44 protein-coding genes, 1 pseudogene and 1 riboswitch (1 of these 46 running past the window's edge) are annotated in these 57,671 nt (G+C 58.2%); of the genes and pseudogenes, 24 read left to right on the top strand and 21 right to left on the bottom strand.

The window, feature by feature from the left end; genetic code table 11:
* Positions 1 to 2,496, top strand: the 3' portion of a protein-coding gene (locus ASB66_RS04085) for a sarcosine oxidase subunit alpha (RefSeq protein WP_060717521.1). Its footprint begins 468 nt before the window's first position; 2,496 of the gene's 2,964 nt are visible here — the last part of the coding sequence; the start codon falls outside the window, past its left edge; the stop codon is at positions 2,494 to 2,496.
* Positions 2,489 to 3,016: a sarcosine oxidase subunit gamma gene (locus tag ASB66_RS04080; RefSeq protein ID WP_060717520.1), complete on the top strand. Its 528-nt coding sequence runs from the start codon at positions 2,489 to 2,491 to the stop codon at positions 3,014 to 3,016. The genes ASB66_RS04085 and ASB66_RS04080 overlap by 8 nt, the downstream gene beginning before the upstream one ends.
* Before the next feature lie 160 nt (positions 3,017 to 3,176).
* On the opposite strand, the gene ASB66_RS04075 is transcribed toward ASB66_RS04080, so the two are convergent.
* The 6 genes from ASB66_RS04075 to ASB66_RS04050 all read right to left on the bottom strand — a co-directional run bounded on the left by ASB66_RS04075 (position 3,177) and on the right by ASB66_RS04050 (position 11,403).
* On the bottom strand, positions 3,177 to 5,105 hold the full coding sequence (locus ASB66_RS04075; protein ID WP_060717519.1) for a beta-galactosidase: 1,929 nt from the start codon (positions 5,103 to 5,105) through the stop codon (positions 3,177 to 3,179).
* Positions 5,105 to 6,202: an ABC transporter ATP-binding protein gene (locus ASB66_RS04070; RefSeq protein ID WP_060717518.1), complete on the bottom strand. Its 1,098-nt coding sequence runs from the start codon at positions 6,200 to 6,202 to the stop codon at positions 5,105 to 5,107. The genes ASB66_RS04075 and ASB66_RS04070 overlap by 1 nt, the downstream gene beginning before the upstream one ends.
* Positions 6,195 to 8,300: an alpha-galactosidase gene (locus ASB66_RS04065; protein WP_060717517.1), complete on the bottom strand. Its 2,106-nt coding sequence runs from the start codon at positions 8,298 to 8,300 to the stop codon at positions 6,195 to 6,197. Before ASB66_RS04065 ends, ASB66_RS04070 begins: the two co-directional genes overlap by 8 nt.
* Positions 8,297 to 9,148 (bottom strand): carbohydrate ABC transporter permease, encoded by an 852-nt coding sequence (locus ASB66_RS04060; RefSeq protein WP_060717516.1) that lies wholly within the window; start codon positions 9,146 to 9,148, stop codon positions 8,297 to 8,299. The genes ASB66_RS04065 and ASB66_RS04060 overlap by 4 nt, the downstream gene beginning before the upstream one ends.
* A complete protein-coding gene (locus tag ASB66_RS04055; RefSeq protein WP_060717515.1) occupies positions 9,148 to 10,056 on the bottom strand; it encodes a carbohydrate ABC transporter permease in 909 nt (302 codons plus the stop codon). Before ASB66_RS04055 ends, ASB66_RS04060 begins: the two co-directional genes overlap by 1 nt.
* A 114-nt stretch (positions 10,057 to 10,170) precedes the next feature.
* On the bottom strand, positions 10,171 to 11,403 hold the full coding sequence (locus tag ASB66_RS04050) for an ABC transporter substrate-binding protein (protein ID WP_060717514.1): 1,233 nt from the start codon (positions 11,401 to 11,403) through the stop codon (positions 10,171 to 10,173).
* Positions 11,404 to 11,664: 261 nt separating this feature from the next.
* Here ASB66_RS04050 and ASB66_RS04045 point away from each other — a divergent pair, with 261 nt between their 5' ends.
* Both ASB66_RS04045 and fhuF read left to right on the top strand, forming a co-directional pair.
* Positions 11,665 to 12,600 carry a helix-turn-helix domain-containing protein gene (locus ASB66_RS04045; RefSeq protein ID WP_060717513.1) on the top strand — a complete coding sequence of 312 codons (936 nt, stop codon included), beginning with the start codon at positions 11,665 to 11,667 and terminating at the stop codon, positions 12,598 to 12,600.
* A gap of 118 nt (positions 12,601 to 12,718) precedes the next feature.
* Positions 12,719 to 13,504: a siderophore-iron reductase FhuF gene (gene fhuF, locus ASB66_RS04040; RefSeq protein ID WP_060717512.1), complete on the top strand. Its 786-nt coding sequence runs from the start codon at positions 12,719 to 12,721 to the stop codon at positions 13,502 to 13,504.
* 45 nt (positions 13,505 to 13,549) lie between these two features.
* On the opposite strand, the gene ASB66_RS04035 is transcribed toward fhuF, so the two are convergent.
* The 4 genes from ASB66_RS04035 to ASB66_RS04020 all read right to left on the bottom strand — a co-directional run bounded on the left by ASB66_RS04035 (position 13,550) and on the right by ASB66_RS04020 (position 20,528).
* Complete coding sequence (locus tag ASB66_RS04035) at positions 13,550 to 13,975, bottom strand: GNAT family N-acetyltransferase (protein ID WP_156545083.1); 426 nt, start codon at positions 13,973 to 13,975, stop codon at positions 13,550 to 13,552.
* Between the two features lie 199 nt (positions 13,976 to 14,174).
* Entirely contained in the window at positions 14,175 to 14,798 is a 624-nt protein-coding gene (locus ASB66_RS04030) for a sigma-70 family RNA polymerase sigma factor (protein ID WP_060717511.1), read from the bottom strand.
* Positions 14,799 to 15,174: 376 nt separating this feature from the next.
* Positions 15,175 to 16,491 carry a lysine N(6)-hydroxylase/L-ornithine N(5)-oxygenase family protein gene (locus tag ASB66_RS04025; protein ID WP_060717510.1) on the bottom strand — a complete coding sequence of 439 codons (1,317 nt, stop codon included), beginning with the start codon at positions 16,489 to 16,491 and terminating at the stop codon, positions 15,175 to 15,177.
* A gap of 53 nt (positions 16,492 to 16,544) precedes the next feature.
* Positions 16,545 to 20,528 carry a non-ribosomal peptide synthetase gene (locus tag ASB66_RS04020; protein WP_060717509.1) on the bottom strand — a complete coding sequence of 1,328 codons (3,984 nt, stop codon included), beginning with the start codon at positions 20,526 to 20,528 and terminating at the stop codon, positions 16,545 to 16,547.
* Positions 20,529 to 20,857: 329 nt separating this feature from the next.
* Between ASB66_RS04020 and ASB66_RS04015 the strand changes: the two genes are divergently transcribed.
* The 6 genes from ASB66_RS04015 (at position 20,858) to ASB66_RS03990 (ending at position 28,988) form a co-directional block, all read left to right on the top strand.
* Positions 20,858 to 22,015 carry a GNAT family N-acetyltransferase gene (locus ASB66_RS04015; protein WP_060717508.1) on the top strand — a complete coding sequence of 386 codons (1,158 nt, stop codon included), beginning with the start codon at positions 20,858 to 20,860 and terminating at the stop codon, positions 22,013 to 22,015.
* Positions 22,015 to 23,415: an MATE family efflux transporter gene (locus ASB66_RS04010; protein ID WP_114386243.1), complete on the top strand. Its 1,401-nt coding sequence runs from the start codon at positions 22,015 to 22,017 to the stop codon at positions 23,413 to 23,415. The genes ASB66_RS04015 and ASB66_RS04010 overlap by 1 nt, the downstream gene beginning before the upstream one ends.
* Positions 23,412 to 24,599: a PLP-dependent transferase gene (locus ASB66_RS04005; RefSeq protein WP_060717506.1), complete on the top strand. Its 1,188-nt coding sequence runs from the start codon at positions 23,412 to 23,414 to the stop codon at positions 24,597 to 24,599. Before ASB66_RS04010 ends, ASB66_RS04005 begins: the two co-directional genes overlap by 4 nt.
* A 179-nt stretch (positions 24,600 to 24,778) precedes the next feature.
* A complete protein-coding gene (lysA, locus tag ASB66_RS04000) occupies positions 24,779 to 26,029 on the top strand; it encodes a diaminopimelate decarboxylase (RefSeq protein WP_060717505.1) in 1,251 nt (416 codons plus the stop codon).
* A gap of 632 nt (positions 26,030 to 26,661) precedes the next feature.
* Positions 26,662 to 27,486 carry a helix-turn-helix transcriptional regulator gene (locus ASB66_RS03995; RefSeq protein ID WP_147274007.1) on the top strand — a complete coding sequence of 275 codons (825 nt, stop codon included), beginning with the start codon at positions 26,662 to 26,664 and terminating at the stop codon, positions 27,484 to 27,486.
* Between the two features lie 224 nt (positions 27,487 to 27,710).
* Positions 27,711 to 28,988, top strand: coding sequence for a glycosyltransferase (locus ASB66_RS03990; protein WP_060717503.1), 1,278 nt, complete (start codon positions 27,711 to 27,713; stop codon positions 28,986 to 28,988).
* 10 nt (positions 28,989 to 28,998) lie between these two features.
* Here ASB66_RS03990 and ASB66_RS03985 read toward each other — a convergent pair whose 3' ends face one another.
* Positions 28,999 to 29,889, bottom strand: a complete 891-nt coding sequence (locus ASB66_RS03985) for an SMP-30/gluconolactonase/LRE family protein (protein WP_060717502.1) — start codon at positions 29,887 to 29,889, stop codon at positions 28,999 to 29,001.
* 164 nt (positions 29,890 to 30,053) lie between these two features.
* On the opposite strand from ASB66_RS03985, the gene ASB66_RS03980 reads away from it, so the two are divergent.
* Complete coding sequence (locus ASB66_RS03980; protein WP_114386241.1) at positions 30,054 to 30,473, top strand: GlcG/HbpS family heme-binding protein; 420 nt, start codon at positions 30,054 to 30,056, stop codon at positions 30,471 to 30,473.
* Positions 30,470 to 31,342: an NAD(P)-dependent oxidoreductase gene (locus ASB66_RS03975; RefSeq protein WP_060717500.1), complete on the top strand. Its 873-nt coding sequence runs from the start codon at positions 30,470 to 30,472 to the stop codon at positions 31,340 to 31,342. Before ASB66_RS03980 ends, ASB66_RS03975 begins: the two co-directional genes overlap by 4 nt.
* Positions 31,343 to 31,391: 49 nt before the next feature.
* On the opposite strand, the gene amaB is transcribed toward ASB66_RS03975, so the two are convergent.
* Positions 31,392 to 32,927, bottom strand: coding sequence for an L-piperidine-6-carboxylate dehydrogenase (gene amaB / locus ASB66_RS03970; protein ID WP_156545077.1), 1,536 nt, complete (start codon positions 32,925 to 32,927; stop codon positions 31,392 to 31,394).
* Between the two features lie 59 nt (positions 32,928 to 32,986).
* Positions 32,987 to 34,270 (bottom strand): NAD(P)/FAD-dependent oxidoreductase, encoded by a 1,284-nt coding sequence (locus ASB66_RS03965; protein ID WP_060717498.1) that lies wholly within the window; start codon positions 34,268 to 34,270, stop codon positions 32,987 to 32,989.
* Between the two features lie 214 nt (positions 34,271 to 34,484).
* On the opposite strand from ASB66_RS03965, the gene ASB66_RS03960 reads away from it, so the two are divergent.
* Positions 34,485 to 35,396 (top strand): LysR family transcriptional regulator, encoded by a 912-nt coding sequence (locus ASB66_RS03960; RefSeq protein ID WP_060717616.1) that lies wholly within the window; start codon positions 34,485 to 34,487, stop codon positions 35,394 to 35,396.
* Positions 35,397 to 35,442: 46 nt separating this feature from the next.
* Positions 35,443 to 35,588, top strand: a riboswitch (FMN riboswitch).
* A gap of 127 nt (positions 35,589 to 35,715) precedes the next feature.
* Positions 35,716 to 36,192, top strand: coding sequence for a 6,7-dimethyl-8-ribityllumazine synthase (locus ASB66_RS03955; RefSeq protein WP_060717497.1), 477 nt, complete (start codon positions 35,716 to 35,718; stop codon positions 36,190 to 36,192).
* A gap of 45 nt (positions 36,193 to 36,237) precedes the next feature.
* Here ASB66_RS03955 and ASB66_RS03950 read toward each other — a convergent pair whose 3' ends face one another.
* The 8 genes from ASB66_RS03950 to ASB66_RS03915 all read right to left on the bottom strand — a co-directional run bounded on the left by ASB66_RS03950 (position 36,238) and on the right by ASB66_RS03915 (position 45,481).
* Complete coding sequence (locus ASB66_RS03950; RefSeq protein WP_060717496.1) at positions 36,238 to 37,584, bottom strand: extracellular solute-binding protein; 1,347 nt, start codon at positions 37,582 to 37,584, stop codon at positions 36,238 to 36,240.
* 42 nt (positions 37,585 to 37,626) lie between these two features.
* Positions 37,627 to 38,469, bottom strand: a complete 843-nt coding sequence (locus ASB66_RS03945) for a carbohydrate ABC transporter permease (RefSeq protein WP_114386239.1) — start codon at positions 38,467 to 38,469, stop codon at positions 37,627 to 37,629.
* Entirely contained in the window at positions 38,466 to 39,401 is a 936-nt protein-coding gene (locus ASB66_RS03940) for a carbohydrate ABC transporter permease (RefSeq protein ID WP_060717494.1), read from the bottom strand. Before ASB66_RS03940 ends, ASB66_RS03945 begins: the two co-directional genes overlap by 4 nt.
* On the bottom strand, positions 39,394 to 40,494 hold the full coding sequence (locus ASB66_RS03935) for an ABC transporter ATP-binding protein (protein WP_060717493.1): 1,101 nt from the start codon (positions 40,492 to 40,494) through the stop codon (positions 39,394 to 39,396). Before ASB66_RS03935 ends, ASB66_RS03940 begins: the two co-directional genes overlap by 8 nt.
* Positions 40,495 to 40,541: 47 nt before the next feature.
* Positions 40,542 to 42,065, bottom strand: coding sequence for an arabinosylfuranosidase ArfA (gene arfA, locus ASB66_RS03930; RefSeq protein WP_060717492.1), 1,524 nt, complete (start codon positions 42,063 to 42,065; stop codon positions 40,542 to 40,544).
* Positions 42,066 to 42,272: 207 nt separating this feature from the next.
* Complete coding sequence (locus tag ASB66_RS03925) at positions 42,273 to 43,199, bottom strand: ArsR/SmtB family transcription factor (protein ID WP_060717491.1); 927 nt, start codon at positions 43,197 to 43,199, stop codon at positions 42,273 to 42,275.
* Between the two features lie 79 nt (positions 43,200 to 43,278).
* Entirely contained in the window at positions 43,279 to 44,658 is a 1,380-nt protein-coding gene (locus ASB66_RS03920; protein ID WP_060717615.1) for a M20 family metallopeptidase, read from the bottom strand.
* A gap of 82 nt (positions 44,659 to 44,740) precedes the next feature.
* Positions 44,741 to 45,481 carry a FadR/GntR family transcriptional regulator gene (locus ASB66_RS03915; protein WP_060717614.1) on the bottom strand — a complete coding sequence of 247 codons (741 nt, stop codon included), beginning with the start codon at positions 45,479 to 45,481 and terminating at the stop codon, positions 44,741 to 44,743.
* Between the two features lie 210 nt (positions 45,482 to 45,691).
* Between ASB66_RS03915 and kdgD the strand changes: the two genes are divergently transcribed.
* The 10 genes and pseudogenes from kdgD to ASB66_RS03865 all read left to right on the top strand — a co-directional run bounded on the left by kdgD (position 45,692) and on the right by ASB66_RS03865 (position 57,489).
* A complete protein-coding gene (gene kdgD / locus ASB66_RS03910; RefSeq protein WP_060717490.1) occupies positions 45,692 to 46,597 on the top strand; it encodes a 5-dehydro-4-deoxyglucarate dehydratase in 906 nt (301 codons plus the stop codon).
* 112 nt (positions 46,598 to 46,709) lie between these two features.
* Complete coding sequence (locus ASB66_RS03905; protein WP_060717489.1) at positions 46,710 to 48,626, top strand: ABC transporter substrate-binding protein; 1,917 nt, start codon at positions 46,710 to 46,712, stop codon at positions 48,624 to 48,626.
* A 153-nt stretch (positions 48,627 to 48,779) separates the two neighbouring features.
* The gene (locus ASB66_RS03900) at positions 48,780 to 49,763 is read left to right on the top strand and encodes an ABC transporter permease (RefSeq protein ID WP_012654022.1); all 984 of its coding nucleotides are present in this window, start codon (positions 48,780 to 48,782) and stop codon (positions 49,761 to 49,763) included.
* Positions 49,760 to 50,902: pseudogene (locus tag ASB66_RS27100) on the top strand (ABC transporter permease); the annotation flags it as partial. The gene ASB66_RS03900 and the pseudogene ASB66_RS27100, both read left to right, overlap by 4 nt.
* Positions 50,903 to 50,932: 30 nt before the next feature.
* Entirely contained in the window at positions 50,933 to 52,639 is a 1,707-nt protein-coding gene (locus ASB66_RS27095; protein ID WP_060717613.1) for an ABC transporter ATP-binding protein, read from the top strand.
* Complete coding sequence (locus tag ASB66_RS03885) at positions 52,636 to 53,511, top strand: SMP-30/gluconolactonase/LRE family protein (RefSeq protein ID WP_060717488.1); 876 nt, start codon at positions 52,636 to 52,638, stop codon at positions 53,509 to 53,511. The genes ASB66_RS27095 and ASB66_RS03885 overlap by 4 nt, the downstream gene beginning before the upstream one ends.
* Positions 53,512 to 53,544: 33 nt before the next feature.
* Positions 53,545 to 54,309: an NAD-dependent epimerase/dehydratase family protein gene (locus ASB66_RS03880; RefSeq protein ID WP_060717487.1), complete on the top strand. Its 765-nt coding sequence runs from the start codon at positions 53,545 to 53,547 to the stop codon at positions 54,307 to 54,309.
* Positions 54,310 to 54,456: 147 nt separating this feature from the next.
* Positions 54,457 to 55,638, top strand: a complete 1,182-nt coding sequence (locus ASB66_RS03875) for a thioesterase domain-containing protein (RefSeq protein ID WP_234612823.1) — start codon at positions 54,457 to 54,459, stop codon at positions 55,636 to 55,638.
* A 220-nt stretch (positions 55,639 to 55,858) separates the two neighbouring features.
* Complete coding sequence (locus ASB66_RS03870) at positions 55,859 to 56,593, top strand: SDR family oxidoreductase (protein ID WP_060717485.1); 735 nt, start codon at positions 55,859 to 55,861, stop codon at positions 56,591 to 56,593.
* 53 nt (positions 56,594 to 56,646) lie between these two features.
* Positions 56,647 to 57,489, top strand: a complete 843-nt coding sequence (locus ASB66_RS03865) for a fumarylacetoacetate hydrolase family protein (protein ID WP_060717484.1) — start codon at positions 56,647 to 56,649, stop codon at positions 57,487 to 57,489.
* Positions 57,490 to 57,671: the final 182 nt, after the last annotated feature.

Raw genomic sequence — 57,671 nt, 5'->3', positions numbered from 1 at the left:
GCCGATCCAGACACCTATGAAAAATGCTGGGCGCATTGTGACCTGCTGGTGATTGGCGCAGGCGCAAGCGGTTTGATGGCGGCTCTGGCCGCTGGCCGCGCGGGTGCGCGGGTTATTCTGCTGGATGAGCAGGCGGAGATTGGCGGCGGGCTGCTGGCCGAGACAGCTTTGATCAATGGTGTTGCTGCCTCTGATTTTGTTACGACCACAAAGGCAGAGCTGGAAAGCCTGCCCAATGTGCAAATTTTCGCCCGTACCACAGCGTTTGGCTGGTACGATGGCAATGTCTTCGGTGCGGTTGAGCGGGTGCAAAAACATCACGCTCTCCCTGCCGCCAACCGCCCGGTGGAGCGCCTATGGCGCATTGCGGCGAAGAAAGCCATTTTGGCAACGGGTGCCGAAGAGCGCCCTCTGGTTTTCGGTGGCAATGATATTCCCGGTGTGATGATGGCCGGAGCCATGCGCCGCTATCTCAACCATTATGGCGTTGCACCCGGCAAGAAGACGGCCATTTTCACCACCAATGACAGCGGCTATGCGCTGGCGGCGGACCTTGAAGCCGCAGGCGTTAGCGTTACGACCCTGATTGATAGCCGACGCGATGCAACCATTGCCTATCAGGGCAAGGCGCGATTGGTGCGCGGCGGTTTGGTTAGCAATGTCCATGGCGGAAAATCTGTCGAGGGGCTTGATCTCTGGCGCGAAGGCCAGTTGGAACGGCTTGATGTTGATAATCTTGCCATGTCCGGCGGGTTCTCGCCGATCATCCACCTTGCCTGCCATCGGGGCGGTAAGCCGCGCTGGTCAGATGAGCATTCGGCTTTTCTGGCTCCTGAGGGATTGAACTGTCTGGCTCTTGCCGGTTCGGCATCGGGTGTTTTCGGCATTGCTGCCGCCATGCTATCTGGTTTGGAACAGGGCAAGCAGGCCCTTGCGGCACTCGGCTTTGCAGCACCTGTGTTGGAGCTACCATCTGTTGAGGGCGAAGCAATCCCCACACCAGCCAAGCCGGTCTGGTCCATTCCCGGCATCAAGACCAAGGCTTTCGTGGATTTTCAAAACGATGTACACACCAAGGATCTGGGCCTTGCAGTGCAAGAAGGCTACGGTCATGTGGAGCTTGCCAAGCGCTACACCACCAATGGCATGGCGACGGATCAGGGCAAGCTGTCCAACGTCAATGCCATCGGGCTGCTGGCCGAGGCGCGGCGCGTATCACCCGCCGACGTTGGCACCACAACATTCCGACCCTTTTATACTCCGGTGTCGTTCGGGGCGCTGGCAGGCACATCGCATGGCAAACATTTTCAGCCGGTGCGCAAATCACCCTTGCATGATTGGGCGGCCAAGAATGGCGCAACCTTTGTAGAAACCGGGCTATGGTATCGCTCCGCATGGTTCCCCAAGAGCGGGGAAAATGGCTGGCGTGAAAGCGTCGACCGCGAGGTCAAAAACGTCCGAACCAATGCCGGGATTTGCGATGTCTCCATGCTCGGCAAAATCGAAATCTGCGGGCCGGATGCGGCGGAGTTTTTGAACCGCGTCTATTGCAACGCCTTCTTGAAATTGCCGGTCGGCAAGGCTCGCTATGGCCTGATGCTACGCGAAGATGGCTTTATCTATGACGACGGTACCACCAGCCGCATGGAAGACAATCGTTACTTCATGACCACCACCACGGCCTATGCGGCGGGCGTGATGAACCATCTGGAATTTTGCGCGCAGGTGCATTGGCCGGAACTGGATGTGCGGTTGGCATCAGTCACCGATCAATGGGCGCAAATGGCGGTGGCCGGGCCAAAATCCCGTGCCATTTTGCAAAAGCTGGTTGATGAAGATATTTCCAACGAGGCCTTCCCCTACCTCGCCGCCAAGGATGTATCTCTCTTGGGTGGTCGGTTGAAGGGGCGGCTGTTCCGAATCTCCTTTTCAGGCGAGTTGGCGTTTGAATTGGCCGTGCCTGCCGATTTTGGCGAAAGCATTGCCGATGCGGTGATGCTGGCGGGAAAGGAACATGGCATTCAGCCTTATGGCATTGAAGCGCTATCGGTGTTGCGGATCGAGAAGGGCCACGTCACCCATAACGAGATCAATGGCACGGTAGTGCCAGCCGATCTCGGTCTTGGCAAATTGGTCAGCGCCACCAAGCCCGATTTTATCGGCAAACATATGCTGAACCGGGAAGGGCTGACGGCTCCGGATCGTCCGCAACTGGTTGGCGTTGTGCCTCTGGATGCCAAAACTGCCTTCAAAACGGGTGCGCATATTTTGAACAAGGATGCCGATCCAACGCTGGAGAACGATCAGGGCTATATCACCTCCTCCTGCTTCTCGCCGCATGTTGGCTCCACCATCGGCCTTGCGTTGGTGAAGGGCGGTGCCGCTCGCCATGGCGAGGAGGTGTTGGTCTGGAATGGCCTGCGCAACGAGTTTACCCCCGCCCAGTTGGTGAGCCCGGTTTTTGTCGATCCAAACAATGAGAAACTCCATGTCTGAGACCGCTCTGCCTGACACTGTCCTGGCCGATTTCCACCTTGTTCGCCGTCCAGCACTCGCCACCAAGGCGGTGGAGCGGTTTGGTGTTCTAACGCTAGAAACCGTGTTCGACACAACCATTCTGCATGTGCTGGGCAAGCCCGGTGATGTTGCGCCAATGCCCCCGCAAGGCTTTGATCTGCGCAATGCGGGACCCGGCCAATGGTTTGCCGTCGGACCGGCCAGCGCCGATCAAGCGGCAGCGGCCTTTGGACCAGACATAATTCTTGTCGATCAAAGCCACGGTCGCACACTGATCCGCATCAGTGGCGCTCCGGTGCGCAACGTTCTGGCAAAAGGCACGGCGCTTGATCTGCACCCCGAGCAATTTGCCGTGGGTGCGGCGACAACAACCCTGATCGGCCACATCGCCGTTAATCTCTGCCGAACAGCAGAGGACCAGTTCGAGCTTCTGGTGTTGCGCGGCTTTGCTGAAAGCCTCTGGGACGAGCTTGCGGGGATGGCGCGGGAGTTTCAATAAAAAGCGTGAAAACGGCTGAAACTGTTAGGACTGTCTGCTCCGTCCTGCCCGGCCTTCTTCCGAGGTGTCAACGCGCCAAACAAGCCCAAGAATGACACCATGCGCCTCCTTGCAAAGGAGACGCTTTTTCGCGACAATATCAGCAATCAAGCCATGTAAATCAGGCCCAAATCGCCAATTGTTGCGGCTTGAGTACAGGGCCGCCCAATACGAACTCGCCGGATGCCGGAATGGTCCAATCCTCGGTCCCGTAGTTGAAGGCGAAGGTCAGGTGGCCACGGCGGCGAATGCGGATATGCTCGGGCAAAACAAGGGTTTCGAGACCGGCCTTTTCCGCCAGCAGCGCCAGCGTCGAGGATAGCAAAGCCTCGTCTGGCCAGCAGGCCAGATAATGGTGGCCGTTCTGGCTCGTCAGGGCCGGGTCGCCGTTTTCGAATGTGGCGATTACGGTTGCCGTGGTTTCCAGATATTCCCGCCAGCGGATGGCCCGGCCTGAAACCGTACCTGAAACACTATCACCAAGACCGGGCCGCAGCGAGGCAACCTGGGTTTGGCGCGTGCCGGTCAAGGGAGCCAGCGGACCGGGCGGCAAGTTTTCCGGAATACGGAATTTCTCGTCGCGTGAACCGGTGCGCGGGCCGTAAAGCACGACGGCATCGGTGTTTTTAAAGGCCGCGAGTGCTGCCTCGTTCACCTGCATCAGGCAGGGAACGAGCACCAGTTTATAACCGGACAGATCAGCGCCGGGACGCACAAAATCCACGTCAAGCCCCAGGCGGCGGGCTGCTTCATACCAGCGGAACGCCAATTCCTCATAGCGGAAATCCCGGCCCTGCGGCTGGATCGTCGTCGCCCAATAGCTGGCATAGTCATAGACCAGGGCCACCGGTGCCTGAACACTCTCTGGCAGATCGCCAAGCGCTGCCAGTTCGCCAGCCACGGCATGGGCTTCCAGCCCGCCCACCGACCATTCGTCCAGACCCGGCAGGTTTAGGCCAGCATGCATCTGCTCCTGCGCAAATGGTGCCTGGCGCCAGCGGAAATAGCTGACCACCTCTGCCCCATGCGCCAGTGCTTCCCAGGTCCACAGCCTGACCATGCCGGGCTTGGGAACCGGGTTCCACGGCGCCCAATTGACCGGACCGGGCTGCTGCTCCATCACCCAGAACCGGCCACGGCCAACGCCGCGGTAGAGATCATGGTGGAAAGGCGCGATGTCGGGATGGGAGGTTTCCGCCCAACGATTGCGCTCGTCTTCGGTAAACGGGAATTTTTCGACGAAGCCGATCGGATAGCTGTCCCAGCTGGCGAGATCGAGATTGTCGCCCACTTGGAAATGATCGAAATCATTGATGAAACCCATGAAGTTATGGGTAATCCAGCGGCCCGGTGAATGCTTGCGGATGATATCCACCTGCATTTTATCATAGGCAGCCACCTGATCGGAGGAAAAGCGCCAGAAATCCAGCCGCTGCGCCGGGTTTGGCTCGGTCACGGTGCGGGTGGGCAGCTCGACCTCATCGAAACTGTTGAACTCCATCGACCAGAACACCGCGCCCCAGGCCTCATTGAGCTGGTCGGTGGTCTGATACCGCATCCGCAGCCAGCGGCGGAAGGCCTTCAGGTCTTCTGGCCCCCAGGACACCGTGGTGTCGTGGCAGCCATATTCGTTGTCAGTCTGCCAGCCGGCAATGCCCGGATGGGTGCCGTAGCGCTTGGCAATGACTTCAACGATTCGAGCGCTTTCGGTCCACCAGATTTCGCTGGAAAAACTGTAATGACGACGCGAGCCGAAGCCGCGCACAGTCCCGTCGGCATCATAGGGCGCAATGTCGGGATGCTCGTCCATCAACCATTTCGGCGGTGTGGCGGTCGGGGTGCCAAGAACCACCTTCAGGCCAGCCGCATGCAGAACATCGATGGCCCGATCCAGCCATTCGAAGGTGAACTGGTCCCGCCTTGCCTCCAGTCGCGACCAGGCGAATTCGCCGATCCGCACATAGGAAATGCCAAGCTTGCGCATGTTTTGCGCATCGATTTGCCATTGGCTCTCCGGCCAATGCTCAGGATAATAGCAAACGCCCAGCATTATCGTGTCAGGTCCCCGTTGATCACCGCTTTGCCTGCCCCGTCGAACAAATGACAAGCGGCGGCGGGAATGCCAATAGACAAGGTTTCACCCGGCTTGGCCGTCGCCAAGCCATCCGCCTTGACGGATAGTTCAGTGCCATCGGCCAGAGTGACGAAAAACAGGGTTTCGGACCCGAGATATTCGGCCAACCGCACCGGGCGCGACAAAACGAGATCACCCTTGCCCGTCGCATCGATATGTTCGGGGCGAATGCCAAGCGTCATTTTGCCCGGGCTGATTGCCTTGCCCTGCGCATCAAGCGTGATTGCCTCGCCATCGGCCAGCGTCACCACCACTTTGCCGCCTTCGGCAGGAGCGACGGTCACTGGCAGAACATTCATTTTCGGCGAGCCGATAAAGCCTGCGACAAACAGATTGTTTGGCCGGTGATAAAGCTCCAGCGGCGTGCCGACCTGCTCGATCAGGCCAGCCGATAGCACGACGATCTTGTCGGCCATGGTCATGGCTTCCACCTGGTCATGGGTGACATAGATCATCGTCGCCTTCAGGTCCTGATGCAGCTTGGACAATTCGGTGCGCATCTGCACCCGAAGGGCGGCATCCAGATTGGACAGCGGCTCATCAAACAGGAAGACTTCCGGTTCACGCACAATGGCGCGGCCAATGGCGACACGCTGGCGCTGGCCACCCGATAATTGACCTGGCTTGCGCTCCATCAGCGCATCCAGTTGCAGCAATTCGGCTGCCTTCTTGGTTCGCGCCTCAATCATCGACTTAGGATGGCCGGTCATCTTCAGGCCAAAGCCGATATTGTCGCGCACCGTCATATGCGGATAAAGCGCATAGGACTGGAAGACCATGGCGACACCGCGCTCGGATGGACCAATCCGGGTCATGTCCTTGCCGCCAATCGTCAGTCCACCGGAGGTAATCTCCTCCAACCCGGCGATCATCCGCAGCAGAGTGGACTTGCCGCAGCCGGACGGGCCAACGAACACGCAGAATTCGCCGTCCTTGACGTCGAGATCGACACCCTTGATGACGCTCAGTACGCCGAATTGTTTCTTGACGCCCCGCAGGCTTACATCAGCCATGGTGGTCTCCTCCCTCGACAGGTTCCAATTCCAGCAGGATTGCGCTTTCCGGCCGCAGCATCGGCAGCGGCAAGCCGCCAAGCTTGAGATCTGCAAGATCAAACGTGACCTTGCCAGCCAACAGGCGCTTCTGCCCTTCGGATATACGGATGAAATTCGGTTCCACCGGATGCGTGGCCGCAACCCTCCAGCGCCCGCGAATGCGGGTTACGACATCAGGCAGGGTCAGCGGTTCCGGCTGCTCTCCCACCATCTGCGGCCCTTGGGCCACGAAGACGGCGATGCGTTTGCTGTCCGCCGCACCCCAGACATAGCGCCCGTCACGCGGCTCTTTGGAGAAATTGGCGCCTGGCGCATGCAACAGCGGTCGCAGCCGCTTGTGGATGGCAATCCAGGTCTTCAGCTCGGCACGTTCCTCGCCTTCCAGTTCCAGCGGATTCAACTCGACGCCAAGGTGATAGGCCAGTGCCACCAGCGCCCGGAAGGCCAGCGTGTGACGGCGCTCCGTCTGGTGGTTTGGCGAGGCCGAGACATGGCTGCCAAGCACTTCCGGTGGCACGAAAACCGAGGCGCCACGCTGGATTTCCAGCCGCTCCAGCGCATCGGTGCAATCGGAGGTCCAGACCCGGTGGGTGCGGGCAAGCGCACCGTAATCGATCCGGCCTCCACCGGACGCACAGCTTTCGATCTCCACCTGCGGATGGGCAGCCCGCACCCGGTCCATAAGCGCGTAGACGGCGCGGGTCTGGGTGGAAATTTTCGCCCGCCCATCGCGCCCACCCGCATGGGTCAGGTCGCGGTTCATGTCCCATTTGATATAGGATACCGCGTGATTGGCCAGCACCGCGTCGATCTTCTCAAACAGATAGTCGCTGACTTCTGGCCGTGTGAGGTCCAGCACCAGTTGGTTGCGGGATGTCAGCAAAGGGCGACCCTTGACCTGCAAGACCCAGTCGGGATGCAGCTCATAAAGGGCGGAAACCGGGTTGATCATTTCCGGCTCGAACCAAATGCCGAATTGCATGCCAAGGGCGGTGACGTGATCGACCAGCGGCGACAGGCCCTCTGGATATTTGCGGGCATCGATGTCCCAATCGCCCAGACTGGTCGTGTCATCGTCACGCTTGCCGAACCAGCCGTCATCCAGCACAAAACGCTCGATGCCAAGTTCGGCGGCCGATGTCGCCTGCGCCTTCAGCGATTCCATCTGGTGGTCAAAGTAATTGCCCTCCCAGGTGTTCAAGGTCACCGGACGCGGCGACATCGCACCATCAGGCCAATGCATGAGATCATCGCGGACAAAGGCATGGAACGCCGCCCGATCCGCACCGGCATAGGCAACCGGGCTGCGATAACTCTCGCCCGGCGCAAGGATCGTTTCGCCCGGCTCAAACACTTCACCGAGATGCACCAGACGGCGACCATCGTCCAGCCGGTCGATGACGATCTGGTGGTTGCCGCTCCAACCCAGCGCCACGCCAAAGCTTTGCGCCTCGCCTTCGATTGTCAGCATCGGAAAGCGGTCATGGGAAGTGCGACCCCGGCGACTTTCCTGCGCCCAAAGGCAGGTTCCCAACCTCTCGCGCCGGATCTGAAATTCGCGGCCCCACATGCCGGTAAAGCTGAACACATCAACCTGCCCGGCTTCTGCCGGAAAGCTCGCCGCCATGCAGCGATCCAGGATGTAATCCTCATTGCCGATATTCTTGAGTTCGGTGGAGATCCCGATCACGCCAGACGGGAAGGTTTCGAAACGCAACGTGATCGCTATGCTCGCCACAGCATCCTGAGCGCAGAGCAGTGTGATCCGCCCGGTCTTTTCCACCGTCCAGTCGGCAAATTGCAGGATGAAATCACGGCCGGATCGATGACCTGAAATAGCAGGCCAGCCGAAAAACCCCATGCCGCCCACCGGCAGCAGCACCGTCGAAGGCACAGCCTCATCCATGCCGTTGATGCGGCTGGAGCGTTCGACCTCGGACAAAGCCGAGCCCGCAACAGGTGTGTCGCCGAAGCCGATGATTTCCGGCATGCCGATTTCCGGCAGCAGCAGGCTCAAAACAAGCCCGTTCGCGCCAATTTTTACAATATCATTCATCCCTTGGTTGCTCCAAGTGTCAGCCCGGCGATGAAATGCCGCTGCATCAGGAAAAACATGGCGACCGGTGGCAAAGCCGCGACGATCGACCCGGCGGAAACCAGGTTCCAGGCGGCGACCCACTGGCCGTTCAGCGAATAGAGCCCTGCCGTGACAGGCATGGCGGCCTGACTCTGGACCAGAACCGTGGCCCAGAAATAATCGTTCCAGACAAAGGTGAAGACCAACACCGACAGTGCCGCAATGGCGGGCCGCATCAGCGGCAGCACGATATAGCGAAAGATCCGCCATTCCGACACACCTTCAACCCGCGCCGATTCGATCAGCGCAAACGGCAGGCCCTTGATGAAATTGCGCATGAACAGCGTGCAAAAGCCGGTCTGGAAGGCGACATGAAACAGCACCAGGCCGGTGACCGTATCATACAGCCCCATTTTCAGCGTCATGTCGCGCACCGGCACCATGAGGATCTGGAAGGGAATGAAATTACCGGCAACGAACAGGCAGAACAGCACAAGGTTGCCCTTGAACTTGTAGGTCGCCAGCGCAAACCCGGTCAGGCAGGACAGCGCGACAGCACCGATCACGGTTGGAATGGTGATCTTGAAGGAATTGAGAATGTACCAGCCCAGCGGCGAATTCTGAAACACCGCGGAATAGTTTTCGACGCCGGCAAAACCGGAGGGAATGCCGAAATAATTGCCAGCGGCCAGATCGCCCGCAGGACGCACCGAGGTCAGCGCTACGCCCAGCAAAGGCAGCAGCCAGAGAACCAGCGCGACAGGCAAAACGAGATTATAGCCGAACCGAACAATCGGCGAGGCCTTCTGGATCGGGGTCGGAAACATCAGCTATTCCTTTCCTGGCCGATCATCCGCACGACGAACAGCGTGATGAACACCATCATGATCAGGAACAGGACGACGGCGATGGCCGCGCCATAGCCCATGCGGAACCCGTATTCAGACAGTGCTTCCTCATACATGTAATAGGACAGCACCCGGCTGGAGCCGTAGGGGCCGCCAGCCGTCATGATCGACACGAGATCGAAGGAGCGGAGTGCACCGATGACAGTGACCACCATGGCGATGAAGGTGGCGGGCGCAAGCTGCGGCAGGATGATGTTTTTGAGCAGCGACCAGCCCTTGGCGCCATCCATGCGGGCGGCTTCCACCTGCTCCGGATTGATGTTGTTGAGACCGGTCAGATAGAGGATCATGCAATAGGCGGTCTGCGGCCATAGACCGGCGACGATAATGCCATAGGTGACGAAACGCTCGTCGGCCAGAACCGCGAAATCCATTCCGGTCAGATGCTTGATCAGCACGGAAAACAACCCGAAATTCGGCGCATAAAACCAGGTGAACATCAGGCCGACCACGACCTGGCTAATGACGAAGGGGAAGAAAAACAATGACTTATAGAGTCGAATACCCGTGACCGTCTGGTTGAGAAACAGTGCCACCGCCAATCCGCCGGGAATGGCCAGAAGGTAGAGCACCAGCCAGATCATGTTGTTTTGCAGCGAGGTATAAAAGGCCTCGTCGCCAAGCAATTCCTGATAGTTTCCAAGCCCGATCCAGACTTTTTCACCGATACCATCCCAATCGTGAAAGCTGATCCAGACTGACTGGAAAATCGGCAAAACGACATAGATGATGAACATCACCAGACCGGGCGCCAGAAACAGCCACGGGGCAATGCGTTGCTGGTGACGTTTCCAGAATCCGGATGAAACAGGAGCAGCAGTGCTCACGGCAGCACCTCCGTTAATGCAAGGGCTCAAGGATGCCGGAGCATCCCAGCCGTTCTGTGACTGAAAAACCGGCCGGATGCCACTTGGGCGACATCCGGCCGTCGGGAGAACCGATTATTTATAAACGCGGGCACGCACCTTATCGAGGCGAGCCAGGATGGCATCGACCTTGTCAGGCTTGACCATGAATTCCTGGAAGCCTTCCATACCGGCCTTGGCCATATCAGCAGGCGCGTCACGATCATAGAATTGCGCCAATGCGTAAGCGCTCGACAGCATGTCGAAACCGGCGCTCAGGAACGGATCGCTGGATTTTTCCGACTTGTTGTTGATCGGCAACTGGCCAAGGGTGGCGTTCATCTTGGTCTGGGTTTCCGGCTTTGCGAGATAAGCCAGGAACTTGCGCGCATCCGTCTTGTTCTTGGCGCCCGAAGGAATGTGGAAGGATTCAGTCGGAGCATCTTCCGCACGTGGCAGGCCGGGGGTGATTTCCGGGAATTGCAGGAAGCCGATCTGCTCTTCCTTCAAGCCGCCATCCTTCATCGGGGCCACGGCAAAGTTACCCATCAGATACATAGCCGCCTTGCCCTGCACGAATTGCGGCATGGCATCCTGCCAGTCGAGTGCTGCATGGTTGGCGATGAAATAGCCGGGCTTGATCAGTTCATCCCATTTCGCAAACACGGCTTTGACGCGCGGATCGGTGTAAGGCACCTTTCCGGCGGTCAGGTCCATGTGGAATTCATAGCCATTGACGCGCAGGTCGAGATAGTCGAACCAGCCTGCCGTCGGCCACAGCGCCTTGGTGCCGATGGTAAAGGGCGTGATGCCAGCTTTTTTCAGCTTGTCGCAGGCCGCCAGCAGCTCGGCCCAGGTCTTGGGTGGCGTGATGCCTTGAGCGGCAAAAATATCCTTGCGGTAATAAATACCCCATTGATAGGTGGAATAGGGAATGCCCCATTTCTTGCCATCGATTTCCATCGACTTGGTGGCGGATTTCAATTGATTGTTGAGATCGTCCTTGGCCCAGATATCGCTGACATCCTCAAACAGGCCAGCCTTGACGAAGGGCGCCATGCGGTTGCCAGAATACCAGGACACCACATCCGGCGCATCGGCCGTCAGGAAGTTGCGGATCGCGGATTTATAGCCCTCGTGGTCGAAATTGTTCCATTTGACGGTCACGTCGGGATTGGCGGCCTGGAAATCCTTCAGCAGCTCTTCCATCGCCTTTTTTGGCGTTGGGTCCGACTGATCGGAATTGAGCACAATCTGACCAGCAAAGGCCGTTGATATGGTCAATGCATAGCCAAGCGCCAAGCTCGGCATCATTTTAAAGCAAATCATCACATTCCTCCCCGGAATCATTGTCTGCGGCATGACAGCGCCTACCCTATAGAAAACAGAGAGGGTCGCCGTAACATTTTATATCTCCGGCAGAATATCTTGCCTCAGCCAAGCGGCCCCAAGACATCCTGCACTCTCTGCAACTTTCAGCTTCTTTGCGTCCGCCTCCTGCAAAAGCGCCTTGACCGTGCGCCAGAAAGCCGCAATCTACCTCCGAAATTCAGGCTTAGAATTCCGGTATCCTAAGATTTTCGGTGCGAAATGGCTCGACGTCCTCCCTTGATCAACAGACTTGGCGCAACACCTGTACACCCCGAGCGCGATCCGGCCCACCCCCTGGTTGTATTCGGCGATAACCGCTTCTGCGCCGGGGAATTGCTGGAGGTCCAGAAAATGGTTGGGCCTCATATGCACAGCCAGATCGAGCTGAATTTCGTGCTGGAGGGATCGATGACCTATTGGTTCGATGGCCGAGAGCTGACGATTTCGGAAGGCCGGCTCTGCCTGTTCTGGGGTATGATCCCTCATCAGGTCATCGACCGGCGAGAAGGCACCCGCTTCATCTGCCTGTATGTGCCGATGTCGGTGTTTCTGGGATTGGCCAGCCTGAGCCAATTTCGCGATTCGGTGTTTCGCGGCGCCGTCATTGAGGCTTTGCATCTGCGCGCCTGGGACCGTGAAATCTTTCTGCGCTGGCGCGACGAATTGCTGGGCGGCGATGAGGGCGATATCGAAATCGTCCGCTCCGAGCTAACCGCCCGCCTGATGCGTATCGAGCGGGACGGCTGGCGCGACCTGCGTGAGCAGGGATCGGCGCTGGCAAGCCTTGGCCAGCGCGATGCTGGCTGGATGCTGCATGTTGAAAAAATGCTGCGCTTCATCGGCGAGCACGCACCTGACACGATTTCTGCCGAGGATGTCGGGCGCGCCGCCGGTCTGCATCCCAACTATGCCATGAGCCTGTTCAAGCGTGCGGTGGGCACTACCATCAACCAGGCGATCATCCGTCACCGGCTGGACACCGCCCAATCCCTGCTGATTTCCTCCGATATGCCGATTACCGAAGTGGCCTATGAGTCAGGCTTCGGTTCGCTCTCGACCTTTTATGAGGCCTTTCAGCGCCGCTTCATGGAGAAACCGGTCCAATATCGCCGCCGGATGCGGGCAAAAGGCACGGCGGCGCAGGCAATCGCATAATCCGCCTTGCCCGATGATAAATATGATTATTATCATCATGTTTTCTTGACGCCTGGAAATCCGCATTCTAATCTGCGGTCGGTTGCAGCAAGCAATCGATCAAGCGGCGGAAAAACCCATGGGATCAACGATCCAGATGTCCAGGCCATTGGTGCTTGGCGTTCTGCCCACCATCGATGATGACTGGTCGCCCGACATGCCGGGCGATGACCGCTTTGCCTTTTGCCGTGGCAAACTGCTTCTGGACGCGCCTGACGATGCCGAGATTATCCCTTGCACCTCGCTTTCCGACCCTGATGTGTTTGCCGATATCATCGCCCGCTACACTTGCAAGTTTCCCGGCGCTGACAAGCGTGCGGTGATCTCGATGTGGACGCTCTATTATTTCAGCATCCTGACAATTGCACCCACGGTTCACCGTCTGGTGCATCGGCGACAATTGTCACTCGGGCTCACTCAACTGTCCCTGGTCTGTGATCCACAGACAGCCGAACCAAAAGCGCTTCTGCTATCAGGTCCAGGCCGTCCCGCTGACCATGCGCCAGCGCTGGCCGATCTCCACGCCATCCTGCGCGACCATGCCGCGCCAGTGATTACCCTTATTGCCGGGCATTGCGGCGTTGCGCCAAAGCTGATGTGGAACAATGTTGCCGTCTATCTCAACTGGATCATCAAGGAAATCGGCAATCAGGCCGGCCCTCACCTGATGGAAGAAGCGATTGAGATCATCTCAAACCAGCATTGGCCGGATGGCAGCCGCAACCCGCTGTTTGGCATGATCAAACTGGCACGCCGCCAATGCGGCATGGACCACTTCCAGCGCAAGGTCTGCTGCCTACGCTATAACCTGCCGGGCGTTCCCGGATGTGGCGACCTCTGCCCCCTGCCCGATGGCCGTCGCTAACAACCTTCGGGCAGTTTGCTGCACCGACAACCGATCCCTTCGGGGCTACGTGTCTCCCGTTTTAGCCAAAGGCTTCACAAGCATCAGACACGGATGCTCCTCATGCCAAAGGGTGGGGAACACTTCGGCGCGAATAAATCCATTCCGGTCATAGAAGGCACGCGTGGCATCGTATTGCGGCTCCCGTTTGCCGCGCGGCGCCAGGGTCTTCGCCGTCACCAGCCGGCAACCGGCATTGCGGGCAAAATCCTCCGCCGCTGATAGCAGGAGCCTGCCCGTGCCCTGGCGATGATAGGCCCGGCGGGTGCCGATCGCCACGATTTCCACGGCATCGGGCAGATGCGGTTTCAGCATGACAAATCCGGCCACAGTGTCACCGTCAAGGCAGCCGAACATCGGCAAGGTCTCGGCCGCCGCCGCGCAGGCATCGATCACGGCGGGCTCCGTAAACCAGTCGGACAGTTCCGACATGATGTCGCGGCAGATTTCGCCCTTGTCGGCGGTCAATTCGATAATAACAAGCACAATAATCACTCATCTTTTCAATTATTTTTATCGTAAAAACGTGGTGCGCCATTGCGGTTTCAGGCAGAAAATGCAGGCATAACGCCACCCGCATTTCAGAAATCCGCAACGGCAAGACCGCAAACCCGGTCGATGTCATCAGGCGTCAAGCCGCCGAACGATTGCAGTAAAGCGGATGCACCTCCTCGCTTAGAGGGGGCGTCGGCAACGCATCGCGTTTACCTTTGCGGCTCGAGGCTCGGCATTTCACCCCATCCGGGCAGATGGCAGCCAGGCATTGCGCATGGGCATCACGCAGCAACCCGCAGACCAAGGCGCAGGAGACACCTGCCTGCCTGGCGATAATATTTTGCGGCACACCTTCGAAAAAATGATCCTCGTAGAATTTGCGAGTCCGGGCTGGCATAGCCTCCATAGTGCAGCGGAAGGCCTGATAGGCTTCCACCTCGCGCAAATGCTCTTCGGGACTGCCGTAATCGGAAGTGTTGTCACCCTCTTCCTCAACGGCAAACAGGCCTCGCTCATAACGCAGCCGACGCATATGGTCAGTGGCGAGATTGCGCACCATCCGCATCATATAGGATGCAGGAACCGCAATATCCGGCGGCAATGGCTTTGCAACAAGTTGCAAAAGCACTTCCTGAACGATGTCTTCCGCCAAAGAAGCACAACCGGTAATCCGCCGCGCGGCCCCCAGGAGTTTCGACTTGTTCATCAGGGCAGTTTTTATCTGTTCGTCACATATGGATTGCGAAATATTGGCTATCATGTCGGGCTCGCCTTGAAATCCCAGATTGAAACCGTGGAATTCCCCCCTTATTTCTGGGGCACACTAGAAAACATGATTTAATGAGTCAAGATAAAACTGAGAGACCCTTTCCATTTCTGACAATCCATATCAACCTACTGATTTTCAATATTTATTGAATATACAATATGCGAAAATCTAAGACGTGGGATGCCCAAAACACGCCTTGATATCGATGCAACCCACGCCCGCCCGCCGCTATCCCTTGTGGTGCAGCGGCAGGGCATAGGCAGTGACCCATAGCGTCGTGCTGAACATTTGAATGGCACAATGCCATAGGGTGTTGTTTTCACATCCTGTGGTCAGAAACCCGGCTTCCACCTTTCGGTGCGATGCCTTATTCGGCAGCCTCTCCCAGACGCGAAGACATCTCGTTCGCCCTGTCCCGGCTTTCCCATTGCACCATAGATTGCGGCTGCACCAAATCGAAATAGTCATAGCCAAGCATGGCATTGACGATAACCGCACTTCTCCAGGCCGCCAGACTGAGCTGCGGTTCGGCAATGCCATGACTATGGCGCCCAGCATTCAGCACGAAAATCCGGTTTTCCTCCGGCCCATCCCACTTGAGCGAAAAATCACGATTGAGGACAGGTTCACCCAGTCTGTTATGCTCGATCCGGTCTTCAAAAGAGCGCAGGAATTCCGGCAGTTCGAAGCGATAGCCGGTGGCTGCAACAATCATGTCAACCTCAACGGTCTCAATTGCATCGTCAAAACCATTGCGCATGGTGAGCTCGATCACTGTTCCACTGCGCTTGGCAGCGATCACGTCACGGTGCGGACGCAGCGTCATGCCGTCATCCCTGCCTGCCGTTTCCAGTTGCCGCTCATACAGCCGGCGATAGAGCTTCTTCAGGGTCGACGGCGAAACACCATCACTGGCCAGAAGCTGGCGGCGGGTATGGGTGATGCGAAGGTCCTCGGCCAGACCATGGAAACGATCCATATAGGCCGGGGTAAACAGTTCATTGGTGAAGGGTGTCGCGTCGAGCGGCTCGAAATTCGCTCTGCGGCTGATCCAGTCGATCGAAGCCACGCTTTTCAAGTCAAGCAGCGCATCAACGATCTCGGCGCCACTTTGGCCGCCGCCGATCACCGCCACTCTGCGCGCCTTGATGCCGCCGAGCCGCGCGGTCGCCTCGCTGCTGTGGAAGATCATCGATTTCGGTAGACCTTCGGCCCAATCCGGCAGGGATGGTTTCTTGCCGATGCCAACCGCCATGGTGCGGGCCAGAACGCGGGTGCCATCCACATCAATGGACAACAGCCGATCCGCCGCATCGACCTGACGCACCGTTTGACCAAAGGACAGCGATGGCAGCCCACGGGCCACCCAGCCCAGATAATCGGCAAATTCCTTGCGCGGCACTGCCTCATATTCGGCATTCAAAAACTGGTAGAAGCGCTTGTGGCGAACCAGATAAGACAGGAAACTCCAGGGGCTGGTCGGATTGGTGCCTGTGACCAGATCTTTTAGGAAGGAGGTCTGCATATCGGCACCCGGCAGCATCATGCCCGGATGCCAGGAAAACGCCGGGCGGCTGTCAAAAAATTGCGCCGTAACCGCCGGGATCGAATCCAGCTGCGCAGCAAGGCTGAGATTGAACGGACCAATTCCGGCTCCCGCCAGATCGAGCACGTGGGATGTCATGATTGCACTCCAGACTGAGTTTGGAAACGAAAGGGAGGGAAACTAAGAGCGGATTACGACTTGCCCTGAATGGCGAGATCGAGCCGCTGGGCAAAGCGCTGATGAAAACGGGACTTGCCGATAATCGACAGATGGTTGGTGCCGGTCACCAATTCGCACGCGGTGGCATTGGGCGAATAGCGGCGCCAATCGATGACGCTGAGGCCCCGCGTCACTGAATCCTCAGCCGAGAAGGCATGGATGCGGAACTCCGAGGTTTTCAGCTGATAATTGCGGAAAATCATCGCGTTATCGAGCAGAACCCAGAAAATATGCTCTTCCGAGCCGATATCCGGCCCATCCACCGGCAGCGGCACGTTATGCTTGACGATATGATGCAAGAATTGCTCGTAAACCTCCGCATCCATCGCCGCCATCAGCGTCAGCCAGGCCTCGCGCATCGGTGCAACTTTTAGCCAACGTTGCACGGCGTCGTGGGTGCGCTCCCGCACGCCAGGCTCGAAATGCGGCCAGACGCCAATGGCAAATTCATCGCCCATATCGCAGACATCGACCATGCCTATCATCCGAAGATCGACGTCATTTCCGAGCTGCTGTGCGGCCTCATAAGCGAGCAACCCGCCCCAGGACCAGCCAAGAAAGGCGCAAGGCCGCCCCTTGGCCTGACTGCGCACCGCTTCGGCATAGCGAGCGGTAATATCCTCGACCCTGGTGCTGAGCGCCGGGGTTTCGGTCAGCGAATAGCAGACAAAGCCGGTGGCCGGCTGGTTTGGCCCGAGATAATCCACCAGCCGCATATATTCGCGGGTGCTGACCAGAAGACCCGGGAAGCAATAGAGCACAGGACGGTCACCGTCGCGGCGCAGATAGATCGCCCCGACCTTGTCCTCCTGCCGGTTTTCGTCCATCGCCAGCGCCAGATCCCGCACGGTCGGATAGTTGAACATGTCGGCAATGGTAAGCGGCCATTGCGGGTGCTGCATCTTCAGCCGCGATACGATCCGCACCGCCGCCAGCGACTGACCGCCGACATCGAAGAAGTTTTCGGTCACGCTGAGTTCGGTAATATCAAGGATCTGTTTCCAGACCTCCAGAATGGCCTCTTCCTTGTCGTTGGCGGGAGGGACGATGTCACGTTGCAGCTTTGGCAGCGGCAAGGCGCTGCGGTCGAGCTTGCTGTTCGGTCCCATCGGCAGTGCGTCGAGCACCATGATATGCTGCGGCACCATGTAATCCGGCAGCGCGGTGACAGCGGCGCGACGTAGATCGTTGACGTTGACATCCTCATCGTCCCGCGCCACCACATAGGCGATCAGCGCACTGCGTCCGCTATCCTGATGCAGCAGCACGACGGCCTCCGACAAGTTCGGATCGGCCCGCAGCACCGCCTCGATTTCGCCTGGCTCAATGCGATAGCCGCGCAATTTGATCTGGTGATCGACCCGACCGGCAAATTCTACCGTGCCATCTTCGCGCCAGCGGCCCAGATCGCCGGACTTGTACATCCGCCCACCATTAGTGGAAAACGGATCATCGATGAAACGCTCTGCCGTCAGCTCCGGTTGGCCGAGATAGCCACGGGCAATGCCGCTGCCGCCGATATGGATCTCGCCGATCACCCCGACCGGCACTGGCACCAGATCGCTATCCAGCACATAGATGCGACGGTCGCCGACGCCCCGGCCAATCGGCGCAACCGTACCCTCGAACCGGGTTCCTGCCGGGATTTTCCATACCATCGGCGTCATGATGGTTTCGGTTGGCCCATAGCCGTTGATCAGCATCTGCGCCTTGAGATTATCGGTCAACAAATCGAAGACCGCCTGGGACAGCGCTTCGCCGCCGAAGGAATAAAGCCGCAGCTGCGGTATCCCGCCCTTTTCCGCCGCATATTCAGCAAGGCCCCTGACATAGCTGGTCGGCAGGCTGGCATTGTTGACGCCGTGCCTGCGCATCAGCGCGAAAGCATCTTCCGGCGTCGCCAGCTTATCCGCCGTCAGCACCACGCCGCCACCCGCCATTAACGGCACCATCCAGCGCTCATGACCGCCATCCGAGGTGAAGGGCAGGACCGGATATTCGCAGGAATTCTCATCCATTTCATAGATGCGCAGCGTGGCCTTGCAATGATGCGCCAACGGACCATGCTCAACGGCAACGCCCTTCGGAATGCCGGTAGAGCCGGAGGTATAGATCACATAGGCAAGCTGGGCCGGTGCAATAGCGATAACCGGCGGCTCGGTGCTTTCCGAGGATAAATCGAGCGTGTCGAGATTGAGGATCGGCGTGCCGATGTCACGCGGCAGATCGGTGATGTACCGGCTGCGCGAGATCACCAGCGCCAGGCCCGGCGCGCTCAGGATATGGCGGTTGCGGGCCTCTGGATGATCCGGCTCGACCGGGGTAAAAGCGCCACCGGCCTTCAACACCGCCAGAATGGCGATAATCGCGTCAATGGATTTGTTCAGCGCCACGGCGACCCGGTCTTCCGGGCCGATCCCCATGGCAACCAGCCGATGGGCCAGCCGGTTGGCGGCGGCTTCCAGCGCACCGTGAGTAATCGACGTCTCGCCCTGGGCCACCGCGAAAGCTTCAGGCCTGCGCTGCGCCTGCGCCGAAATCACCTGATGGATCGGCGTGCCATCATCGATCTCCGGCTGGTCGGGATAGGGTGCTGACAGATGGTCCAGCTCTTCAGCCGACATAAAGACAATCGCGCTGACCAACTGTTCCGGCTGATGCCGCAGGGCCTCGAATGCCAGACGGAGATCGCGGGCAAACCGGTCGATCATTGCATCACTATGGCTCTGTGGATCATAGCCCAGCCGGATCGCCAGTGCCTCCGTACCCAGTCCAGAAATAGTCACGACCAGACCCGCATCGCGACGTGCAGGCGGCTCCACCAGAACGGCGACCGGCTGACCGGCCACAACTTGGGCCTCCATCTGGAGGGCGGGCCGCACATCCAGCACCGTTGCAACCACGCTGGCCGCCTCGAATCCATCATCACGTCGCGCCAGAGCATTCGTCAGCGCTTCGAACGGCAAGCGGTGGGACCGCGCGGTGACAACACCCTCGGCCAGCCGCTCGCGCACTGCACTGAGAGCCAACCGACCGTCGATCTCGCTGGTGACGAGCAACAGATCTTCTGTGCGGGTCGCAACCGGGCAATCGGCTTGCCGCGTTACCAGCCCGATCCGCTGGGCACCGGAGCCGCTATAGCGACGCAGTACAATGGCCAGCGCCGCAAGGCTGTCATGTGTCACATCCGCCACGGAAGTAGAGGCAGAGCACCCGACCTCGACGAGTTTTTCGCGCCATGCCTGCTGATCAGAACTTGTCACGCCTGCCGCTGGAGCCTGGGATGGCAGCATCGCCACCGTCTCCTGAGCAGCCAAGCGCTCAAACCAGAAATCGGTGTCGGCATCTGATGTCTGGGCGATTGCGGCACGTTCAGTCAGCCACTGCCCGACATCGAACAAACCCGCATCTTGACGCCCTAAATCAACCTGTCGATCAAGCCCATAGAGGAAATCGACGGCCAACCGGTCCAGGGCCGCCCGGTCACCAATCAGAGGATGCAATGACAACAGAGCGCCAACCGCCTGCCCCCCTGCGGTAAACAGCGTAAACTGGGCAGCGGCATCCTTTTCCAGATCAAGCGGCCTTCCAGAATAGGCAGCGGCAACCTCTTTTGACGCGACCTCCAAATCCTCACTCTTTGTCAGCTCACGCTCGGCAACAGGCACGGCATTTTGGCTCAGCATTTGATAAACGATCCCGCCCGCCCGCACCTCGAAGCGGCAGGTCAACAAGGGATGACGACGCACTAGATATTCAATCGATGCGTGTATTCTATCAATCCCCACAGACGTAAACCGAAAGCCGATAGTCTGACGCCCATAGAAAGCCTCATGCCCCGCTTGCGACAAGAGCCAGATCCGCGATTGCTGCGATGATAAGGGCCATGCTTGCCCATCGTTAAAGCCAGCCTTGGCGATGGGAGCGGTTGTTGTCGACAGATCATGAATTGTCATTACTTCCAGAGCCTCGTATTTTTCAGTTTTTGTCTGAATTTTTATTTATAATTTTATATTTTAATAAATTTCTGATATACTTTTAAAGTAAAAATGGAAAAACATGTGTTTTTTTATTATTCATTTTTTACCACGCCCTCCGTCAAATCTATTGGTTTGATGACGAATGGCAGGCTGCAAAATTCAGAAGAAAATTTCCGAAAATTAAATTTTGCGATACATGTGAATTGGCGAAGCGCCCATTCGTCTTGCTGCAAGTGGCCCTAATTTATATCGGACATGATCCATGTCCCTGCGAGTTAGGCCACGACGCAAACGGAGACATAGATATGGACGCCTCTCTCGCAACCGTGCAATCGAACACCGGCACGCCTTGCTCCAGCCTGCGCCTTCCCGCGGACGGCTTCCGCAGTTATTCCTTAAATCATTTGCAATCCTTGATTGTTGTCGCGGATGGCGAAGGCTTGCGCGTTGAACGTGACGGCTCTGCCATTGCCAGTGGACACATCGTCTGGTCAGACACGCCCCGGCTGATCGTCAACACACTCTCCACCGACCAGGGCCTGTCTTGGCAGGCAGCAGGCGAACGCGCACTTGCCGCGATGATTGAATCTGTCCTGACCTGCCATCCGGACATCCATACCCTTGCCGTAGATCTGCCGGGCCGGGTGGATGCTGCGCCCTTTGCCGCTTCCGGCATGCTCCTGCCCGCAGAGAGCGGCTGGATCGCAGAAGCCCAGGGCTTTTTCCAGCAACCGACGCTCTGGCTCGGCCATGTGCCGCCTGCCTATCCCGACATTCCAGTGATGACCAATGGCGTCTTGCATCCCCTGCGCCCGCCAAAACCGGTCGGGCCTGTCTATAGCCGCTTCATCCCCTGGCTGGAGACCGCTCTTGGCTTTCACGTCGCCTCGGCTGAAGCGGATCTGCCGCATTTCCACCGCTGGATGAACGACCCCCGTGTCGCCGCGATCTGGGAGGACAATGGCACGCTTACCCAACATCGTGACTTTCTTGAAAACCGACTTGCCGACCCCCGCACCTTGCCGCTGATCGGCACTTTTGGCGGCACTCCCTTCGGCTATTTCGAGCTTTACTGGGCCAAGGAAGACCGGCTCGGCCCACATTATGATGCCGATAGCCATGATCGCGGCTGGCATGTGGCGATTGGTGAGGATGCGTTTCGCGGCAAGGCTTATGTCAGCGCCTGGCTGCCCTCGCTGATGCACTACATGTTCCTTGCTGACCCACGCACACGGCGCATCGTCGGCGAGCCCATCCACCATCACCATCAACAGATCCGCAACCTGGATCGTTCTGGCTTTGCCAAGATCAAGCATGTGCAGTTTTCCCATAAAAAGGCTTTGCTGGTCATGCTGTTGCGCGAACGTTTCTTTGCCGACCAGCTGCTTTCGCCTGATCTGACCGGTTTGGTCGATAAGGGTGGCCTCACCGTTCCAGGGTCTTTGGCGCGTGGCGGCCTGTAATGACGTCTTCAACGACGAAAATGGCGGCGGATCTCAACGATCCGCGCATCAAACGGCTGGTGATGACGGTTGCCCTGCCCGCCGTGGCAGGATTAACAGCCAGCGCCGCCCACCACGCCGTCAATGCCATGTTCATCGGCGCGTTGGGGGCGCAGGCGCTGGCAGGCGTCAGCCTCGTGCTGCCGCTGTTTCTGCTGGTTAGCGCCGCAACCGAAGGATTGGGCATCGGCCTTGCGACGCTTCTGGCGCGCTCACTCGGTCAGGGCGATGTGAAGGCCGCGTCCTCGGTGGCGGTGACGGCCCTGGTTGCCGCCGTTCCGATGGGCATCGTGCTATCCACGCTGATTTATCTCGCCTTGCCAGCCTTCGTGATGGCGGTGGGCGGTGAAGGCGACCTTCTCGCCTCGGGCCTGACCTATGGGCGGCTGATCGCCTTTGGCGTGACGCTCGGCATATTGCAGGCGATCTGCGATTTCATTGCCATTGCCGAGGGCAATTCCCGTTTCTCAATGACGGTGTTGATCGCCAGTTTTGCCCTCAACATCGCGCTCGATCCGGTGTTCATTTTCCTGCTCGATTTTAGGGAAGCGGGCGCGGCTATTGCCACCATGGTATCAACGGTTGCAGCCCTTCTGGCCTATGCCGTTTATTTCTACCGCAGGCGGGGCAATGTCCGAATTGATCTGAGCCTGATCCGCTGGCACCTGCTGAAGCCGATCTCCAGCATCGGCATCCCGGCCTGTGCCACCAGCATCGTCACCGGCCTCGGTTTCATGGTGCTGTTGCGCCAGGCAAGCCAAAGCGGCGGTGAAACCGGTGTTGCCGCCATTGCCATTGCCATCCGGCTGATCGCCTTCGGGCAATTGCCGGTCTTCGGCTTCTGCCTTGGCGCGCAAAGCGTCGTCAGCCATGCCGTGGGGCTGGGTGATGACCAGCGGATCAAAGCCACCATTCGCTTCATGCTGATGGTCACCATTCCCGTTGCTCTCTGCTATTCCACGCTTTTGCTGATCGCAGCAGGTCCCATCGCCCGGCTGTTCACCGAAAGCCCCGAAGTTGCCGAGCAAACCGCCACCTGTCTTCGTCTGCTGTTCCCGGTTTTTCCACTGGCGGCCTTCCAATCTGTCCTGCTGGTCATGCTGCAATCACGCGCACGGGCTGGCCTGTCCGCCTTGGTCGGGCTTGCGCCAAATGGCTACATGCTGATCCCGCTGCTTATGCTTTTACCGGCCTGGCTTGGCTTTATCGGCGTTGCGATTGCGCCTGCCGCCGCTGCGGTGCTGACCGCCGCTCTCGGCATTGTCGTCGCCCGCCGCGAATGGGCGACCATACTTCCTTCCAGCGACGGCCCACTTCCCGGCCTGTCCGCACTCCATCCCGAGACAAGAGGTTTATCATGAACGAGACAGCCAGATTCGACCCCCCCGCGAAAAGTATTCCGGTTCCGCCCCCTGCCGGCTTTACCGGTCACGACCCCTTCGATGCCGCCGTGCCGCCGATCTATCAAACATCGCTGTTTCTGTTCGACAGCTATGCCGAGTTGGAAGATGTTTTTGCCGGGCGCTCCCACAAGCCGATCTATTCACGCGGCGACAACCCAACCGTCCAGATCCTCGAGAACCGGATCGCTGAAATGGAAGGTGCCGAGGCTGCTCGGGCCTTTTCCAGCGGAATGGGTGCGATTGCCGCGACCATTCTCGCCTTCGTCAATCCGGGCGACCGGATCGTCACCGTCCGCCATGTCTATAGCGATGCGTTCCGGTTTTTCGAAAAAGTACTGAAGCGCTTTGGCGTTCTCGTCGATTATATCGATGGCACGGATACCGAAAGCCTGATCGCCGCCCTGCCCGGGGCAAAACTCGCCTATCTCGAAAGCCCGACCTCCATGGTGTTCGAGCTTCAGGATTTGATCGCGGTTGGCGCTGCGGCGCGCCGTCATGGTGTGTTGACCATTGTCGATAACTCCTGGGCAACACCGCTCTATCAGAAGCCGATTGCCGCAGGCATTGATCTTGTCATCCATGCCGCCTCGAAATATCTGGGCGGCCAGAGCGATACGGTCGCCGGTCTCGTGACCGGATCGAAGCAGCATATCGCCCGGATCAACGCTGAAATCTTTCCCTATACCGGTGCAAAGCTTTCGCCCTTCGAGGCCTGGCTGGTGCTGCGCAATCTGGAAACGCTGCCGTTCCGCATGCGCCACCATCATGAAGCCGGTCTCGAAGTCGCACACTGGTTGAAAGCCAGCCAATCTGTAGGACGGGTCATGCACCCGGTCTTCAGCGATCATCCGGGCCGCAACACATTGACAGGCTTTGGCGGGTTATTTTCGTTCGAAGTGACCGATGACATCGACGTCGCGGCGTTTGTCGATGCCTTGCAACTGGTGCGAATCGGGGTCAGCTGGGGCGGACCGGAAAGCCTAGTGGTGCCTGCCAAGGCGGCACTCAGCATTTCGCCGGAAACCAATGTCTTTGCCCGCTTCGGCGTCAGCGACCGAACCATCCGGCTCAATGTCGGGCTGCATGAGGCAAAGGCGATCATTGCCGATCTGCAACAGGCTCTGGCGCAAGCCGCACGGTAAAAGCCGCTTCCCCTTGCTCGCTGAAATGATTGAAACGGCCAAAAGACCGGCGGCGCGCCTGTAGCGCTTCGCCGGTATTTTTGCCATATGTCACGCGCGCGCCATTGTTTCCCTGCCTTTACACCATGTCGCGCTCAACTGTGCCGCCAGATTTTCGAACTCGGATCGATCCATACACCATGACACGCCTTTCAAACGACACACTCACCACGCTTGCGCAAACCTACGGAACGCCGGTCTGGGTCTATGACGCAGACACGATCCGCGCCCGTATCGCGCAATTGTCGTCCTTTGACGTCATTCGCTTTGCCCAAAAGGCTTGCTCCAACACCCATATCCTGCGGCAAATGCGTGAGGCCGGGGTGGTCGTTGATGCCGTGACGCTGGGTGAAATCGAGCGGGCCAGACGGGCGGGCTACGGCGCTGGTCAGTCCTCCGGTGTTGCCGACATCGTCTTTACCGCCGATGTCTTCGATCGCAGCACGCTGGACCGGGTAGTCACGGACAAAATCGAGGTCAATGCGGGTTCCATCGACATGCTGCACCAACTTGGCGCCCGCTCTCCGGGACATCGCGTCTGGCTGCGCATCAATCCCGGTTTCGGCCACGGTCATAGCAACAAAACCAATACCGGTGGCGAAAACAGCAAGCATGGCATCTGGTTCGAGCAATTGCAGGAAGCGCTGGCCGCCGTGCGACGCTATTCGCTGACACTGGTCGGCCTGCATATGCATATCGGCTCTGGCGTCGATTACCGGCATCTGCAACGGGTTTGCGGGGCGATGGTGACGTTCTGTTGTGAGCTTGGTGCCGATATCGAGGCGATTTCAGCAGGTGGGGGACTTTCCATCCCCTATAAGGACGGCGAGGAAGAAATCGATACGGTCCATTATTTCGCACTTTGGGATAGCGCCCGCAAACAGATCGAGGAATATCTGCGCCACAAGATCCGGCTCGAAATCGAGCCGGGCCGGTTCCTGACGGCGGATTCAGGCGTGCTGCTGGCGGAAGTCCGCGCCACCAAAGCCATGGGCAACAATCATTTCATCCTTGTCGATGCCGGATTCAGCGATCTGGCCCGCCCGGCGATGTATGGCAGCTATCACGGCATTTCTGTCTTGCCCGCCCCGAATAATACCGCACCGCGCAACGACATGCCGGTGCCCACAGTGGTGGCAGGACCGCTTTGCGAATCCGGCGATGTCTTCACCCAGGGCGAATTCGGGACGATTGAAAAACGCGACCTGCCGCAGGCGCAACCGGGCGACTACGTGGTGTTTCACGACACCGGCGCCTATGGCGCATCGATGTCATCCAACTATAATAGCAGGCTCTATGCACCGGAAGTGCTGACCGACGGGGATAACCACCGGCTGATTCGCAGGCGCCAGACGCTGGACGACCTGCTGGCGCTTGAAACAACGGCATAAGCCAAAGTCCTCACGAGAGTCAGGCAGAGCAAACTCTGCCGATGGCAAGGGTGAATATGCTCAAGGCGGTCAAATGCCTGAGCATATTCGCAGGCCGAATGCGGCAAGGCCTAAGCCAGAGTTGGCGACAGGCATTTAACGAGATCCCTGACAGAGCCGCACATTTTATAACCCACACAAAGGATGCTGTAATACGTTATATTTCTTGGATGATTTTGCATCGCAACACGCGAATTTACCCCTAAAAACGCCCAGAGTCACAGCAGGGCTCGTGCCACAACAGACCACAAACACGAAGTTTGCGCGCGCAAAACTGACCTGATCTGGGGCAGTCGCCAATCGTAAACGCACCATACGGGCGTGGAAGGCGTCAATGTTCAGATTTTGTTTCCATTGAAATTGACCCGTTTCAATTTCAAATTGACATTGACCCCCTGCTTGTAAATGCTACACTGCAACATGACGCATAATAAAGCACATTTTCAAACACCACCAATAGTTACATTTATTTTCCAATATTAAAACAGCATTTTCTGAATTTTATATTTGCGGGCAGTCCAGTCCTCCCAATTTCCGGCCCCGAATGCCCGGCCTAAAAAATTTCACGAAGTGACGATTTGGAGTTTTATTTCATGCATGACATCAAACATAAGACCGTAGATCCTCTCGATCGCTTTATTATGCGCCTTAACGCCGCCGCCTCCGCCGCTGAAATGAAAGCGGTGATGGAATCCAGTATAAAGTCACTGGGTTACAAGTATTTTTCCTATCACATTGTTCAAACCCCAGTACTGAATGCTACGAATGAGACCCGCCATACATTCGGCATCAGCAACTATCCAGAAGAATGGGTGGAGCGATACGCATCCGAGCGGTATGTCTATTGCGATCCCATCGTCGGGATTTCTCTCTCTCGCAAGACCCCGTTTCGTTGGAACGATGCCATCGATAGCGACAAGCTGACGGAAGAAGAGCGTTGTGTTATCGACGATGCTGCAAAACGTGGCATTACCAACGGCCTGACCGTGCCTCTAATGTCCCGCCATGGCGAACTGGCCATCATGACTGTTATTCCCGACGAAAAATTCCAGGATAGCCTGCCGGAAGCGCATCTCATTCACATTATCTCGCAATTCTTTCATTCCTGTGCGCTGCCAGTTGTCATGGAAGAGCACCTGATCGGCAGCTATCGCCGCCGTCGGTCATTCCTGTCGGCACGGGAAAAGGAAACCGTGATCTGGGTGTCCAAGGGCAAGTCGTCATGGGAAATTGCCAAAATCCTCGGCATTTCCGAAAAATCGGTCGAATTTTACATGGAGTCGGTCAAGCGCAAGCTGGAAGCCGTCAACCGTACGCAGGCCGTCGTCAAGGCAATCATGCTTGGATTGATCCAGACCGACCGTTTTCAGTCGGGCGATGGACGCAAAGCCACAATGGCCATGCCCAGCCGAGCCTGACGTCATCGTCGCTGGCTAAAGTCCCCTGAGGCTTGACCGGGGGCAGTGGGGCTGAACGACTGACGTGTTGCAGTGCCAAGTCGCTAGCATCGGCACATTGCAATTCGAAAGTTGCATCGCAGAAAATGCATGGGGCATTGAGTGACTTGCCCAATAGCCGCTTTAGAATGTGTCCAATGTCGGGTGCCAATGTCAGGCATCATTATCTGGTGAATGAGTAAACCATGCAGATCGTTATATTCACGATTGGCACCGAAGGCGATGTGCGCCCGCTGGTTGCTCTTGGCGTTGGGTTGAAGCAGGCCGGTCACAAGGTCAGAATTGCCACCGATCCGCAATGCGCCGATCTCGTCACCCATCATGGCTTGGAATTCGCCCCCTTGCGTGGCGATTTCCTCGATTGGATGCGCAATGACCGGACGGCGATGTCCAACGGTCTTTCACCGCTTGCTATTGCCAAGGCGGCGCGGCGACGGTTGAAAACAATGGCCGCCAGTTGGCCGGCCCAAGGCCTTAGAGCGACAGAGGGTGCCGATCTGTTGATTGGCAACGGTATGGTTTTCCATCTTGCCGCAGCGCTCGGCGAATATCTGGGCCTTCCTGTCGCGGAAACGCAATTGGTCCCCACCCTGCCCTCGCGGCAACCGCCGCTTCTGCCGCTGCCAGATTGGGCGAGGAGCTTGCCGGGGCCAATCAATGTGGCTCTTGGCCATGCCACGCAAATGCTGATTTGGCATATTTTGCGCCCCGCTTATAATGATGTCGTGCGTCCGGCCCTGCGGTTGGCGCCTTATCCCTGGCGTGGCCCCTATACCTATAAGCCTCGGTCGCATCTGCGCCTGTTTGCCTATAGCCCGACGCTGGTCGAACCGCCTGCCTCGCTCCCCTCCAATGTTCGGGTTACCGGCCCCTGGCAGTTGCAGGAAAGTTCGACATGGGCCGCACCGGACGATCTGACGCGCTTTCTAAAAGGTGGGCCTCCGCCCGTCTATGTCGGCTTCGGCAGCATGGTTGGGCCGGATGGAGGACGCTTCACCGATATCGTGTTGCAAGCGGTACGCAAGACGGGCAAACGCATCGTGCTTGCCAGTGGATGGGGCGGTCTGAATGGCGCTGATAGCGAGGCTGGCGGCAATATCTTCCGGATTGACCGGGCACCGCATGATTGGCTGTTTCCGAAAATGGCGCTGGCGGTTCATCACGGGGGCGCTGGCACGACCACTGCTGCGGCGCGTGCTGGCATTGCCTCGGTGGTCGTGCCATTCTTCGGCGATCAGCCATTCTGGGGCAGCCGCCTTGAAAAACTCGGCGTTGCTCCACCAGCGCTGGATCGTGCAGCCTTGACAGCTGACGCACTAGCCTCGGCAATCATCTCTGCCGACTGCGACGACATGCGCCATCATGCGGCAATGCTTGGTCAACGCATGCGGGCAGAAGACGGGATCGCCGTTGCCATTGCTGCAATCGAAAGCCTTGGCGTGAAAAACAAATGGTCGGCCTGACCTTTGCGTGTCAGGCTGCACCGTTCCGGTTCAGGGAAATGGCATAGAGACTGGTTGTTGCGGTTATGAACAATCGATGCTTCCCACGCCCGCCGAAGCAGAGATTGGAAACCGTTTCCGGCACAAGGATCTTGCCCATCAAATGACCGTCCGGGGCGATGCAGTGGACGCCATCCGCAGCCGAGGACCAGAGATTGCCGTCGCTATCGAGCCGCATCCCGTCGGCACAGCCCTTGTCGATCACATGAAACACGTCGCCGCCGGTTAGCTTCCATCCGTCACCGACATCGAACACCCGGATATGCTGCGGATCGCTGCTATGCATACGACCGGTATCGGCCACGTAGAGCCGTTTTTCGTCCGCGCTGAAGGCCAGTCCGTTCGGGCCGTTGAAATCGGTCAGCACGGCAGAAATCACCCCGGATGGATCGACCCTGTAGACATTGCAGGGCAGTTCCTGCTCACTTTTCGTGCCTTCATAATCAGTGGCGATGCCGTAATGCGGGTCACTGAACCAGATCGCCCCATCGGAAGCAACCACCACATCATTGGGCGAATTGAGACGCTTGCCCTCAAAGCTATCGGCAATCACCGTAATCGTGCCGTCATATTCAGTGCGGGTCACACGCCGTGTACCGTGTTCACAACTGACCAAGCGCCCTTGTCTGTCTCGGGTATGGCCATTGGCAAAATTGGAGGGTGTACGAAAGGTGGTGAGACTGCCATCCGGCATCCAACGCAGAATACGATTGTTGGGGATGTCGGAAAACAGCAGGCAGTCCAGATCGCCAAACCAGACCGGTCCTTCCACCCAATCGAAACCGGTTGCCAATTGCTTGACCGGGGCATTGCCCATCACAAACCGGCCAAAGGCGGGATCAGAGATCTCAAAGAACGACATGACGGAGCGCCTCCCAACACTTGATAGTCTGGAATTGGTATTCGGGTTCGAAAAATCAAACTGACAGTGACAGGTGAAACACCCATTCCTACTCGCCAAGCTGGATCGGTTCGAATATGGTATCGATAACATGACCGATAGAAACTGCCAAGGGAGAGCATGCCATGAGCTTTACGATACAATCCAGCGCCTTGACCGACGAAGGCGTCGCAGCACTTTTGCGCGCCGCAATCGATGCCGCGACGGCGATGGGCCAGCCGCAATGCATTATCATTGTCGATCAAAGCGGCGTAGAACTGGCGTCGTTTCGCATGCGCGGTTCACGTTACCTCTCGCTGAAAAGCGCCAGAGCAAAAGCACGGACCGCAGCCTCGCTTGCCGCGCCCAGCCATAGCGTTCCCGACCACGCCAAGCTGTTGCTGGCCGCAGCAACTCAAGGCGAAGCGACGGGGTTGAGGGGCGGCTTGCCCATTAAAGTCAGTGGCCAGTTGCTCGGCGGCATAGGCATTGGCTCCGGCTCGGGTGAGCAGGACGAAGACGTTGCGCGCGCAGCCCTTGCCGCCATCGGAGCAGAGCTATCATGACGCGGATCGCCTTCCTCGGCACTGGCTTGATGGGAGAGCCAATGGCCCGTCATCTGGCTGCGGATTTCGAGGTCGTAGTCTGGAATCGCTCCATACAAAAGGCGCAGGCTTTGTCCGACGTGGCCCGCATTGCCGCAAGCCCGGCAGAGGCCGCCACAGGTGCGGATGTGGTCATTTCCATGCTGCTCGATGGTCCGGCCACCCGCGCCACACTTGAGGAGAGCGGCGCATTGGCTGCTGCGGGCGATGGCGCGCTGATCATCGACATGGGATCGGTGGAACCGACCTGCGACCGCAATCTTGCGGAGCTAGCCCGGAAAATGGGCAAGCGTTTCCTAGATGCCCCGGTCTCCGGTGGTGTGGCTGGGGCCAAGGCAAAGACGCTATCAATTTTCGTCGGTGGCGCGCCGGAGGATTTTGCGGCAGCTGTACCGGTTCTCGAAAAACTGGGCCGCCCGACACTGATGGGGCCAGTCGGCACCGGCCAGACGGCGAAACTTGCCAATCAGTTGATCGTCGCCGTCACCATCGGCGCGGTCGCGGAGGCCTTCCGGCTGGCACAATCGGCGGGATGCGATCCGGCAACGCTGCGCGGCGCTTTACGGGGCGGCTTTGCCGATAGCCGCATTCTCGATCTGCATGGCGAGCGGATGGTGACCGGTAACTTCACACCGGGCGGACGATCCGCTGCACAGTTGAAAGACTTAAACAATGCGCTTTCAGTCGCTGCCGAGCATGCCCTGACCTTGCCACTTTCTGAAACGGTACGGGCGGGCTTCACCGACCTGGTGCAAAACAAGGGCGGTGCCGATCTCGACCACTCGGCCTATTATCTCTGGCTGCAACAAATCCAGCCCGTTCAGCAATAGCGGCCTCAAACATCCCCCCGGTTACCGCCGGGGGGATGGCAACGACTGACTACTCGACGTCGAATTTCACGCCCTGGGCCAAGGGCAGCGAGCGTCCGAAATTCACCGTGTTGGTGGCGCGGCGCATATAGGCTTTCCAGGCATCAGAGCCGGATTCGCGTCCGCCACCGGTTTCCTTCTCGCCCCCGAAAGCGCCGCCGATTTCAGCACCGGACGGGCCGATATTGACATTGGCAATGCCGCAATCGGAACCGCGATCCGACAGAAAAGCCTCAGCCTCGCGCAGGTCGTTGGTGAAGATCGACGAGGACAGGCCCTGCGGCACGTCGTTATTCAGCGCCAATGCGGCATCAAAATCGCTGTAGCGGATCACATAGAGGATCGGCGCAAAGGTTTCATCCTTCACCGGACCGGTCTGGGAGGGCATTTCAACCAGGGCGGGGCGCACGTAATAGGCAGAGGCAGCCTCTTCTTCCCGCACGCGCATGCCGCCATGCACCACGCCGCCAGCGGCCTTTGCCGCAGCCAGCGCCGTTTGCATCGCCTCATAAGCGCGGCCATCAATCAATGGTCCAACCAGCGTGCCGGTCTCCAGCGGATTGCCGATAGTGACGGAGCCATAGGCCTTGATCAGCCGGGGAACCAGCGTGTCGTAAACGCTGTCATGCACGAACAGGCGGCGAAGCGTTGTGCAGCGCTGGCCAGCCGTGCCCATGGCGGCAAAGGCGACGCCGCGCAGGGTCAGATCGAGATCGGCGGTCGGGCCGACGATGGCGGCGTTATTGCCACCCAATTCCAGGATAGAGCGGGCAAATCGGGCTGCCAGACGCGGACCGACCGCCCGGCCCATGGCTGTCGAACCGGTGGCCGAAACCAGTGGCACTTTCGGATGATCCACCAGCACTTCGCCAATGGCGCGCTCACCGATCAGCACGGTTGAAAGCCCGTCCGGCGCGCTGCCGCCAGCGGCCACATAACGGCGAACCGCTTTTTCAAAAATCGCCTGGGTGGCAAGGGCGGTAATCGGCGTCTTTTCCGAGGGCTTCCAGACGGTCGAATTGCCGCACACCAGCGCCAGCGCCGCATTCCAGCACCAGACCGCAACCGGGAAATTGAAGGCTGAGATAATACCGGTGACGCCGAGGGGATGCCAGGTTTCCATCATCCGGTGTTCGCTGCGTTCGGTGGCGATGGTCAGGCCGTAAAGCTGACGCGACAGGCCGACCGCGAAATCGCAGATGTCGATCATTTCCTGCACTTCGCCAAGCCCTTCGGAGGTGACCTTGCCAACCTCAATGGACACAAGACGACCGAGATCGTCCTTATGCGCCCGCAATTCGTCGCCCAGCAAACGCACCAATTCGCCACGTTTGGGGGCTGGCACCAGGCGCCACGCTAAGAAAGCGGCATGGGCGTTGTCGATGGCCTTGCTTGCCTCATCGCTGGACACCGTTGAAAGCGTGGCAAGCGTGCTGCCATCGACAGGCGACGTGACCGCCAGCGAACCGCCCGACAAAGTCCCGGCGGAAACACCGAGATTTGCGAGAATGCGCGATACATCGGCAGGCAGGTTGAGTTTCGACATCGATATGATCTTTCCTTGAAACGTCGTTTGTATGTGAATGGTGTTGAGTGGCGGCCAGATCAGAACCGGCTATCCGCCAGATGAGCGATTTGCGCACCGGCTTCGTAATAGATTTCCTTGACCGTGCGCAACGCAATGGTCTCCGGCTCGGATAGCGGCAAGGGCAGATCCGCCTCGCCGATCTCGCCCAGAACCAATTGCGCCAATGTCCGCCCGAAAGACGTGCCGGGCGCAATGCCACGGCCATTATAGCCGCTAAAGCCGACAACCCGCTTGGCAAAGCGGTGGAAGCGCGGCACGGCATCGCTGGTCATGCCGATCTTGCCATACCATTCCGTCTCGAACTCGACATCGCCCAATTGCGGAAACAACCGCTTCAGGCTGCGCTTGGCCCAGGCGCGATGCACCGCAGCTCCGCCATTGCGCAACGCGCCGACGCTTCCAAACACCAGCCGGCCGGCCTGATCCATGCGGAAGGACGACAGAATTTCCCTGGTATCCCAACATCCCTCGCGGTTCGCAAGCAAGGAGCGGCGCAAATTTTCTCCAAGCGGTACGGTGGCGAAATTGAAATAGGGAAGATGCATCTGCTCTTCCCGCACGCTTTTCCAGGGACCGGTGGAATAAGCATCGGTGGACACGATGATCCAGCGGCAGGAGACATGGCCGGAGGCGGTCTTGACCACCCAGCTTTCGCCTTCCCGCTCGGTTTCCACCACCGGACTGCCGGTGAAAATCCGCACACCAGCACGAATGGCCGCAGCAGCAAGGCCCCGTGCATAGGCAAGCGGTTGCAGAGTTCCCGCCCGGGGATCGAATAGCGAACCTGCATAGGCAGTGCTTCCGACGCGAAATGCCGTTTCCTCGGCAGACAAAAGCTCCACCGGCGCACCGCGCGCCACCCATTGCCGATGACGGTTCTGCAATTCCTCCAGCCCGGCGCTGCCGACGGCCAGATGCAGCGTGCCATTGGTTTCCAACTCGCAAGCAATACCGTGTTTTTCGATTGTCTCGCGCACCAAGAGCGGTGCTTCGCCCAATTGCTTCAGCGCCCGCTCTCCATGCACGGGGCCAAGCACCTTGGGCACGTCGTCCGGCATCACCCACATGCCGCCATTGATCAACCCGACATTGCGGCCCGCGCCGCCAAAGCCGATCTCGACCGCTTCCAGCAACACGACAGAAACCCCGGCCTCGGCCAGATGCAAGGCGGCGGATAGGCCGGTATAGCCACCACCGACCACAACGACATCGGCAATCAAGTGGTCGGTGAGCACCGATGTGGGCGGCGGCGATGGCGCGGTTCGCTCCCATAGCCCATGCGATCTTGGATTCCCCTGCATGACAGTTCCCTTATATCGCAACCGAACCGGAAGCCGGGCAAACGGCAGCGACTATTTCGCAAAACACTAGCAAGTGCTGAACCAGTCCGCCAGTGCGCAATTATCGATGTTTCTGCAAGAGTTCTTTCCCAAATGGAATGACCTCAGGCAAAAGACCGCCTATAGAGGAAGATCTCACCAGTCCCGTCTGATCTGGTTTATGCCCGGAGCCTCCATGCAAAGTCCCCGCCGTTTCCTGCCCTCCCTGCATCTTCTTTCGGCTTTTGAGGCGGCGGCCCGCACCGGCAGCGTCACGGCGGCAGCGCGGGAATTGAGCTTGACGCAAAGCGCGGTCAGCCGGCAGATCAAGGCGCTGGAAGAGCAGCTTGGTGTCGAGCTGTTTCACCGCGAACGCCAGACGATCCGGCTGACGGCAGGTGGCAATATCTATGCCCGCGAAATCCGCGATGCGCTGCGGATCATCAGCACCGCGTCGCTGACGCTGAAGGCCAATCCGTTCGGAGGGACGCTCAATCTCGCCATTCTGCCCACCTTCGGCACCCGATGGTTGGCCCCGCGCCTGCCGGGATTTCTCAGCCGTCATCCCGGCATCACCATCAATCTCGTCACCAAGCTTTCCTATTTCGATTTTCGGCTGGAGCCGGTCGACGCTGCCATCCACTTCGGTCTGGCCGATTGGCAGGGGGCGGAAATGTCGCTGCTGCGCTCTGAAACCGTCATTCCAGCCTGTAGCCCTGAGCTGCGCGACACCTACCGGTTTCAGACCCCGCTGGATCTGCGCCAGGCCCCTCTTCTCCACCTCACCACCCGCCCCGACGCCTGGGAACGCTGGCTGGCCAGCAATGACGTGCAATCGGACCAGGTGCGCGGCATGTTGTTTGACCAGTTTGCAACAGCCGCTCAAGCCGCGATGGCAGGGCTTGGCGTCGCGCTGCTGCCTGAATTCCTGATCGAAGAGGAAATGGCCTCTGGTCGTCTCGTCAAGGCCATCGACCGGCCGATGCAAAGCACCGAGGCCTATTATCTTGTCTGGCCGAATGAACGTGGTTCACACCCGCCTTTGCAAGCATTTCGAGACTGGATATTGGAAGAAACCGCAGACGACAGACGCCAACCTACCGAATAATGAGAAAAACGGCCTTGCAATTTCTGCAATTTCAATTCTATGTTATAACTGTTCTCAGGGCGGGGTGAAATTCCCCACCGGCGGTATCGGGCTTGCCCGGAGCCCGCGAGCGCTTTCAGGGCAACCTGGGAGGTCAGCAGATCCGGTGAGATGCCGGAGCCGACGGTATAGTCCGGATGGAAGAGAGCATGCAGGAAATACCCCAGCGGAGCTCCGTCTCCTGAACGGGTGTGCCCTGCTGTTCGCCCAAGGGAAAATTTGCCGCCTCCGTGCGGTGTTCCAGCCAACTCCGTTTGGCTGACCCTTGAAAGGCAGAGACATGACTATCGCAGCAAGACTTGAACCAAACCGCATTGCCGTCATCCGTGCCCGTTGGCATGCCGGGATCGTTGATCAATGCGTAAACGCCTTCGTGGCCGAATGGCAGGCGCTGGGCGGGACCGCCGCCGAGATCGACATTGTCGATGTGCCAGGCGCATTGGAAATTCCGCTTCACGCTCAGACGCTTGCCAAAACCGGAAAATATCGCGCCATCCTCGGCTGTGCGCTGGTGGTGGATGGCGGCATTTACCGCCATGATTTCGTGGCCGCCACCGTCCTGGACGGCATGATGCGCGTGCAGCTCGATACGGAGGTGCCGGTGCTTTCAGCGGTACTGACACCCCACAATTTCCAGGAAAGCGAAGCGCATATCGCCTTCTTCCGTGAGCATTTCGTCCTCAAGGGCAACGAAGCAGCCTCGGCCTGCCACGCCATTCTGGCGGCCCGCTCCGAAGTGCTGATGACGGTGCTGTAAAATATCGCCGCCCAAAGCCTGCTGGGGCTTTGGGCGGTTTTATTATTACAGGTTGCCAAGCAGGTCATTCACGCGCCTTTGAGCATCCTTCAAAGCCGCATCGACATCCTTCTGACCAGTCACCGCAGCGCTCATTTCTTCACCAATAATATCCTGGATCGGAAACTGGCGTTGCACTTGCGATGGCAATGGCCGTCCAAGCTGGGCGATGTCAGACACGGTATCGCGATGCGGCAGGGCCTTAAAGGCATCCGAGGTCAGCACAGCCTGCACGGATGGCAGGTGGCCGGTGCGCGACCAATCGAAATCATTGTCGACGAAGAATTTCAGGAACCGCGCCACGGCCTTGGTCTGCTCGGGTGTCCGGTCCTTGACGGAAACAGCCCAGGTATGACCATCGGCAAACTGCGCGTGGTCGCCGGAAAACAGCTGAGGATAGGGATAAACGGCATAACCGCCCTTGTTCAGCGCCGTGCCCGGTTTGGCAGCCGAGGCATTGTAATCGCCGATCATCCAGGTGCCGTTCAGATGAACACCGCCCGCACCGGCCAGAAAGGCAGTGATCGATGCGCCGTAATCCATGTCCTTCGTGGTATAGCCCTTGGCGTAGATGGTCTTGTACATCTCCACCACCCGTTTGGCCTCAGGCGTGTCGAGCTTGATATGGGTCGGATCGGCGAAGAAATCGGAGTTTTGCTGGAAAAGATAAGTATAGAGATTGCGCATATAGAGCGCCGTCTCATTGGCAAGATTCTGCACGAAATAAGGCTTGCCGGTCTTCTGCTTGAACTGTTCGGCCTGGGACAGAAGCTCTTCCGGGGATTTCGGCAGGATCGGCGTACCATCGGCATTGACGAGACCTGCCTGTTTGAACAGGTCCATATTGATATGGTAGAGCATGGTCCAGCTGTCGATCGGCAATCCGTAGAACTTGCCGTCCTTGGTCGCCCCCTGCCGCGCCGCCTCGGTAAAGGTGTCTGGCTTGATGCCTTGCGTGGCCAAAAGCTCGTCCAGCGGCATGATCAGGTTTTTGGACTGATAATCCGACAGGGCCGATTCATGGATCGTGACGATGTCAGGCGGATCGTTGGAGGCAAATTGTGCGTTGAGCTGGTCATAACCCGGCCATTCCACCGTCGCCACCGAGACATGGATATCCGGGTTGTCGGCGTTGAACTTGTTGATCAGCGAGGTCATGATTCCACATTCGCCGACCGATTTGCTGACGTCTGTATTGCTGCCATATTCGGCATCGCAGGCGCCAAAGAACCTTTGGACGTTCAGTTCCACCGGCTCCGCCGCAAAGGCGGCATGAGCAGTCATCAGTGCCACCACCGGAATGGCGGTGCGCATCAGTTTCATGATCCTTGATTTGACTGGCTTGGCTTTCATGGTCTCTCCTCCCACGTGTTTCTTGTAATGTCAGTGCAAACGCTACCGAACGGCTGCCCCCGACACCGCCGTGACGATATATTTCTGGAAAAACAAATAGATGATCAGAATAGGCGCTCCAGCGAACACCGCCTGCGCCATCAGAAAGCCCAGGCCTTCCGACTGGCCGAAATTGGTCTGGGTCGAGGCAAGGCCGACCGTCAGCGTATACATGTCCTTCCTTGACGCGGAGATCAGCGGCCAGAAATAGTCGTTCCATGACGCCAGAAACGTGAAAATGCCAAGCGTTGCCTGGGCGGGCAGCGTCAGAGGCAAAAGCACCTTCCAGAAGATCCGCAGACGGCTGGCATTGTCCAGCAATGCCGCCTCATCCAGATCACGCGGGATGGCCCGGAAATATTGCGTCATCAGAAAGACGCCGAAAGCGCTGGATAAGCCAGGCAACACAAGGCCCGGATAGGTATTGTGCAGGCTCAACATGCTGAAAATCTGGTGGCGGGCAACCAGAACCGCCTGCTCCGGTACCGCCAACCCGAACAGCACGATCACGAACAACACGTCCCGACCTGGAAAATTCAGCCGGGCAAAGCCGTAGCCAGCCAGCGACGACAGGATCAGCGTGCCGATGGTCAGGCTGATGGAAACGATCAGGCTGTTGAGAATCCAGCGAAACACCGAGGATGTCTGGATGATATTGAGATAGTTGCTGACGATATAGGGCGGATGAAACACCGAATTGGGGTCGGCCATCAGCACACTGTTTTCCTTCAGCGACAATCCGATTACCCAGAGAATGGGCAAAAGCATCACGAGGGATAACAGCACGACCAGCCCAAGAACGATCCGGTCACCAAGCCTGCTGTGAGAAGAGGAAAAGCCGCTCATGCCACATCTCCCTTGCGTCTGGTGATCAGATATTGCGCCATGGCGGCGAGCAGGATCAGAATGAAGAGGATTTCGGAGGCTGCGGCCCCAAGACCGAGATCCCAGCGGCGGAAGGTGACCTCATAGATATAGAGAACGATGGGTCTGGTGGCATTGTTCGGCCCGCCCCGCGTCATCAATAGCGCCTGGCCAAACAGCTGGAATTGCAAGACGATCTGAATGACGATCACCAGGAGGAAGGTGCGTTTGATGGACGGCAGGGTGATGGCCGTCAGCGTCCGCCAGCGGCTGGCATTGTCCAGCGCCGCCGCCTCATAGATATCGCCGGGAATCTGCTGCAAGGCCGATAGAAACAGCATCATCGGCAGGCCAAGGCACCACCAGACGGTGGCGATAGCAATCGCGATCATCGCCAGATCGGGATCGGACAGGGCGGCGGGCGCCGTTGCGCCAAACCAACTGAAAATGGTGGCGAGCAAGCCGACTTGCGGAATGAACACAATCCGCCAGACAAGGGTAACGATGGTGACGGACAAGACCGAGGAGGCAAAGAACAGGGTTCGCAAAACCGCCGCCGTCCGCGTCTGCCGGTTGAGCGCCAGCGCCAGAAATAGCCCGAGCACCGCCAGCGTCGGCACCGTCAATGCCACAAAATAGAATGTATTCCAGATCGACTGGATGAAAACGGTATCGCGAAACAGCCGTAGATAATTATCAAAGCCGACGAACCGCCCGCTCGAAAACATATCGGCCTTATGAAAACTCAGCCAAATGCCCCAGATCAGCGGAAAAACCAGAAGCGTAGTGAAAAATGCCAGGTAAGGTGCCACAAATAGCGCATGACTCCAGCGCGGAGCATGGATGCTCATCGATGCAGGTGCCGAACGGCGGCGCAGGCCCGTACCCGACAGGACAGAAGAACGGTCAGCCATCGGAGAGCGCCTCCCCATGCCGGGCGGTGCCATCCGCATCGAACAGATGGGCTTTTTCGCCGTCGAAACCAAGGCCAATCCGATCGCCGATTTTCAGGCGCGTCTGACCCGCCGTTGCAGCCACCACATTCTGCCCATCCGCCACTCGCGTATAGATCAGTGTCCGATCACCCAGACGCTCCAGCACATCAATAGTGCCATCGATGTCGCCATCCTCAGGAGGCGTAATGTGAACCGCCTCGGCGCGAATACCGAGCGTAACCGCCGAAGCCGCATTTGCCGGATCGATATGGGTTTCGATGCGCAGGCTCTGGCCGCAGGTGGCGATCATGCCGGATCTGCCGGGGGTAAGCCCCGTGACATCGAGAAAATTCATCGCTGGCGCCCCGACGAAACCCGCCACGAAGCGGGTTGCCGGGCGCTCATAGATCTGCATCGGCGTGCCGATCTGCTCGATGCGACGATTGTTCATCACCACGATCCTGTCGGCCAGCGTCATGGCTTCGGTCTGATCATGGGTGACGAAAATCATCGTCGAGCGCAGCCGCTGATGCAATTGCGCCAACTCGATGCGGGTGCGAGTGCGCAACGCCGCATCCAGATTGGAGAGCGGCTCATCGAACAGAAAGGCCTTGGGCTCTTTTACCACTGCCCGGCCAATCGCCACGCGCTGGCGCTGGCCGCCGGAAAGCTGCCCCGGCTTGCGCTCCAGCAGATGATCGATTTCCAGCATCCGCGCCGCTTCCGCAATGCGCGCATCTATAACCGATCGGGAAACCTGAATATTCTCAAGCCCGAAAGCCATGTTCTGGCGCACGGTCATGTGCGGATAAAGCGCATAGGATTGAAACACCATGGCCACGTCACGCTGACCGGGCGGCAGTCCGTCAATCCGCTCACCATTGATGCTGATTTCGCCTTCATCGACGCTTTCAAGCCCGGCGATCATCCGCAGCAAGGTCGATTTTCCGCAGCCGGACGGGCCAAGGAAAACCACGAATTCATGCGCCGGAATGGACAGCGACAAGCCATCCAGCACGGTCATGGCACCGTAGGTCTTGCTGACATTGCTGATTTCGATCTGTGCCGTCATCGCTATCCTCCTCCAAGGCGTCGCAAGTTCAGGAATTAGCCATGTCCCTAAGAGACATCCTGAACCTTCACCCGGATCATCTGGTAGGACAGCGGCGGAAACGACGCCGACAGGCTTGTGCCGTCGATAACCAGCCCCTCGCCGGGACGTGGCGCCACCTCCGTCATCCGCTCCTGCGTATTGACCGCCTTCAAGTCGGCATGGGTCATCACCTGATAATCGGCGACAGACGGCGCCGTGCCAAATCCCTGCAAATCAAATGTGGTCTCGATGGCGGCTTCTGAACGATTGACGATGAAGAAAGCAATCGAGCCATCCGCCGTGTCATGCACGGCGGCAATGTCGAGGCTATCAACCTCACCGACCGCCGATGCAGTATAGGTCGGGCTTTTTACCCTGAGATCCAGCGCCGTGCCGCGGCCATGCACCGAGGCGAACAGGAACGGATAGAAAATCGTCTGTCGCCAGGCCGGACCGCCCGGCGCGGTCATGATTGGCGCGATCACATTGACCAATTGCGCCAGGCAGGCGATGCGCACCACATTGGAGCGGCGGATAAAGGTGTTGATGATCAGTCCGACCTGCAACACATCCTCGAAATTATAGATGTCTTCCAACAACGGCGGCGCGAAAGGCCAGCCGTCATTGCCCTGGAGAATTGCCTTGTCCTGCTCATTGGAATGGTACCAGACATTCCACTCATCGAAGGAAATATAGACGTTCTTGGAAGAGCGTTTCTTGGCCTTGATGAAATCAATCACGCCCGATACCGAGACGATATAATCATCGAGCTTCTTGTTCTGGGCGAGATAATTGGGTGTATCGCCCGCCTTATTGTCGAAATACATATGCAGGGAAATGTAATCGACCTCGTTATAGGTATGGTCGAGAACGGTTGCTTCCCACTGCGGATAGCTCGGCATTTTCGCGTTGGACGATCCACAGACCACCAGTTCCAGTGATTTATCAAAGGTCCGCATGGCCTTGGCGGTTTCATGGGCAAGCCGGCCATATTCATCCGCAGATTTGTGGCCGATCTGCCAAGGGCCGTCCATTTCATTGCCCAGGCACCAGAGCTTGACATCGAAAGGCTGCGGCCTGCCATTGCTGATGCGCAGATCGCTCCAATAGCTGCCGCCGGAATGATTGGCATATTCCAGGAAATTGCGCGCCTCATCCAGCCCGCGCGATCCGAGATTGACGGCCAGCATCATCTCCGTACCCACGGAGGTGCACCAATCGGCAAACTCGTGCAGACCGACCTCGTTGCTCTCCGACGTATGCCAGGCAAGATCGAGGCGAACCGGCCGCTGATCTCTTGGGCCAATGCCGTCTTCCCAATTATAGGCCGAAACGAAATTGCCGCCGGGATAGCGCACGATCGGTACATTCAACTCCCGCACCAGATCGATGACATCGCGGCGCATACCGTTTTCATCGGCGCTTGGGTGATCGGGCTCATAAATACCGGTGTAAACCGCCCGGCCCAGATGCTCTATGAAGGAGCCGTAGAGCCGTGGATCAATCTCCGCAATGCTATAATCGGCATGCGCCAGAACGGTCGCCTTCATGTCATCCTCCCTATATATCCAATATAATGATTTAAACCATCTTGTCGGATATAAAATAGCGATTTCAGAAAGGCGTCAAGCTGAAAAACGACCCAAATGACGTGGAAAACAATGCTGCAACACAGCAAAACCTCAATGACAACAATGTGACAAAGGCATGACGGTTGGTATTCACGCCCAAAACCTATCAATCACCAAAGCTGATATTCACTCTGTCCGAATACGCAGTACGATATCCTGGTCGTAATTGCCAAATCCGCGTCCGAAAATGTTGATCCCACCGGGATGGCGCGCATCATCGCGCACGCCGATCCGCACACGGATGGAGTGATGGGCCAGCAGATCGATGGCATTGAGATCGACTGTCGAAATCTTGACGCCATCAACGAACGTGCCCTCTGAAGAAATGCGCCAATTCTTCAGCTTGCCGTATTGGGAGCCCTTCAACTTCCACCAACCGGGCGTATAGACACCGCGCTTGTCACCAAAATCGCCGGGAGAGGTCCATGTTCCGACATCCGTGCCATTGATAGACAAAGTGATGTCGGATGGCCAGTCGGCACTGGTGCCGGGGACTTCCGAACTCAGCTCCATGGCAATCTCAATTTCGCGGATCGCGCTGCCGGATAGCTTGGCATTGTTTGGGAATTGATACTCCACATAGCCTCTGGTGAACCAGATCAGCCCGGCCTTCATCCGTTCCGGATCAAGGAAAGTATTGGGGACATCCAGCAAGCCAATGATGCCTTCGGGCGAACAGAGACCACAGGGTGCCGTCACCTCATAGCTGGTATAAAGCCCGATTGGCATCGCGACTTCGATGGCATGGGCATCGATCTTGCGCCGCTCGCTCTTGAAGACAACCAGGACCTCTTCGGCGGTCGGATAACAGATCTTCTGACTGCCCTTGCGGGCCTTCTGGCTCTCGGCACGGATCAGCCCCGCATCTTCAAGAACCTGAAGATTAGTAGAGACGGTGGATTGTGGCAGTGACAGTTCGGCAGCGATGTCATTGACATTCATCGCGCCTTTTTCATGCAACAGCTTGAGCATTCCAATCCGCAGTGGCGAGGCCAGCCCTTTCAGAACCGCCATGCCGTCTTCCGGGTCAATCACAAGAAAATTTCTGCTCATTGGCTGATATTCATCCGAAAACAAGGCGTTCCACTAATGAATATCAGAATTCCTGATGCAATCAACAGGTGCCAAAGTCTCAAATGGCTTTCAGCGAGGCACCCTGTTCGCCAATATCCAGAAATAGACCGGTCATCACCCGCATGCCCTCTTCGGCAATCGACAGAAGAGCGTGCTCGTTCGGTCCGTGCTGTCCGCATTCAGCATGAGAATGGGGAATCCAGATGGTTGGCAGGCCAAGGATGCCGGTAAAGGCGTCATTGGGCAGCGAGCCCGCCAGATTGGGCAGGACATGCACCGGCTTGCCGCTGGTGCGGGTTATCGATTGCTCGACAAACCGCACCCAGGGATGATCAGGGGAAAACCGGGTGGCGCGGAAGGCCTCGCCACGGGCTGGCTCCACCACCACCATAGGAAAGCCATGGGCATCGAGATGTCGTCGTAACGCGGGCAGAATGCCGTCCATATCCGTTCCCACCACGAAACGCAGCTGGCAGGTGGCGCGCGCCGATCCGGAAATGGCATTTTGCGGCGCATTGATATTGCCCGAGGAGATGGCCAGAACCGCCATGGAATTCCAGCCGAACACCCGCTCGGACGGCGTCAAATCCACTTGTCCCCAGTCCGCGTCATGCTTGCGGGGCGGCAGGTCCTTGAGGGCAGCGCGAATATCAGGGGTAAGGCTGGTCGGCAGCCATTCCGGGATCTGGATCTGGCCGCGCGCATCGACAATCCTGGCAATGGCATGGGCGAGAATGATCGCGGGGTCGGCAAGCAAACCACCGAAATTGCCGGAATGATGATCGCCGTCACGCAGGTTGACGATCAGGTTGAAGGCAAAGCCACCGCGTGAACCCATGAACATGGTTGGCGTATCGGCGGCCAATCGCGGCCCATCGGAAGCGATCAGCACATCGGCGGCAAGAGCTTCGCGCTTGGCCTGGAAAAACTCCCGCAAACCGTAGGAGCCGGTTTCCTCGGCCATTTCCATGATGATCTTGACGTTGAAACCGAGCGTACCCTTCTCCTTCAAAATCAGTTCCAGCGCCTTGATATTGATGAGATGCTGGATCTTGTTATCCGCCGTGCCGCGCCCGTAAAGCTTATCCCCCTCCTGATGCAGCACGAAAGGCTCGAGCCCGTCGCGCCAGCGATGCGCCTCGCCATTACAGACATCACCATGCCCATAGATCAGCACGGTTGGCAGGCTGTCGTCCTCAATCAGGCTGGCGATCAGAAGCGGCGCGCCATTCTCTCGCGGATTGGCGAAAATCTCCGTGGCAAAGCCAAGCGACGACAACAGCGGCTGAATATCCTCCACCAGATAGGCTTGCAGATCCTCCGGCTTGCCTTCCGACTGGCTGACCGAGCGGCGCGCGATAAGTCGGGCCAGATCATCAGCCAGCTTGCCACCAAGCGCATAATCGGACGCGTTGCGGATGAAGATCTCTCTGGTCATAAAACCTGCCTTTTGATTATTTTGCGACGCAATGCCAAGACCATAGAGGATAGGCAAGCGGAAGCGCAAACATCAATGCGCCTCAACCGCCCTCCTTGCGCAGATTTCGGGCCAGCGCCCGATGCCGCTCCTGGGATTTCTCGATATGCTCGCGCATTGCGGCGCGCGCACCCTGAGGGTCCCGACCGGAAATGGCGTCGGCAATCCGGCCATGCTCCTCCACCACTTGCGAAAGATAGGTTTCGCTGCGGGAAGAGGCGAGATTGGGCAGGTTGGAGCGCGGAATGGCCTGCGGGCCAAAACTTTGCATGGCGCTCAAATAATAGCTGTTATTGGTGGCCCGGGCGATGGCCAGGTGAAAATCGAAATCAGCCTTGGAGGTCGGTGCCTTTTCAGCAACAAGATCCGCCATCACCTCATTGGCCGCCCGGATCTCGTATTCCTGCGCCGAAGAGCGGCGCACGGCGGCCAGCGCTGCGGCTTCCGTCTCAATTGCCACCCTGAATTCCAGCATTTCCAGGGTTTTCGGAATGCTGCGTTGCTCCTCCGTACTGAGGCGCATTTCCTGTCCGGGCAAGTCATCGACAACAAACACGCCCTTGCCCTGGCGAGCGTCGACAAGACCGGCCGCCCGAAGCTCAGCCAGCGCCTCGCGGATCACCGTGCGGCTCACCCCGAACCGCTCGATCAGCCCCGGCTCGGTCGGCAATTGCGTGCCGAGCGCCAGTCGTCCGCCAACAATATCGGCTCGCAAGGCTTCGATGACGCTTTCGGCCAGCCTTGGCTTGCGCTGTGCTTCACTCGGCGATGGGGCTTTGGCCATGGAAATCTCCATAAAGGTGCAATTCGGGTTTTGGGCAAATAGTGAACGGAATTCGACTGGACAGGTGTTTTAAATCATAATATGACTTCGCTTGAAATCATGATATGACTCGGTTGCAGTCATTATAAAGCACGAGGATAGGTGCCCGTTCAAGTCTTTCGCGAAGAAGATCGTGTGGCACGGAGCAGTTGAACGCAGGAGAGGCGGACCATGGAACCGAATGAACTGAAACGTGCACTGGGCGCAGGCTTGCTGTCCTTTCCCGTCACCCCTTTCAATGACAAGGGCGAGTTCAACCCGGATGTCTATGGCGCGCATATCGATTGGCTGTCGGGCTATGATGCAACGGTGCTGTTTGCCGCTGGCGGCACCGGCGAAATGTTCTCGCTGTCGCCGGATGAAATTCCTGGCATTGTCGCCACCGCCAAGGCGGCATCGAATGGCGTGCCTATCGTCGGTGGCTGCGGCGGTGGCACAAGGGTTGCCGTGGAAATTGCCAAGGGCATCGAAAAGGCTGGTGGCGATGGCATTCTTCTGCTGCCGCAATATCTGATCGATGCGCCGCAGGCGGGCCTCTATGCCCATGTCAAGGCGGTCTGCGATGCGGTTGGCTTCGGCGTCACCGTCTACAACCGCGACAATTGCGTGCTTCAGACCGAAACCATCCAGCGCCTGGCCGATGACTGCCCCAATCTGATCGGCTTCAAGGACGGCACAGGCGAACTCGGCCTGGTGCGCCGCATCACCGCGACGCTGGGCGACCGCCTCACCTATATCGGTGGCATGCCAACGGCGGAATTGTTTGCCGAAGCCTATCTGGGGGCCGGTTTCTCCACCTACTCGTCGGCAGTCTTCAATTTTGTGCCGCAACTGGCCTGCGATTTCTACAAGGCGTTGCGCGCTGGCGACCGGGCGACCTGCGAAAGCATCCTCAATCGGTTCTTCTTCCCCTTCATGGACTTGCGCAGCCGCCAGAAGGGCTATGCGGTCGCGGCTATCAAGGCTGGCGTTCGCCTTCAGGGCTTTGCCGCCGGTTCGGTGCGCCCGCCCCTGACAGATTTGACCTCGGAAGAGGTGGATATTCTGGCACAGTTGATCGAGCCCTGGAAGCAGTAAGAAACAACAGCCAACAGGATAGGCCCGGGAGCGCCTGTCTTGTTTGGCTGGCGAATACAGCAAAGTGACTTCGACCCATCATAAAAGATATTTCTTCGGGAGGAAAAACACGATGAAGACCAGAAAACTGCTTGCCACAGTGGCGCTTGCCGCACTGGTGGGCATGCCGGTCATGGCGATTGCCCAGGACTATCATCAGGCACCGCAGCTTGATGCGCTGGTTAAGGAGGGCAAATTGCCACCGGTCGAAAAACGCCTGCCGGAAAATCCGCGCGTCGAGGACATGGTGGACCGGGTCGGCGTCTATGGCGGCTACCAGACCGGCGGATTGGTGGGCGGCAATGACCGCAACGCGCTGGCAAAGCTGACCGGCTACGAGCCGTTGATGGCCTGGGACCGGGAATGGTCGGGCAAGATCATTCCGAATGTCGCAACCTCTTACAAAGCCAGCGATGACGCCACGACCTTCACCTTCGAATTGCGCAAGGGCATGAAATGGTCGAACGGCATGGATTTCACCGCTGAAGACATCGCCTTCATGGTCAATGACGTGCTTCCCGATGACAAGTTGTTTCCGGCCAAACCCGCCTGGATGCTGGTAGGGGGCAAGCTGCCGGTGGCGACCGTCAACAGCCCGACCAGCGTCACCATCAAATTCTCCGGTCCGAACGGCCTGTTCCTCATGAATGTCGCGGGCGTTTTCGGCACGCAGCTCACCCTGATGTCGAAGCAATATTGCGGTCAGTTCATGCCGAAGTTCAATCCGGATGCCGAAAAGCTGGCGAAGGATGCCGGCGATGCCAGCTGGATCGAACATCTGACCAACAAATGCGGATTGGAAATCGAGCAGGTACAGCGCTGGCGCAATCCAGACATGCCCGTGCTTGGCCCCTGGAAGATCAAGGACCCCTATGTGTCTGGCGCCACTCAGGTGACCTTCGAGCGCAATCCCTATTACTGGAAGGTCGATCCCGCGGGCAATCAGCTGCCTTATCTCGATGGTGCCCGCTATAGCGTCAATTCGGATGTACAGACCGTGCTTCTGGCGGCGATTGCCGGCAAGATCAACTATCAGGAACGCCATATCGGCGTGAACCAGAACCGTCCGGTCTTGAACGAAGGCGCGGACAAGGGTGGTTACGAGTTGATCGACCGGATTACCGGTCAGGGTGCGGACACGTCCTTTGCCTTCAACATGACCCATAAGGACCCGGAGATGCGCAAGATCTTCGGCAACAAGGATTTCCGGATGGCGATGAGCATCGCCATTGATCGCAAATCGGTCATCGATGCGATTTATCTGGGCCTGACGCAGCCCAAACAGGTGGCGCCAAACGAAAACACCCTCTACGCCAATGATCGGCTGGCGCATCAATATCTCGATTACGACCCTGACAAGGCCAACAAGCTGCTTGACAGCATGGGTCTCGACAAGAAGGATGCCGATGGCTTCCGGCTTCGTCCTGATGGCAAGCGCCTGACCTTTACCGTCATCACGCCTGCGGCGCTGTCCAACTGGGGCGATGTGGCCGAACTGGTCATTCGCTACTGGCAGGCTGTTGGTGTCGATGCACGCTTCCAATCGATGGACCGCACGCGGTTCTACGAGGTCAAGAACAACAATGACCATGACGTGGCGCTGTGGACCGGCGAAGGGTATGGCGTCGATGCCCTGCTTGATCCGCGCCTCTATATGCCGGTCTCAATCGAATCCAACTATGCCGTTGCCTGGGGCAAGGCTTACCTGAAGATGCAGGGTGGAGAAGAGCCGCCGGAGCCGGTCAAGAAACAGTGGGATCTGTATAACCAGATCAAGTCCACCACCGATCAGACCAAGCAGACGGCGCTGTTCCAGCAGATTCTCGATATTGCCGCCGACCAGTTCTACACGATTGCGATTTCGACACCGCCCGCTGGCTTCGCCGTCAAGGCCAAGAACCTGCACAACGTGATGAACAATGCGCCGACCTCCTGGGTCTATCCAAGCCCGGCGCCCAGCAATACCGAGCAATGGTTCATCCAGAACTAAGAAAGCTCCTCCCGACTTCGGGGCGTCGTCCGCGTGGCGCTTGCCCAACCTTGCGCTCCGCGTCCGGCGCCCCGAAGACCCCGCTTTTGGTCACCCTGTAGTCCCCTGCCCGCGTCCATGGACAGGAACGTAAGACCCCGGAAAGGATCGTCGATGTTACGGTTCATCACATTGCGCGTGCTGGGTATGATCCCCGCGATGTTTGCCATTTCGCTTCTGACCTTCGTGGTGATCCAGTTGCCGCCTGGCGATTTCGTCTCGACGCTGGCCGCCCAGGCCGCTGAAACCGGCGACACCATGTCTCCTGCCCAATTGGAGACCCTGCGCCAGCGCTATGGCATCGGCGAGCCGGTCGTACTGCAATATGTCCACTGGATCGGCGGCGTGATGCATGGCGATTTCGGCTATTCCTTCGAGTGGAACCAGCCTGTCAGCCAATTGGTAATGCAGCGGATGGGGATGACGGCGCTGGTCGCTTTCATAACCCTGATGTTCGTCTGGCTGACGGCCCTGCCCATCGGCATCTACTCCGCCGTGCGCAAATATTCTCCGGGCGATTACCTCTTCACCCTGCTCGGCTTTATCGGCATGGCGATCCCGAATTTCCTGCTGGCCATTCTGCTGATGTATGTGGCGACCATTCACTTCGGACAGAGTGTCGGCGGGTTGTTCTCGCCGGAATTTGCCAATGCCCCCTGGTCGCTGGCTCGGATCGGGGATTTTCTCAAACATGTCTGGATCCCCGTGATCATTCTGGGAGCCAGCGGCACAGCGGCACTGATCCGCGTCATGCGCGCCAATCTGCTTGACGAATTGCGCAAGCCCTATGTGGAAGCAGCCCTTGCCAAGGGCCTGCCGGAACGGCGGGCCATCCTGCGCTATCCGGTGCGCGTTGCCATCAATCCATTCATTTCCACCGTCGGATGGGTATTGCCGACCCTGATTTCCGGCGAGTTGATCGTGTCCACCGTGATGAACCTGCCCACCGCCGGACCTCTTCTTTTGCAGGCGCTGAAATCCCAGGACATGTACCTGGCCGGCGCCTTCCTGCTGATGACCGGTGGCCTGGTCCTGGTCGGCACGCTGCTGTCCGACATCCTGCTTGCCATCGTCGATCCAAGGATTCGTCTGACATGACCGTGACATCTTCTCCCCTGCCCCACGCCGCACCGGGGACTGGCGCCCCGAACGAACCCCTGCTCGACAATCAGACGACCGGCGACCGCATGGTGGTCTCCTCGCAATGGGCGTTGATGTGGTTCAAGTTCCGCCGCCACAAGCTGGCGATGATCGGCCTGATTGCCACAGCAGCGATCTATTTCCTGGCGATTTTCGCAGAATTCCTGTCGCCAACCCTGCCGACGACCTTCAAGCCGCAATATACATTCGCGCCGCCGCAGCCGATCAGCCTGTTTCACGATGGCAAATTTTTGCCGCATGTGAAAGGCTACAAGAATGTCGTCGACCCAAAATCCTTCACCCGGGTTTTCCAGGTGGATGACAATGCGATCATCCCCATCGAGTTTTTTGCGCGTGGCGAAAGCTATGACATGTGGGGCCTGTTCACCACCAATCTGCACTTCATCGGCCCGCTCGATCATACCAAGCCTTTTTATATTCTGGGTGCCGACCGGCTTGGCCGCGATCTCCTGTCCCGCGTCATCTATGGCACACGGATTTCCATGTCGATCGGCCTGATCGGTGTGTTTCTGAGCCTGGTAATCGGCCTGGTCCTGGGCGGCATATCCGGTTACTTCGGCGGGATCATCGATAGCGTCATCCAGCGCACCATCGAGTTTATCCGCTCCATTCCGACCATTCCGCTGTGGCTGGGGCTGGCCGCCGCCATGCCGAAGGACTGGTCGTCGCTCAAGGTCTATTTTGTCATCCTGGTCATCCTCTCGCTGATCGGCTGGACAGAAATGGCCCGGGTGGTGCGAGGTCGCTTCCTGTCCCTGCGCACCGAAGATTTCGTCACCGCCGCACGGCTGGATGGCGCCAGCGAAATGCGGGTGATCGGACGTCATATGATGCCGTCCTTCACCAGTCACATCATTGCCGCTGTCACACTGGCAATCCCGACGATGATCCTTGCCGAGACATCGCTGAGCTTCCTAGGCCTTGGCCTTCAACCGCCCATCGTCAGCTGGGGCGTGCTGCTCCAGGATGCCCAGAACCTGCGGGCGCTGACCCAGGCCCCCTGGCTGCTGGCGCCCGGCGTGGCGGTGGTGGTCGCGGTGCTCAGCCTGAACTTCCTTGGCGACGGCCTGCGCGATGCAGCCGATCCCTATGCACGAGGTAACTCCATGACATCGAACGTAAAGCCTCTCTTGCAGGTCAAGAACCTCAGTGTCGAATTTCCCGTGCATCGCCAGGTCATCCAGGCTGTCCGCAATGTGTCCTTCGACGTCTATGAAGGCGAAACCCTTTGCGTGCTGGGCGAAAGCGGCTCGGGCAAAAGCGTCACGGCCCGCGCCATCCTGAAGCTGCTGGCCGATCCTGGTCGGCTGACATCGGGCGAGATCCTGCTTGCCGGGGAAAATGGCAAGGCCGACCGCGATATCGCCAAGCTCAAATCCTCCAGCCCGGACATGCAGTCGATCCGAGGCGGCCAGATCGCTATGATCTTCCAGGAGCCGATGACCTCGTTGTCGCCGGTGCATCGGATCGGCGAGCAGATCATCGAAGCGATCCTTCTGCATGAGAAAATGGACAAGGCGCAGGCGCGTGCGCGCGCCATAGACCTTTTGCGTCAGGTGCGCATTCCCGACCCGGAAACCGCGATTGACCGCTATCCCTTCGAATATTCCGGCGGCATGCGCCAACGCGCCATGATCGCCATGGCCCTGTCCTGCAATCCGCGTCTGTTGATTGCCGATGAGCCGACCACGGCGCTCGACGTTACCACCCAGGCTGAAATTCTCGATCTGATCGTCTCGCTTCAACGTGAGCGCGGCATGGCCGTGCTGTTCATCACCCATGACATCGGCGTTGTGGCGGAAATTGCCGACCGGGTGATGGTGATGTATCGCGGCGAAAAGGTCGAGGAAGGGCTGGCGGAACAAGTTCTGCGCCGTCCCGCTGCCGCCTATACCGCAGCGCTTCTGGGTGCCGTGCTGAAGCTGGAAACGCCCCTTCCCCGCCGCACGCTGCCTGCCGCCGCCAAGCCACTGATGGAGGTTTCCGACCTCGAGCTGCAATTCGGCTCGCGCCGCCGCTGGGGGGTAAAGCAGACATTCGGCGTCAAGGCTATCGACGGTGTCAGCCTGACGCTGGCGCCCGGAGAAACGCTTGGAATCGTCGGGGAAAGCGGATCGGGCAAGACCACGCTTGGCCGCACCATGCTGCAAATCTACAAGCCCACGGCTGGCCATGTTCATTATGCTGATGCCAAGGGTCATGATGTTGACATCGCCAAGGCGTCGCGCAACACCATGCGTCATCTCTATACGGAAATGCGCATGGTGTTTCAGGACCCACATTCTTCGCTCAACCCACGCATGACGGTGTTTGAAACCATCGCCGAGCCGATGCGGATGATGGGCCTGACCACCACCCAGATGCGCGAGCGGGTGGAATATCTGCTTGACCGCGTTGGCCTGCCGACCAATGCCATCAACCGCTATCCGCATGCCTTTTCGGGTGGCCAGCGCCAGCGCATTTCCATCGCCCGGGCCATCGCGCCCAATCCACGGCTGATCATCGCCGATGAGCCGACCTCGGCGCTGGACGTGTCGCTGCGCCATCAGGTGCTTGATTTGCTGGCGGAATTGCGCGCCGAGCTTGGTATCAGCTTCATCTTCATCAGCCATGACATTACCGTGGTCCGCTATTTCTGCGACCGGGTGGCGGTGATGCAAAAGGGTAAGATCGTCGAAATGGGCGATGCCGACGACATCTGCCTGCGGCCGCAGCATCCCTATACCCAGAAGCTGATCGCCTCGGTGCCACAGCCCGACATGTCGAGACGGCGCAAGCCGTTGATCATGCCTCCTGCGCTGGAGTTGCAATGAAGGAATTTACGGCTGAACCGCTCGATATTCCCTCCGTCACCGTCGCAGAAAGCCCGCAATGGCACGAGGATGCGCTTTGGTATTGCGACATCGAGGCCGGTGGCCTGCTGCGCTTTGATCCACAAGATGCCAGCCTTAAACGCTGGACGCTCGATGGTGCGCTCGCCTCCATCGCGCCAACCGATGGCGGTTTCATTGCCGGAACCTCGCTGGGGTTTGAATATCTGTCACTGGATGGCGACCGGCTGAAGCGGGAATTGTTACATGCCCCTTTCACGGCCTCGCCCGCCGCACCCATGCCTGGCACACGTATGAATGATGGCATTGCCGATCCATCCGGACGTTTCTGGTGCGGCAGTATCGAGCCAAACAGTCCGCAGCTTGGTCGGCTGTTTTGCCTCGACAAAGGACAAGTTCGGGTGGTGCGCGACGGCTTTCGCACCTTGAACGGCCTTGCTTTTTCCTCTGACGGCAGGCGGCTCTATGTCTCTGACAGCCATCCGAGTGTCGCCAAAGTCTGGACGATAGCGCTCGACGCCGATGGCATGCCGCTGGAAAAGCCGCAGCTTTTCGCCAACCTCTCCGAATTCGGGGGACGCCCGGATGGTGCAACGGTGGATCAGGATGGTGGCTACTGGATCGCCGCCTCCGACAGTGCCCGGGTCTTGCGGCTTGATCCCAAAGGCCGTCCCGATATGGTCATCCATGTGCCGACCACCAATCCCACCAACATCACCTTTGGCGGGCCAGATTTCAGGACGGCTTTCATCACCAGCCTGAAACCGGGCGGCAAGGGCAATGAATTCGCAGGCCGGATCTTTGCCGTCGATCTGCCAGTAGCCGGGCGCAAACCGGACCACTATATCGCTTAAAGCCTGACATATGACCGAGGCAAGGAGTGTTTGATGACCCGTCTTTTAATCACCGGCGCCGCTGGCAATATCGGCACCACGCTTGCGCCTCGCCTCGCAGCACTTGGCTATGACCTGGTGTTGAGCGACCTGCATGACGATGCGGCCCGGGGCATCAAAGGTGCCGATCTCGGCAATTTCAATGCGATCTGCGCCGTCATGCAAGGTGTTGATGGCGTCATTCATCTTGGCGGCATGGCCAATGAGGCGCCGTTCGAAACCGTGCTCAATGCCAATATTCGCGGCACCTATCACATATTCGAAGCCGCCCGACGCCTTGGCGTCCCGCGCATCGTATTGGCCAGTTCCTACCATGTCGTCGGCTTACACCCGTTCGGGGCGCCAATCGATGAGACCGCGCCAATGCTGCCCGACAGTTTTTACGGCCTGTCCAAGGCCTATGGCGAGTTGCTGGCTCGCACCTATCACGACAAATGCGGCATTCAATCGGTCTGCGTGCGCATCGGCTCCTGCTTCGACACGGTCCGCAGCCCCCGCATGCTCACCACATGGATCAGCGCCGATGACCTGACCCGTCTTGTCGACCGCGCCTTCAAGGTCGAAACGCTCGGCTGCCTGATGGTTTACGGCGTCTCCGACAACGATAGCGGCTGCATGGTGAGCAGCGACGCCGAGAAACTCGGCTGGAAAGCGCAGGACCGCTCACAGGATGCGCCGATGGACCAGGGCCGCGAAAGCGAAATCATTGGTCCACTGCTGGGCGGACCGTTCGCCGAGGCCCCCCTGCCGCAAAATTAAACCACCACACCACGTTGCCTGACTTTTTTCGTAAAATCCGTTCTCATTAGCGGCAGAATGTCGTAGATAGACTATGATGGAACCTCTTGGCGCCGTCGTGATTGTCCTCACTATCCTCTCCACCTGAAGGCGATGGATATCGGGATCATGTCTGCGAGGATCGTAAATGAAGACGATTTGGGCCGGCAACGGGCTGTTCCTATGAATGTCACGGCATTGCTGGTCGATCTCTGTCGCCAGGAATTGAAACGTACTGTGTCGCCCGACGACAATCTGCTGGAAGACGGTTTGACCATCAACCGGGCTTTGCGCATCATTGACCGGTTCTGGCGAGAAACCGCGATAGAACTGGATGTCAACAGCTTCTACCTCTGGCCAAGCCCACAGGCGCTTGCCCTTGCCATCGAAAATGGCTCCTATTTAAACCTGCCGAAGATTATCGAAATCAGGAAGGGTTCCACGGACAAGACATTGATCGTCTTTGCCGGAGGATTAAGCTGCTTTCTGGAAATACAGGACTTCATTCAAAGATTGCAATTTCCCGGCCGAATTCTTGGCATGTCCCTGACGCCCTTCGATAACAGAAGTTGTGACCCGGCTGTGGTCGAGGATGAAATTCACACCTGTCTCACCGCCCTGAAAGACGCTGGCATTCCCGGTCCCTATTGCTTGATGGGCTATTCCTTCGGCGGGGTTTTGGCACTTGAACTGGCGAGAGCCTTGAAAGACAGTGGGGAGGAAGTTGCCTTTCTCGGCCTGATCGACACACCCCAAAGCGAGTATATCTGGCCGCTATCCGTCTGGTCGCGGTTCATGCTGAAGCGCTTGACGCGACGGCTGAAGACCGCAAAGCCCCGGCCTGCCCCAAGCGTCATACCGCCCTCGCAGCAGCGCGGAGATGATGGAGGAGAGCTATCCAACAGACACCCATGGACAGAAATAACTGCCCGAGCCTGTGGCATCTCCATCTATTTCCGCCCGTTTCTGTTTCGATTCCGCGATCCACGCGACCCCGACTATCCGACGATGGCGCCGCAATGGATCGGCAATTACCCTCCCGGCTATGATCGAATGGCTCGTCAGCTTCTGAGAATGAAAGGGCTCTACCGGCCACGACTTTATACCGGGCCTTTGACATTCTATCGCGCGCTTGGAGGATCACCGATCGATTGCGATCCGAAGCCGCTATGGGAGGCCTTTCTGCCGGGCGCAGAGTGGATCGACATGCGCGGCAATCACCAGAGTATCGTGATTGGCCGCAACGCCGAAACACTCGCCCGCGACTTGGATCACCGGCTGAACGAATGCCTCAGACGTCCGTCAGGTTAGAGCGCCAAGTAAGCTTGACCTTACACCGTTCAGCGACCTATAGTTCATCGCGCATTCCCCGTAATGCGTTATTTATACATCATAATTTCCCCTTGAAATGGAAGAGGATCAAGCGGAAATTCTGCAATAATCCGGTGGTATCGATAGGAAGACGAGCGGTTCGTGCACCAAAGCCCCCCTTCGTCCCCTTAAAGCCTGCCCGAACCAGGAGGAAAATCCAATGTCGTCGTCTCTTGCTGATAAAAAGGTGCTGATAACAGCCGCAGGCCAAGGCATAGGCAGGGCCAGCGCGCTAGCGTTTGCCCGCGCTGGCGCCACGGTCGTCGCCACAGATATCAACGAGCAGGCGCTGGCCAGCCTGGAGGCGGAGGCTGGCATTATCACGCGCCGGTTGAACGTGTTGAAGGACGACGAGGTCAAGGCGGTGATTGCTGAAACCGGTCCCTTCGACGTGCTTTTCAATTGCGCCGGTTTCGTTCATGCCGGCTCGGTCCTCGACATGAAGGACGACGAACTGGACTTTGCCTTCGACCTCAATGTGCATGCGATGGTGCGCACCATCCGCGCCGTGCTGCCTGCGATGATCGAAAAAGGCGATGGCGCAATCATCAACATGTCTTCGGTCGCCTCCAGCGTCAAAGGTGTGGCCAACCGCTGCGCCTATTCCATCACCAAGGCAGCCGTGATCGGCCTGACCAAATCCGTCTCTGCCGAATATGTCGCCCAGGGCATCCGCTGCAATGCCATCTGCCCCGGCACGGTGGAAAGCCCTTCGCTTCAGGAAAGGTTGAAGGCGCAAGGCGATTATGAGGCAGCCCGCGCCGCCTTCATCGCCCGCCAGCCGATTGGGCGGATCGGCACCCCGGAAGAGATCGCCGATCTTGCCGTCTATCTGGCCGGCGCCACCTATACGACCGGGCAGGCCTACGCCATCGACGGCGGCTGGTCGATTTAGAGTTTGCCTTAAATTTCAGCCTAAGTGCCTAGAAATATGAAAGGAAATACCCGATGAAACTGATGCGCGTTGGCCCGATTGGCCAGGAAAAGCCAGCCCTTCTCGATAGCGATGGCAAGATCCGCGATCTCTCTGCCCATGTCACCGATATCGGCGGCGCGGCAATTTCGCCGGAAGGACTGTCGCAATTGGCGGCGCTCAATCCCGCGACGCTGCCGGAACTTGCTCCGGGCCGGATCGGCCCCTGCGTATCCGGCACCGGCAAGTTCATCTGCATCGGCCTTAACTATTCCGACCATGCCGCAGAAACCGGCGCAACCGTTCCGCCCGAACCGGTAATCTTCATGAAGGCGACCTCAGCGATTTGCGGTCCCAATGACGAGGTGTTGATCCCGCGCGGCTCGGAAAAAACCGATTGGGAAGTCGAACTTGGCGTCGTCATCGGCAAGACAGCGAAATATGTGTCCGAGGCAGACGCCATGGACTATGTCGCAGGCTACTGCATTTCCCATGACGTGTCCGAGCGCGCCTTCCAGACCGAACGGGCCGGACAATGGACCAAGGGCAAATCCTGCGACACATTCGGCCCGATCGGTCCCTGGCTGGTCACCAAGGATGAGATTGCCGATCCGCAGAACCTGAAAATGTGGCTGACCGTCAATGGCGAGACCATGCAGGACGGCTCCTCCAAGACCATGGTCTACGGCGTCGCCTTTCTCGTGTCCTATCTCAGCCAGTTCATGAGCCTGCATCCCGGCGATGTGATTTCCACCGGCACGCCGCCCGGCGTCGGCCTGGGCATGAAGCCACCACGCTTCCTGAAAGCTGGCGATGTGGTTGAACTGGGCATCGAAGGTCTCGGCACCCAGAAACAGGCATTCATCGCCGATATCTAACAGTCTGTTCAAGAATTGCTGCTGGCCTGGCGAAAATGGTGATTTCGAGAACCGGAACGGAGCGTACTTAACGTACGTGAGTACCGGAAGCGCAGAAATTGCCATTTGCAGACGGCCAGCGGTGATTATTGGACGGACTGTAAGGTTTTGGTGGTCCCTATACGCACGTGGTTCAGCGCGTA

The sequence above is a fragment of the Gillisella vitis genome, from assembly GCF_001541345.2.
In the GTDB taxonomy this organism is placed as follows: domain Bacteria; phylum Pseudomonadota; class Alphaproteobacteria; order Rhizobiales; family Rhizobiaceae; genus Allorhizobium; species Allorhizobium vitis.
This window is presented reverse-complemented; position numbering and strand designations above follow the sequence as displayed.

Bases quoted from the DNA above. Each gene is read 5' to 3' on its own strand.
- ASB66_RS04050 (WP_060717514.1), bottom strand. From the start codon at position 11,403: ATGATTTGCTTTAAAATGATGCCGAGCTTGGCGCTTGGCTATGCATTG.
- ASB66_RS27095 (WP_060717613.1), top strand. From the start codon at position 50,933: ATGACATCGAACGTAAAGCCTCTCTTGCAGGTCAAGAACCTCAGTGTC.
- ASB66_RS03920 (WP_060717615.1), bottom strand. From the start codon at position 44,658: ATGACCAGAGAGATCTTCATCCGCAACGCGTCCGATTATGCGCTTGGT.
- ASB66_RS04005 (WP_060717506.1), top strand. From the start codon at position 23,412: ATGAACGAGACAGCCAGATTCGACCCCCCCGCGAAAAGTATTCCGGTT.
- ASB66_RS03870 (WP_060717485.1), top strand. From the start codon at position 55,859: ATGTCGTCGTCTCTTGCTGATAAAAAGGTGCTGATAACAGCCGCAGGC.
- ASB66_RS03915 (WP_060717614.1), bottom strand. From the start codon at position 45,481: ATGGCCAAAGCCCCATCGCCGAGTGAAGCACAGCGCAAGCCAAGGCTG.
- ASB66_RS03935 (WP_060717493.1), bottom strand. From the start codon at position 40,494: ATGACGGCACAGATCGAAATCAGCAATGTCAGCAAGACCTACGGTGCC.
- ASB66_RS03950 (WP_060717496.1), bottom strand. From the start codon at position 37,584: ATGAAAGCCAAGCCAGTCAAATCAAGGATCATGAAACTGATGCGCACC.
- ASB66_RS03865 (WP_060717484.1), top strand. From the start codon at position 56,647: ATGAAACTGATGCGCGTTGGCCCGATTGGCCAGGAAAAGCCAGCCCTT.
- ASB66_RS03940 (WP_060717494.1), bottom strand. From the start codon at position 39,401: ATGGCTGACCGTTCTTCTGTCCTGTCGGGTACGGGCCTGCGCCGCCGT.
- ASB66_RS03985 (WP_060717502.1), bottom strand. From the start codon at position 29,889: ATGTCGTTCTTTGAGATCTCTGATCCCGCCTTTGGCCGGTTTGTGATG.
- ASB66_RS03885 (WP_060717488.1), top strand. From the start codon at position 52,636: ATGAAGGAATTTACGGCTGAACCGCTCGATATTCCCTCCGTCACCGTC.
- ASB66_RS03980 (WP_114386241.1), top strand. From the start codon at position 30,054: ATGAGCTTTACGATACAATCCAGCGCCTTGACCGACGAAGGCGTCGCA.
- ASB66_RS03925 (WP_060717491.1), bottom strand. From the start codon at position 43,199: ATGAGCAGAAATTTTCTTGTGATTGACCCGGAAGACGGCATGGCGGTT.
- ASB66_RS03880 (WP_060717487.1), top strand. From the start codon at position 53,545: ATGACCCGTCTTTTAATCACCGGCGCCGCTGGCAATATCGGCACCACG.
- ASB66_RS04080 (WP_060717520.1), top strand. From the start codon at position 2,489: ATGTCTGAGACCGCTCTGCCTGACACTGTCCTGGCCGATTTCCACCTT.
- ASB66_RS04010 (WP_114386243.1), top strand. From the start codon at position 22,015: ATGACGTCTTCAACGACGAAAATGGCGGCGGATCTCAACGATCCGCGC.
- ASB66_RS04020 (WP_060717509.1), bottom strand. From the start codon at position 20,528: ATGACAATTCATGATCTGTCGACAACAACCGCTCCCATCGCCAAGGCT.
- arfA (WP_060717492.1), bottom strand. From the start codon at position 42,065: ATGAAGGCGACCGTTCTGGCGCATGCCGATTATAGCATTGCGGAGATT.
- ASB66_RS03960 (WP_060717616.1), top strand. From the start codon at position 34,485: ATGCAAAGTCCCCGCCGTTTCCTGCCCTCCCTGCATCTTCTTTCGGCT.
- amaB (WP_156545077.1), bottom strand. From the start codon at position 32,927: ATGTCGAAACTCAACCTGCCTGCCGATGTATCGCGCATTCTCGCAAAT.
- ASB66_RS03875 (WP_234612823.1), top strand. From the start codon at position 54,457: ATGTCTGCGAGGATCGTAAATGAAGACGATTTGGGCCGGCAACGGGCT.
- lysA (WP_060717505.1), top strand. From the start codon at position 24,779: ATGACACGCCTTTCAAACGACACACTCACCACGCTTGCGCAAACCTAC.
- fhuF (WP_060717512.1), top strand. From the start codon at position 12,719: ATGGGATCAACGATCCAGATGTCCAGGCCATTGGTGCTTGGCGTTCTG.
- ASB66_RS04070 (WP_060717518.1), bottom strand. From the start codon at position 6,202: ATGGCTGATGTAAGCCTGCGGGGCGTCAAGAAACAATTCGGCGTACTG.
- ASB66_RS03945 (WP_114386239.1), bottom strand. From the start codon at position 38,469: ATGAGCGGCTTTTCCTCTTCTCACAGCAGGCTTGGTGACCGGATCGTT.
- ASB66_RS04035 (WP_156545083.1), bottom strand. From the start codon at position 13,975: ATGTCGGAACTGTCCGACTGGTTTACGGAGCCCGCCGTGATCGATGCC.
- ASB66_RS03995 (WP_147274007.1), top strand. From the start codon at position 26,662: ATGCATGACATCAAACATAAGACCGTAGATCCTCTCGATCGCTTTATT.
- ASB66_RS04045 (WP_060717513.1), top strand. From the start codon at position 11,665: ATGGCTCGACGTCCTCCCTTGATCAACAGACTTGGCGCAACACCTGTA.
- ASB66_RS03975 (WP_060717500.1), top strand. From the start codon at position 30,470: ATGACGCGGATCGCCTTCCTCGGCACTGGCTTGATGGGAGAGCCAATG.
- ASB66_RS03905 (WP_060717489.1), top strand. From the start codon at position 46,710: ATGAAGACCAGAAAACTGCTTGCCACAGTGGCGCTTGCCGCACTGGTG.
- ASB66_RS03990 (WP_060717503.1), top strand. From the start codon at position 27,711: ATGCAGATCGTTATATTCACGATTGGCACCGAAGGCGATGTGCGCCCG.
- ASB66_RS04015 (WP_060717508.1), top strand. From the start codon at position 20,858: ATGGACGCCTCTCTCGCAACCGTGCAATCGAACACCGGCACGCCTTGC.
- ASB66_RS04060 (WP_060717516.1), bottom strand. From the start codon at position 9,148: ATGTTTCCGACCCCGATCCAGAAGGCCTCGCCGATTGTTCGGTTCGGC.
- kdgD (WP_060717490.1), top strand. From the start codon at position 45,692: ATGGAACCGAATGAACTGAAACGTGCACTGGGCGCAGGCTTGCTGTCC.
- ASB66_RS04065 (WP_060717517.1), bottom strand. From the start codon at position 8,300: ATGAATGATATTGTAAAAATTGGCGCGAACGGGCTTGTTTTGAGCCTG.
- ASB66_RS03965 (WP_060717498.1), bottom strand. From the start codon at position 34,270: ATGCAGGGGAATCCAAGATCGCATGGGCTATGGGAGCGAACCGCGCCA.
- ASB66_RS03955 (WP_060717497.1), top strand. From the start codon at position 35,716: ATGACTATCGCAGCAAGACTTGAACCAAACCGCATTGCCGTCATCCGT.
- ASB66_RS04030 (WP_060717511.1), bottom strand. From the start codon at position 14,798: ATGATAGCCAATATTTCGCAATCCATATGTGACGAACAGATAAAAACT.
- ASB66_RS04025 (WP_060717510.1), bottom strand. From the start codon at position 16,491: ATGACATCCCACGTGCTCGATCTGGCGGGAGCCGGAATTGGTCCGTTC.
- ASB66_RS04075 (WP_060717519.1), bottom strand. From the start codon at position 5,105: ATGCTGGGCGTTTGCTATTATCCTGAGCATTGGCCGGAGAGCCAATGG.
- ASB66_RS03900 (WP_012654022.1), top strand. From the start codon at position 48,780: ATGTTACGGTTCATCACATTGCGCGTGCTGGGTATGATCCCCGCGATG.